Source organism: Photobacterium makurazakiensis (genome assembly GCF_050336715.1).
Lineage (GTDB): Bacteria > Pseudomonadota > Gammaproteobacteria > Enterobacterales > Vibrionaceae > Photobacterium > Photobacterium makurazakiensis.
This window is the reverse complement of the sequence record NZ_JAKJSJ010000040.1, coordinates 1-57,671: the sequence shown is the minus strand read 5'-3', so window position 1 is coordinate 57,671 and position 57,671 is coordinate 1. Positions and strand designations below refer to the sequence as shown.

Below are 57,671 nucleotides of genomic sequence, written 5' to 3'. Positions count from 1 at the left end.
CACTCCACATCCTTGTTTAATCCGTTCTTATCTTTATACGATGAGACGGTATCCATTACTTTGCCTTGAAAACCATAAATAGTTTGCGTACCGCCAAAGCTAACGAGTTCCACTGTTCGACTTTGACCAGGCTCAAAACGTGTAGCTGTCCCTGCTGCAATATTGAGTCTGTACCCCAACGTGCTTTCTCTATCAAAACTCAGGGCATCATTCGCTTCGAAAAAGTGATAATGAGAGCCAACCTGAATCGGCCTATCACCGAGATTTGCGACTTTGATTGTAACTATTGGCAAACCGACATTGAGTTCAATGTCGCCCTGAGCAGATTGTAATTCACCAGGTATTATTGGCGTTGTTTGTTTTTTTTCCTGTGTCATAACCCTATCCTTAAAATGACTTAAACAATGGGGTCATGAACAGTTACTAGCTTCGTACCGTCTGGAAACGTCGCTTCAACTTGTACATCATGGATCATCGAGGGTATCCCCTCCATAACATCATCAACGCCAAGAATTGTACGGCCAAAATCCATTAACTCAGCGACAGTCTTTCCTTCTCGTGCCCCTTCTAAAATGGCAGCACTAATTAAAGCGACAGACTCTGGATAATTAAGTTTTAATCCCTTTTCTTTTCGCCTTTCAGCCAATAACGCTGCGGTAAATAGCAGTAATTTGTCCTTTTCTCTTGGTGTTAATTCCATTTATTTAACGCTCCTAACCGCTTTATGCCTGTGTGGCTATTTATCTATACCTGTGTGGCTCTGTGTCGGTGCATATATGCACTATGTCGCCCAAATTCTTGGCGCATTTGGAGAGTGACCAAACCAATGCATTCTTACCTCTTGCCATACTTGCGAGAAAAGCGCCATCATTGGCTCGCTGTGATGACCCAAAGCCCGAATAACCAATACTCGGTGTTTCTCGCTTAATGAAGTGATTTCAGTGACACCAACCACTCCATCACTCCCTTTTAGGTATGTATTATTCTTATTTAGCAACTCTTGTACCAAGTTGCATAAATCATCGGTTGAACCCGTTACAATCATGGTCCCTGTCATTGGGTAGTCTCGTAATCCGGCGCTTTTTTGGTGCAAATCCCCACCTTGAACATTCAATTGTTCCGCTAAAATCAGCTCATTACCCACTTTCAAGCGAGTACAACCGACAACACTCCCCATAGTGAAGCCCTCTTTTAGTGCAGGCCGCCCAAAACAGTGCAACTCCCAACCTATAAATCGCCCCCCTTCCTCGACGTTTATTTCAGTATCCATACGTACATTGGCGTTTGGGAAATATATATTTTCTTGCGGTAGCCACTCTAAAAGTCCATTTTCTTTTACCGTCAACAGCTGCTTTTGATGTGCGTAAATCGCATCGGAACGGTAAAATTTTGTTGCGCCTGGTGTGGTCACCAAAGCATGAGCCTGAGCCTGTACTTCGGTGCTGATTAACAGCTTATCGCCTCCAACAACACCACCAGGAGGATGAAGTAGGTATACATGACAAATTCCAGCTTCTGGGTACAACGGCCGCTGTACCGCTAAGGGGCCATGCTGTTTGCGATGCTTTAAAATTGTCTTGCTATTAAGGCTGTTGGTGGAGGCGGCGAAGCCTAACTCAAGCTTCGCGCGCCACCCTGCTTGCTCATTTAATACAGCAGCTGTTGGCTTAGATCTCACCGATGCAATATCAAACTCTGAAAGAGAAGAACATGGGCGTTCGGCGACAGGGGCAGCATCATGACTCATACCGTGAGGTACTCCTTTACTAACTGGTCTGAAAGATTTTCCATTTCACCGTTGGCGACGACTCTACCTCTATCCATCAGGCAGAAGTTATCACCAACCTTTCTAGCAAAAGGCAATTTCTGTTCCACAAGTAACACAGTTAGACCAAGCTCTTGATTGAGCTTACAAATAATATCTCCAATCTCTTGTACAATATTCGGTTGAATACCCTCTGTCGGCTCATCGAGGATCAATAAGCTTGGGTCAATCACCAGTGCCCGCCCGATTGCCAACTGCTGCTGCTGACCACCAGACAAGTCCCCACCACGACGGTGTCGCATCTCTTTTAGCACAGGGAAAAGATCGTAAATATGTTCAGGGATTTTTCGATCGCCTCTTGGGCGAATGGGTAAACCAATTTGCAGGTTTTCTTCTACGGTGAGCAAAGGAAAAATTTGACGCCCCTGCGGTACATAACCAATCCCCTGCCTTGGTCGGCTCTCAGCTGAACGCGTTGCGATGTTTTCGCCACGAACGAGTATTTCACCTTCCTTTATCGTTTGAAGCCCCATAATGCACTGAAGCAATGTTGTTTTACCGACCCCATTTCGCCCCATTAATACTGTGCACTTTCCTTTCGGTATCGTTAAATCGAGATCCCACAGAGTGTGGCTTTGTCCATAAAATTGATTAAGTCCTTTGATTGCCAGCATGATCACTCTCCGAGATAAACTTCTTTAACTTTTGGGTTGGATTGGATATCAGCCATGTTACCTTCGGCGAGGACATGCCCTTGATGGAGTACCGTCACTGTAGAAGCAATGGAGCGAACGAAATCCATATCATGTTCAACGACCACGACTGAATGCTCACCAGTCAATGAATTCAACAGCTCTGCCGTGCGATCCATTTCTTGATGCGTCATGCCTGCAACTGGCTCATCAACCAACAGAAGCTTTGGCTTTTGCATCAGTAGCATTCCAATTTCCAGCCATTGTTTCTGACCATGAGATAAATTTCCGGCGAGTAACTGCGCATGATCTTGTAAGCCAATGAGTGACATCACACGGTTAATTTCATCGCGTTGCTCACTATTTAATTGCGCTCTAAATACTCCCCAGACGCTACGCACCCCCACCATTGACAGTTCTAAGTTGTGCCAAACAGATAGACATTCAAAAACCGTCGGTTTCTGGAATTTACGGCCAATACCTGTATTGGCAATTTCAGCCTCATCCATTTTTAACAGATTAATTTTCGAGCCTAACCACACTTGGCCTGTATCTGGCCGAGTTTTTCCGGTGATAATATCCATCATGGTTGTTTTACCTGCGCCGTTAGGGCCGATAATGCACCGCAGCTCGCCTTCTTTGATATACAAGTTCAGGTCATTAATTGCCTTAAAACCATCAAATGACTTATTAACCCCTTCTAAATACAACAACACGTTGTGTCGGGTATCTATTAATGGGTTTGCTTGTGGCTTTAAAAATTCAAACACCTCATCGCGTTTAACAAATTGAGACACTGAATGGCGCAGTGAATTTGGAAACAATGAACTTGTAGTTGCTACTTGAGGCTTATCCGCATTCTTTGCGGGTGACAACGTCGTGTTTAACGAATTCATGCTGCCACCTCCTTCTGTGGTTGGGGTTGTGGTTGGGGTTTCGTTTTCTTAGCCGTCAATTTTTCAACTAAGCCAATGACACCTTTGGGTAAGAAAATCGTTGCGAGAACAAACAGACTACCCAGCACGAACAACCACACTTCTGGAAACTCAATGGTGAACCAACTCTTTGCGTAGTTGATGAGCAACGCCCCAACCACGGCACCAAAGAGTGTTGCTCGCCCACCCAGTGCGACCCACACAACAATTTCAATTGAGTTTAGAGGCGCAAATTCTCCCGGATTGATGATGCCAACCTGCGGGACATAGAGCGCTCCCGCAATACCGGCAATCACAGCAGAAAGAACAAAGATCCAAAGCTTGAATTTATCGACGTTATAACCAATAAACCTCACTCGAGATTCTGCATCGCGCGTGGCAATGGCAACCTTACCCAAGCGGCTGGCAATCACTGCGCGACAAGTCAGATAGCAGAGACTCAATGCCAATACGGTTGCGACAAATAACCCAATTCGGGTTGATTGTGCTTGAAGGCTAAAACCGAGAATTTCTTTGAAATCGGTTAATCCGTTATTACCACCAAAGCCCATTTCATTGCGAAAAAAAGCCAGCATCAAAGCAAAGGTCAGTGCTTGGGTCATAATTGATAAATACACACCTGATACTCGGGAGCGAAATGCTAAGTAGCCAAAGCCCCACGCCAAAATACCCGGCACTAATACCACCATCAAACAGGCAAACCAGAACATATCAAAGCCTTGCCAAAACCAAGGGAGCTCAGTCCAATTCAGGAACACCATAAAATCAGGCAAAATGGGATCGCCATATACACCACGATCCCCCACTTGACGCATTAGATACATCCCCATTGCGTAGCCACCGAGAGCAAAAAATGCGCCATGACCAAGACTTAATATGCCGAGATATCCCCAAACGAGATCCACAGCCATCGCTAATAAAGCGTATGTCAGGTATTTGCCAAGCAACGAGATAGTGTAAGTTTCAACATGCAAGAAATGACCTTGCGGCACGAGTAGGTTTAGTGCAGGAATAACTAACCCTGCCATCAGCAGTAATATCAACAGCAGTTGACCACCACGATCATCTTTTAAAATTGAGCGAAACATTAATTAGCCCTCCACTGCACGACCGCGCTGTGGAAATAATCCACGAGGGCGCTTTTGAATAAACAGAATAATGAAAACAAGAACAAGTATTTTTGCTAATACAGCTCCTGCCCAAGGTTCTAATATTTTATTAAACATTCCGAGAGTAAGCCCCGCGACAAGCGTGCCCCATAAATTACCTACACCACCAAATACCACGACCATAAATGAATCGATGATATAGCTCTGTCCCATATTCGGGCCCACATTCGTTAGCTGGGATAACGCCACACCTGCCACGCCTGCAACACCTGAACCTAAACCAAACGTCATAGCGTCAACCCATTCGGAGCGTACACCCATCGCCTTAGCCATCGAGCGATTTTGCGACACAGCACGGACTTGCAAGCCTAGCGGCGTTTTCTTCAATACCAATACTAAAGCTGTGAAGACCATTAAACAGAAAATAACGATATAGAGGCGGTTATAAGTCAGCGATAACATTGGATTAATTTCAAGCATCCCTGTCATCCAATCTGGTGTAATTACTGAGCGGTTTAGAGGAGAAAAAATACTGCGTACTGCTTGCTGCAAAATCAGGCTAATACCAAACGTAGCCAATAACGTTTCTAGTGGGCGCCCATATAGAAAGCGGATCACTCCCCGTTCAATAGCAATACCGACTAAACCTGAAACAATAAAGGCTGCTGGAATGGACACCGCGAGTGATAAACCGATGTGATTGGGCATTAACTGCTGTATTACATAAGTGGTATAAGCGCCAAGCATAATTAGCTCGCCGTGCGCCATATTGATAACCCCCATTACCCCGAATGTAATGGCAAGGCCAATACCAGCAAGCACCAGTACAGAACCTAAGCTCAAACCAAAAAACAGCGTTTCAGCAACATCATAAACCCGTTGGCTCTGCTGATAACTGACAATCGCTTGTTCTAACTGTTTGACAAAGACTGGATCGGGCGCGGCTTTCGCCTGTTCGACATCAAGTGCCGAATTAATGGCTCTAAATACCGTCGGCTCTAAAGAGTCAGATAATATTTCTATTGCTTGAGAGCGCAATTCACCATTATTAGACTTCAGCTGATCCATCGCTAAAATAAGCGCAAGATATTCTTTTACTTGCGACGATACTTCAACTGGGTACGCCGCTTTAACAAGACTAATTACAGCCGAACTACTATTACCTAGTAAACTCTTTGCCGCAGCTAATCGCTGTATTTCTGATTCAGAGCCTAGATGAATTTTGGCAATCCCTAATCGAATTACTGAGCGAAGGCGATTATTCAACCCTACTTTTCTGAAGTCTCGCTTATTCTCCACCTCTACTTGAGTCGTATCAAATAATCGAATCGCAAGCTGGCCTTGCTCTAAGCTATCAATGAAATAGATTTGATTATTCTTGCGATGGTAATAAACTTCGCCAGCTAATAAGCCTGTGAATAGTTGTTCACTCTGAGCAGGCTGAGTTTTAATYACCCACTCAATAGCTTGTTGTTTCTTCACAAAATTTCTTTGTGATAACTGTTTTTCTACTCCCTGAAAATCATTAACCGTAGCGTTTGTAACGAAGGGGAAAAACCCAACTAAACAGAGCGCGACCATAAATAGTCGACTTAACGCTCTACGAAACGTTGATATCTCCCCAATAAGGCTGCACCAATTTTTAATTATCATCATTTGTCTTCCATGAAAAACACAAATACTCGGCACTTATCTTTGATAAGCGCCGACGTTAATTAGAATTAACTTAATTATTTTTATTTAGAGCCAGTGCATTTACCTGTAACGACATTAAAGCTGCCGCACTCTAATGGCTTCAGCCAGCTAGCGTAAAGATCTTTTGAGCCAGGAAGGTAGCTCGACCATGCATCACCCGCGACGACGCCCGTTGTTTCCCACACCACATCAAACTGGCCGTCGTCTTGAATTTCACCCAGTAATACTGGTTTAGTGATATGGTGGTTTGGCATCATAGTGGCGTAACCACCAGTCAAGTTAGGAACGGTGATGCCAATAATCGCCTGTTGCACTGCATCGGAATCGGCGGTTCCCGCTTTCTCAACAGCCTGTGCCCACATATTGAAGCCAATGTAGCTTGCTTCCATTGGGTCATTGGTTACACGGCTGTCATCCTTGATAAATGCTTGCCATTTTTCGACAAAATCGAGATTTTCATCGGTATCAACGCTCATGAAGTAGTTCCACGCAGCTAGGTGTCCAACCAACGACGATGTATCCATCCCTGAGAGTTCTTCCTCACCGACAGAGAATGCCACAACGGGAATGTCTTCTGCCGACACACCTTGTGAAGCTAATTCTTTATAGAACGGTACGTTTGCATCACCATTAATGGTTGAGACAACAGCGGTTTTCTTGCCTTCAGCACCAAACTTTTTAATATCAGAAACAATAGACTGCCAATCGGAATGGCCAAATGGTGTGTAGTTGATCATGATGTCACTTTTAGCAACACCTTTTGACTCTAGGTAGGCTTCAAGAATCTTGTTCGTTGTACGAGGGTAAACATAGTCTGTACCTGCCAGTACCCAACGTTCAACCTCTAGCTCATCCATCAAGTAATCAACCGCAGGAATAGCCTGCTGGTTTGGCGCTGCACCTGTGTAGAACACATTTTTTGAGGATTCTTCACCTTCATATTGAACGGGGTAGAACAACAAACCATTAAGCTCTTCAAATACAGGTAACATCGATTTACGCGATACTGATGTCCAACCACCAAAGACCACATCGACCTTCTCTTTTTCGATTAACTCACGCGCTTTTTCAGCAAATAAAGGCCAATTTGAGGCAGGGTCAACAACAACAGCTTCAAGTTTCTTTCCTAGCAGGCCACCTTTGGCATTTTGGTCTTCAACTAGCATCAATATAGTGTCTTTCAATGTCGTTTCACTGATGGCCATCGTGCCAGACAATGAATGAAGAACCCCTACCTTGATGGTTTCCTCAGCTGCTATAGCCTGAAAGGATAAAATTAATGATGCCGCTGCACCAACGACTGCACTTTGTAACGCCTTGTTAGACATACCAATATACTCCTTTAGAATAATTATTCTTGATAGAGCAAACATCAGGCCAGTTTTACAAACCTGATACAAAATTCATTTAAACCATTATATTTCAGCACGTTAAACAAAGTATAAGTCCGTGTAAATATCAGAAAACCAAAAATGTATGCTGTATTATCGTGCATACATCTTCAATGGTGCACCAAATCCAAACGCGAGTGCACTGTTTTAATACGGGCCTATTTTTTATTGCACTACAATTTCTCATTCCTCTCGTTTCATCGTTATAAATGCATTTCAAATTAATAAGCATCGGCTATATTTACAATGGCTTAGATGCTTATGTTGAATGAAAATTGCGCAACAAATAATCATCCGATGTTGAGTGATGAACTAAACCGTTTTTTTTTAGTCAGAATGTCCATACTCTCTTTTTGACTGTTTTGTATCTAAAGGAAATATCATGTTGACGTCGACTTTCCAGCAACTTCAAACTTACCTGAATAGTCAGGTTATTGGTCAGCCTGCGCTTGTAAAACAGTTAATGATAGCCCTACTTGCTGATGGGCATATTCTGGTTGAAGGGCCACCAGGATTAGCGAAAACGCGCGCCGTCAAAGTGCTTTCAGACTGTATTGAGGGAAGCTTTCACCGTATTCAATTTACCCCAGACCTTCTGCCAGCCGATTTAACAGGCACCGATATTTTCCGTCCTGAAACGGGAGAATTCTCATTTCAACCAGGGCCTATTTTCAACGCCCTTATTCTGGCGGATGAGATCAACCGCGCACCGGCAAAAGTTCAAGCGGCGATGCTAGAAGCAATGGCTGAAAAACAAGTCACCGCAGGTCGAAAAACCTATACGCTGCCCGATCTGTTTTTAGTTATGGCGACGCAAAACCCAATTGAACAAGAAGGTACCTACCCACTGCCAGAAGCACAGCTCGACCGTTTTTTATTACAGCTGAATGTCGAGTATCCTAATGCCGAAAGTGAGCTTGAAATATTACGCTTAAACCGCGGAGAAGCTCTGGGCCTTGAAAAACCACAAGCGGTTCAAATATCGCAGCAAGACATATTTTCGGCTCGTAGAGAAACTCTTAACATTCATATGGCAGAAGATGTTGAGCAATATATTATTCGACTTACGATGGCGACCAGAGAGCCGACTCGTTACAGCGACGAATTGGCAAACTGGCTACAAATGGGTGTAAGTCCTCGCGCAACCTTAGCACTTGACCGTTGTGCTCGTGCACATGCATGGCTTGATGGCCGAGACTATGTGATCCCCGAAGATATTCAGCAAATGGCTTACCCTGTACTTCGTCACCGCCTGTTATTGAGCTACGAAGCACAAGCTGAAGGTATTTCAGCTGACGCCATTATAGAAAAATTGATCGCTCAGGTGGCCTGCGCATGAGTGAAACAACGATAACGCCAGCCTTACCTGTACACAGTAATGGCGTTAATGTTTGTCTGGCTGAATTACTTCAATATAAAAACCAATCTGTGCGTTGGCTTCCACCAGCGCAGAGTGTTTGGTCGCAACTTAATGGTCAGCACCAAAGCCGTCGAAAAGGCCGAGGAATGAATTTCTCAGAAGTACGGCCCTATCAAATTGGGGACGATATCCGTGCTATTGACTGGCGTGTAACAGCTCGGACAGGTAAAACACATACCAAGCTCTTTGATGAAGAGCGTGAACAACCCGTGATGTTACTCGCCGATATCAGTGCCAGCATGAACTTCGGCTCTCAGCTTTTACTCAAATCAGTTCAAACCGCTCACTTCACCAGCCTACTCAGTTGGCTTGCTGTCAGTGAGAAAGACCGCGTGGGAGCTATAGTTTATAACGGCCACAAATTAGTTGAGTGTAAACCTACCGCACGCCAGCAAGGTCCATTAACGGTCATTAACGCCCTTATTGAAGCGCACCAACCAACCGATAATACCCAAACGATGCCTTTTTCTACAGCATTAAAGCACCTACACCACCTTTGTCCTAAAGGCAGTGAAATCGTCATTATCAGTGATTTTTACCAGCTTCAAGAAACAGATAAAAGGCGTTTGAACCAATTACGCCAGCATAACAGAATCCAGTTTGTCCAAGTTTCAGATCCTCTAGAGCAGGGACAAACCCAGTTTAATGGCACTGAATTTGTGTCTGACAGCTCTCACTCTGCGTGGCTCGATTTTTCAGCAAAAAAAACACGCCAAGGGCTAAGTGAACACTATCAAGCACATCAGCAATTTATTCAAAACATCTGTAAAAGCCTTGCAATACCATTGCATCAACTTTCAGCGGCAATGCCACTAATGACTCAACTCGGGCAGACAACCAAAGCAACACAAGGGGGACTTCGTGGTTAACGAACAATCAACAGCAATTCTTCCCTTGGCTGAACTGCATTTACCTGAAGCACCTAACCTGTGGCCTCTTGCATGGGGCTGGTGGGTTATCATTTTAATTTTCTTAGTGGTAATGGCTTATTCGATATATAAGGTGATGATGGTAAGAAAACAAAATCAAGCCCGAAAAGAGGCGTTGGTTTTGCTTAAATCACTGCGCTCAATCGACAGGTTTAACGATATTAATTTATTACTCCGTCAAGTCGCGATTTCTTACTATCCACGACATGATGTCGCAGGCTTAACCGGCTCTCAATGGTTAGGGTTTCTTGATAGTCGGCTACCCGAATCTAAACGTGGCTTTGTGATGTTATCTCAACAATGGCAGCAGGGCTTATTCTCAAGCCATGCTTTGACTGAGAGCGATTTTGATGCTTGTTATAAACAAGCCGTTTTGTGGGTAAAAAAAGCCAACTTCAGTCAAGGAGCCAGCAATGTTTGAGTTTCTCTGGCTTTGGGCAATATTCTTGCTGCCACTACCTTGGTTTATTTATCGTTTCAGTAAGCCAGCGATCCAACCCTCAGCGATTCGATTACCAAAACTACCCGATGGTTTAGGTCAAAAGCAACAAAAAAGCCGCTGGTTAATGGGTTTGTTAATCACGGCATGGATAAGCCTTATTGTCGCCCTAACCCGCCCTGTTTGGTATGGCGATCCTATAGAAATTATGCCAGACCATCGTGACATGCTGCTCGCGGTTGATTTATCAGGCTCGATGTCAATTGAAGACATGGTTATGAGTAATGGCGATAGCATTGATAGGCTAAGTGCCGTAAAGCAAGTTTTGAACGACTTCATTGGTAGCCGCAAAGGCGACCGCCTTGGTTTAGTTCTGTTTGCTAATCATGCCTATTTACAAACACCACTGACCTTCGACCGTAACACGGTTCAGCAACAACTTGACCGGACAGTTTTAGGGCTCATTGGACAAAGTACGGCGATTGGTGAAGGGCTAGGAATTGCAACGAAAACCTTTATCAATAGTGAAGCCCCTCAACGAGTTATTATTTTACTCAGTGACGGTGCAAATACTGCAGGTGTTATCGACCCCATTGAAGCCGCAGAACTAGCAGCACGTAGCGACGTAACCATTTATACCGTCGGCGTTGGTGCTGAAGAGATGGAACAGCGTACTTTTTTCTCTACGAGAACCGTTAACCCTTCTCATGATCTTGATGAGAATATGCTAACTCGCATTGCTGAAATGACTGGTGGGCAATATTTCCGAGCACGTAACCCTCAAGAACTTAATAATATTTACCAGCTAATCGATCAAATGGAACCTATTAATACAGCACAACAAACTTGGCGGCCACAACAAGAACTGTTTCGCTTTCCGCTCGCCTTCACCATCCTACTGTCTATGATCATTATGGTGCTAAGGAAGCGATATGGCTGATTTTACATTTTTATACCCTGAATGGTTTTGGGGACTATTACCATTAGTGATATTGCTACCATGGCTCGCTCGTTCAAAATCGAAGCAAGGCTTAATTGCCCCACACCTTGCAAAGCAACTCGGTTTAACTGAAAACAAACAGGTGAATAAAACGCCTTGGCTTGCGGCTTTTTGGGTGATCGCTGTGGTTTCGATGGCAGGACCAAGCTGGCAAAAAAACACGTTGCCAGCCTACAGCTTATCGGGAGCCCGAGTGCTTGTTATGGATATGTCTCGGTCGATGTATGCAACAGACATATCGCCGAACCGACTCACTCAAGCACGCTTCAAAGCGCTTGATATGCTACCTGGCTGGAAGGAAGGTAGTACAGGCTTGGTTACTTATGCCGCTGACGGTTATACCGTTAGCCCGCTGACCCAAGATAGCCATACTCTGGCAAATTTGATCCCACATTTGTCTCCTGAAATATTACCCATTCAAGGCAGTAACGCTGCTGCTGGCATTCTTGAAGCCATTAGCTTATTAAAGCAAGCTGGCCATCAGCAAGGTGATATTATCTTAGTGACCGACGGGTTAAGCGAGAACGAATCCTCTGAAGCCTTAGCACTGCTTTCTGGGAATAAATACCGACTCTCTATTTTAGCGATGGGAACCACACAGGGAGCCCCAGTAAAGTTACCCGATGGCCGATTATTGAGTAATGATGCAGGCCAAACAGTCATTGCAAAAGTAGATATCGACACCTTGCTTCCACTTACCCAGCAAACTGGGGGGTTATTACTGCTTTCCAAGCCAACGAATGATGATGTCGACCGCCTAATAGCCGCAACGGCAAAACCCCAAGAAGCACCAGATGAAAGTAAGCATAAAGAATTAGAAGAACGACTAAATAATGGTTTCTGGCTACTGTTACCACTTACTGTTCTGTCATTATTTGGCTTTCGCCGAGGAGTAGTATTAGCACTGCTTATCACTGTGGTGCCTATTGACTCAGCGTACGCCGCATCATGGAAAGAGCCCTTTAAAAATGATGATGTCGTTGGTTTTGAATTATTTGAACAGGGCAAGTTTGCCGAGGCGGCAAAACACTTTAATTCACCGGCTTGGAAAGGTGCGGCTGAATATAACGCTGGGGATTTTGAGTCAAGCATTGAAACATTAAGCCCATTAAACGATGAGCGCTCTCGCTATAATCTTGCTAATGCCTATGCGCAAAATCAGCAGTTTGATCAAGCCAGCGAAATATACCAGGAGTTAATTGAGAAGAACCCAAACAATGAAGATGCTAAACGTAATCTGGCGTTAGTGAAGCAACTGCAAAAGCAACAAGAACAACAAAAGCAGTCACAACAAGGTAACGAACAGCAAAATCAATCACAAGACCAAGCGCAAGATCAGCAACAAGCCAGCGACTCTTCGCAGCCTGGTCAAGATCAACAGGCGAATAATCCACAAAAGCAAGAATCTCAATCAGATGAACCTTCTCAACAGGCGACGAATAATCAAGAAGGCTCCGAACAATCTGATGACGCTTCTCAACAAGGTGAAAACCAACAGTCGACCGAGCAACAAAACCAAAGTCAGGGGCAGTCAAGTGACAGCGCCCAACAGGATGCTGCTAACGAAGAGCAAACTGATGAGCAAGGAGGCGCTCAAAGTAAGCCACAAACTGACGATGATTCACAGCCTTCACAAGCTGGTGCAACCTCTGATGATAGCGCCAAAGATGAAAGCGCAGGCTCAGCATCACTGAGTGACGATGAACTCAATGGTGAGGAAGAACCCAATACGCAAGCAATACAAGCTGAGGGGGATGCAAGTGGTGAAGCGACGAGTAACGGTATATCAGCCAGTGACCCGATCCTGAAAAAACTTGAGCAGATCCCCGATGACACCGCCGCATTAATCCGCGCTCAAATGATTTTGCAGGCAAGACAAAGAGAAGCTTCTGAAGCAACGGAAAACTCATGGTAATAGCAATGATAAAAGCATTAATTAATCAACGTCGTCCATTAAGACACCAAAAAGTTAACACTTTACTTAGCTATTTTATGTTTCTACTTTTTTTCGTATTCACATCAAGTAGCCATGCAGCCCAAGCTGTTGCAACAGTATCGAAAAATGTCGTGGGTGTGAATGAAGTATTCCAGCTAAAAGTTTCTGTTGATGACAATGTTAACACCAGCTCATTAGACCTGACGGTGCTAGATGAAAACTTCAACTACGGCACCCCATCAGTGAGTAGCGGCACAAGTTACAATAATGGCGTTGTTAGCCGTAATACTGAATGGACTGTCGCGCTAGCCGCTAAAGAAATTGGCGAGTGGACAATTCCAAGCTTCCGCATCGGTGCTAGCCAAACCGACCCCATTGCAATTACATCGCTTAAATCAGCCAGTAACAATACGGACAACGATACAAGCAAACCAGACATTCATATTGACTACAATATCGATAAAGACAGCTTATACATTGGTGAGAGTATTCGCTATACCGTACGTATTCGTATTGGAGAGCAACTAAGCCAGCCTTCCCTTATCGCCCCTTCGGGTGAAGGACTTGATGTCAGGCAAGATGGCGATGACCACCAAGCTGAAACTATTCTAAATGGTAAACGCTATATCATTATCACTCGTGATTACCAAATAACGGCAAAGAAACCTGGCGACATTTTACTACGGGGCGCAGAGTTCAAAGGAAGTGTTATTAAGGGGAGCCGAGGCTTTGGCTCAACATTAAGGGTACCGGTTGACCTGCAAATTCAAGACGTTACCATCGAAGTCAAAGACAAACCAGAGGACTACAAAGGGCTATGGTTGCCAACTGAAGATCTTGTATTGGAACAACATTGGCAGCCAGAAACAAATGAAATAAAGGTAGGTGAACCTATCAGTCGTACCATTATGTTAAGAATAAAGAATGCAGAACAAAGTACGCTGCCTAACCTTACGCTTAATTACCCAAGCAACGTTCGTGTTTATGACGAAAAACCAATTTATGGCAGTGATGCTGGTTATACAACAATGACAATTAAGCAAGTCATTATTGCTCGCACCGAAGGTAATATTACATTACCACCATTGACCATTAACTGGTGGAACACCTCAACGAGTAAGCAGGAACGCAGCCATATTGATGGCCTTGAATTAACCGTGTTACCCGGCGATGTAGCAAGCACATCATTACCGGTACAGCCATCGCCAGAAATCACTCCTGTTACGCAAGAATCGACCAAACAACCTCTAATAACAGAGGAAAAATATAATTGGTGGCCTTGGTTAAGCCTTGTCCTGTTTGCTTTTTGGCTTGCGACTATTAAATTATGGTTAAACGAGCGTAAAAAACAGCCTAAGTCAGCAGGTGTGGAAGCACAACGTCGTTCGAAAGCGTTAACCCCGATCGAAGGGATGCTTCAAGCTGCTAAATCAAATCAACCCATTCAACTTCAGGCTTATTTTGAACAATGGCGTGGTATGAACCCGGATCATCCATCCACTAAGCCTCTCAAAGCCAGCATAGACGGTTACATGCAACAACGGTATGCCAAGAGTAATGAAGGAGCTGGTTCGACAGAGGCGCTAATAGAGCAGCTAGACGCATTAGAAAAACACAATAATACGCATAATAATGCGCAATCTGGTGCGCTTGCTCCAATTATTCCTAACACTTAATACTGCATCCCCCATTCCCATTCATTTAACAAAAAGCCCATGACAACATGGGCTTTTAACATTTCGCTACCGTTAGTTCCTTTTCGTCTCCCTAATTTCACACCGCTCAAGCCTAAGTAAGCAATGGTTTAGAAAACCTCTTAAAAAGGTTGTTAAACCAGCGTGACAGGAAAGTTTCTAAAATCAAAGGTAGATAAATATGGTAAATTCTGTTAAAAACCATCCCCGAAGTGAAATTAAATGCTTCAATATATAAATATAAATTATTCATATTCAGGATGTAACATGAATCAAACACAACCTTTCTTAGCCCGAATTGCAAACGGAAGCCTCGTTATACAGATACTTATTGGTATCGTTGCAGGTATCCTTATTGCCACCATGTCACCGGATAGTGCTATCAAAGTGGGTTTTCTTGGCGACTTATTTGTTAGTGCCTTAAAAGCCGTTGCACCAATACTGGTATTTATCCTTGTTGCTTCTTCTATTGCAAATCAGAAGAAAGGTGCACATACCAATATGAAACCTATTATCGTACTGTATCTTTTCGGTACGTTAATGGCTGCCCTTACTGCGGTAACGATGAGTTTCCTTTTCCCAACCACTTTGACTCTAGTTGCTAGTGCTGCAAGTGCTACCCCACCGGAAGGCATTGCTGAAGTTCTTAACACTCTGCTATTCAAGATCGTTGATAACCCAGTTAACGCATTGATGACAGGTAACTTCATTGGTATTTTGGCATGGGCTATTGCACTTGGCTTTGCTCTTCACCAAGCGACTGACGCCACTAAGCAAGTCTTCCATGATGTGTCTAACGGCATCACCATGATTGTTCGCTTTGTCATTCGTCTTGCGCCTATTGGTATCTTCGGCCTTGTGGCAAATACCTTTGCAGAAACTGGCTTTGATGCACTATTCAGCTACGGTCGTCTACTAGCTGTACTGCTTGGTTCTATGGTGATCATTGCACTTGTTGTTAACCCAATCATTGTATTTGTGAAAACGCGAGAAAACCCATACCCGCTTGTACTACGTTGTATTCGCGAAAGTGGTATCACGGCTTTCTTTACCCGTAGTTCTGCGGCAAATATCCCTGTTAACATGCAGCTATGTAAAGATCTCGACCTTCACGAAGACACTTACTCTGTGTCTATCCCGCTGGGTGCAACTATCAATATGGCAGGTGCTGCCATTACGATTACAGTACTAACACTTGCTGCTGTTCATACCATGGGTGTTGAAGTGGATATCGCAACAGCAGTGCTACTGAGTGTTGTCGCTGCAGTATCTGCGTGTGGTGCGTCGGGTGTTGCTGGTGGTTCATTACTTCTTATTCCACTGGCTTGTAGCCTGTTTGGTATTCCAAACGAGATCGCAATGCAGGTTGTTGCTGTTGGTTTCATTATCGGTGTTATTCAAGATTCAGCAGAAACAGCGTTGAACAGCTCAACAGACGTAATCTTCACTGCTGCTGCATGTAAAGCGGCTGAAGCCAAGCTTGAAGCGCAAACCAAAACAGCCTAGTCACTGTTTTAGTAATATCAAAAAAACCAGCCTCTAAGGCTGGTTTTTTTTCGATAGCATAAATTAAACCTTCAGCATTCGCCGTCGCTACTTCGTCATTTCAAAGCCTGGTACGAAGACTTCTACTCGACGGTTTTTAGCGCGCCCTTGTTCTGTATCATTAGGGGCAATTGGCTCAAGCTCACCCTTACCTTGAGCAACAATACGTGATGAATCAATACCAAAGTGGCTGCCAACATAACCTGCAACAACCGCGGCACGTTCTTCAGATAATGTTTGGTTATATTCTTCACTACCACGAGCATCGGTATGGCCGACAACATAAAGCTGTGTCTCAGGGTAATCGACGAGCTGTTGAGCAACCGGCTGTAACAAGTCAATATCAGCTTGCGTAAGTGCATCGCTATCAAATGCAAATGGCAGAACTGCGCTAACTGCGGCAACTTCCACTACTTCAGGCACTGGCTCTGGCAGTTGTTCTGGCTCTGGCTCGATGATAGCGACTGGCGCAGGTGCTCCCCAATGGTAAACCAAACTTAAGCCATAGAAATGAATGTCACTCTCACCCGGTTTATTCGTACCGGTATCACCGACTTGGTTGTAATATTGGTATTCTAAACGGGTCGATAAATTATCACTGAAATAGTATTCCGCACCAACACCAGCGGTTGCAGATACACCACTTTCATCTTGGCCATTTACCCCGTTGTCGGCATCAAATATGAAACCACCCGCTTTTGCAAACAGGTCAAATGAATTAGACACTTCGTAGGTAAACTTACCGACAAAATCGAGGCCTTGCACCTCAAAGCCATCGTTCAAATAATCAGCTTGACCTAAATAGGTATAACCACCTTCTAAGCCAAACCAAGAATTCACATTGTATCCAATAAAGACACCGCCGCCCCAATCGTCTTTATCGAGGTCTTGCCCTTTTAAGGCACCGTCAACACTATCAAAACTTGTTCCACCAACACGTGCCCCCACATACCATGGGTTTTCTGTTGCAGCCTGAACCGTTCCAGAAATTAAAATAGCCAGCGGAAGCAATTTAAATGCGTTTTTCATAACTTACTGTCCCTATTTATTATATATATCCAATTTACTTAGATATGCCACTACATAAATAGGTGTAGAACAATTACGTTTTTTATCCAAATATTTAGAACAGAAATAGCTGATATACTCTAGCTTGATCAAAGAATACGCCTGAAACTATTAAAAGGCGTTATATATTAATGAACATGTTAATAAATAACGCCTGTTATATCGAAGCTGTACAACTTATTGCTCAGCCATTGCCTCAGCAGTAGCATCTTCAACCGCCAAAAATAGATAGTTAATCTCACCATTTGGGGATGTCATCGGGTTTAACGTGACATTCTGATACATGAAAGGAGCTTGCTGAGTGATCGGTCGGACATTACGGCATTTAAACAAATACGGTCGCTGCCGCCAGATCAAAAAACTGCGGCAACCAAGATTAAACACCGGTTTAGATTTGGCGATAAACCATGCTTGTGGGATCTCAGGAAACAATTCAAATATATTTTTCCCAATCGCGTCATGAGATTGTTTACCACTGTGGTGTGTCATAAAGCCATTCCACACATGAACATTAAAATCGCGGTCAAGTACAATCAAACCAACGTCGACATGCTGTACCATATCAACCATCCAGTGAAACTGTTCAAATTCTGCAGGTAATGAAAGCATCTCTTAATCACCATCCATTAAATAAGCCAACTTGTTATCAAGTAATGGCAACGACTCATCAACAAACATCAATAGCAAATCACACTTAATATTTGTTCCTTCGATGCCATAGCTCACTTCAAATGTCATAGTACGGCGCCAGTTTCCTGCTGTTTTTTCAATCATACTATCAATAGGTGTGTGTTGACCAAGGACTACAGGGTGACTTTGAAAGAACTTAACTTCAGCTTGCTGACCCAGCCCTTGCAAGAATGAGCCGACCAAAATATTACTCACATCCATCAACAGTTCTAACTCAGAGTCACTACCCATAATATCGGAATAGTCCATTAAGCGGACGAGGTCTGAAACACTGGTATCACTAAGTAAGACTAATGCTTCACCCGCAATGCCCTCACCACTAAACCCCTGACATACCCCCGACATCGTGCTGCTACTTGCCAAGTGGCGCATTGTCATATGCAGCTCACTTACTTCAAATACATTCACGTTCGGCAATGGAAGATTGACGAACACATCAAAATGACGAGCGAGTGAATTGGCAGCTCGGCCAATCGCAACGTTAGCAACCTCTAAGTAAACATCGCGGCGTCTCAGTGCTGGCGTTGATACACGTTGAATGACGTCATCAAAGCTTCGGGGTTCTTGCGCAATAAGCGGCTGTAATATTGCCTTTAGTTGCGCTTTATCTATTGGTTTTTTTAAAAACTCGATTGCCCCAAGAGCTTTAACCCGTGTTTGAGCTTGGGGCTGAATATCACCAGAAACCACAATCACTTTCGTGTCATTAAGATGTTTACCCGACAACTGCATTGCTTCTAATGTCTGGTAGCCATCCATTACAGGCATGGTTAAATCTAAAAACATTAAGTCGAATTTTCGGCTATTGAGCGCTTCTATCGCTTCTTTCCCATTAACAGCAAACGTTACATCAGCTTTGATGCTCGACGGTAGTGCCCTTGCCATTTGCTTTCTTGCTAACGCGGAGTCATCACAGATCAGAATTGACGTCGACATTTTTCCCTCAATGAAGCAATAAATATATGCACGTTTACGTTACACCGTGCTTTAACTGCATGATAACAGCAGAATGATGCACGGTCTGCATAGAACACAATAAACCTAAGCTTAATAAGGATTACTGAATATTGAGTAACAGCTTTTTTAAGCGAAATGATGTTTTAAATGCGACTAATGAACAGTAGAATGCACCGTATTATTAGATATTGTTTTAAAGCGGCTCGTAACACTTATGAATGCTCTTGGCTCACAACAAAATAGCCACAAATCTACTCCCACCGTCGGTATCATTGGTGGTGGTATTGCTGGTTCAACCATTGCCCTTCGCTTGGCGGAGTTAGGTATTCAAGTTGACATTTTTGAGGAAGGCGTGAGCTTGGTCAACGGTCCTCCAATCTGCCACCTACACGCTGGTGGTAATTTATACCGTGAAATATCAGACGAGCACTGCATTACGCTATTAAAGCAATCAATCGATACGCTCCGTGTTTTTCCTCACACTGCGAATATACGCCCTACCGTAATTGCAATTCCCTTACATGACAAAGGGGAACCAGAGGCTATTTTACCTCGCTTACACCAGCTATGTAATGTATATCAGCACCTTGTAGAAGAAGATAATGAAAATGAAGTGCTAGGAAAGCCTGAGCACTACTTTAAACTTTATAGCCGTGAAGCGTTAACCTCATTAGCAGCACAAGAAAACCCGAATACACCAACATGCCTTGATGATTGGATGATCCCAGTTGCGAAGAATATCAACTTGGATAAATTCAAATTCCCCTTAGTATTGGTGCAAGAATACGGGCTTAGTGTCTTTCGGCTAGCGGCTACCGCCAGTTTAGCTCTGGAACAGTTACCTAACTGTAATGTGAAGACCAACAGTAAAGTCGTCAATGTTTCCCAATCTAGCGAAGAACATTGGGACATTGAATACCAAACTTTTGACGCACAAACTGGCAATCACGTGGTACATCAACGCCGTGTCGACTATTTGATCAATGCTTGTGGCTTTCAAACAGGCACAATCGACAACATGGCCAAGCTAAGACGTAAACGCCTCGTTGAATTTAAAGCGGCTTACGTTACACACTGGCCAGAGTGTAATGGTATTTGGCCGGAAGTTATTTTTCATGGTGAACGTGGTACACCTGATGGTATGGCACAATTAACCCCCTACGCTGATGGTTATTTCCAACTACATGGCATGACTGAAGACATTACCCTGTTTAAACAGGGCCTAGTCACTAGCACAAACACTAACTCACAGCCCGAGCTTGAACAGCGCTTCATTAAGAAAATCAAACAAGGCTGGAACGCTGAATTGATATCACTTCGATCTCAACGTGCAATTAACCATATGTCTCGATTTGTACCATCCTATAAAACGGCCACAGTTGGTGGAAAGCCATTATTTGGTGCACAACAGATCCCTGGAGATGATCCAACCCTCCGTGCCGCTGATGTTTCCTTTGACGGTAAACACTACGCCAGAACCGAAATCGTTAAGGCCTCTTCTGCTCTCTCTGCAGCTAATAGCATTCTTGATGAACTTGTAAGCAGCGGTTTGGTTGACAAATCACTAAGCCAAAATTTAATGAGTAATACTTTCAAAGTGACAACGTCACTGAACCAGAGCACTGTTGAAAAGAAAGCAATTGAATTAGCCAACGAAAGGCACTATCCAGAAGCCTTAGCGAAGGTTGTTGCTTACCCGCTTAGCTAATTTGGCTACGAATAAAATACGGCAAGCCAGATAGTTTCGCTGTCTGGCTTTGTCCAAGAGACTCGATGCCGTTGATGTGCCGGAATATTAATGTGATCGCCGGCCTGCATCACAACTTCACGCATCCCCTCTTCAAACAATATCTTAGCCTGCCCTTGTAACACCATTACCCATTCGCTTTCTTCTTGGTCATACCATTCAGCCGCTGGCGTTGTATGCCCTTTAGATACAATCTTCTCTATACGAACATTCTCTGTAGAGACAATATCTTCAAAGATTTCTTCGGGTAATTGGCTAGGTATATTGGAAAAAATATTATTCATAGTATCAACATGCATATATCGAGGAATGACGTTTAGTTTACAGACATTATTTATGAAGATCGGAAATTTTGGCATTTATGAGACTTTTCCGACACTATTTTGGGCATTATACAATTATGCTAAAGGTAGTTATTAAGCAAAAGGAGGACGTTATGAAATACAAACATATCCTTGTCGCATTAGAACTATCTGAAGAGAGCAACGTACTTATTGATAGAGCAGTTTTTCTTGCAAAGCTACTCAATGCAGACCTATCTTTTATCCACATCGACGGAACACACGGGGAGATTTATCCAGAACTGGTCGACATAAAAGCCGACGCCAACAATCGGCCGTTAAACGAACGTTCAATGACACAATTGAACGGCTTCTTGGAACAATCAGATTATCCAGTTAAACACTTCTTAGTGGGAACTGGCGATTTAAGCGACAAACTTAGTGATACCATCCCAGAGTACGGCGTTGAGCTATTAATCTGTGGGCACCACCATGATTTTTGGAGCAAAATCATTTCATACTCCAAACATCTGATTCATAAATCTACGGTAGATATTCTTGTTGTGCCAATTCAGTCAAAATAGTAACCCAAATAAAGCCCATGACTTTAACAAAAATATGCTTTCGTCATGGGCTTTCAAAACCCTACGCTGATCAGTTTTAGACGCTCATTTATCGTAAATACAGGTTTATCGAATCAAGAACCGCAATCCATTTACATCGATATGTAAGAAAATATGTATTACACCCTCTGTAGCAATACACCCCACAAATATCCATCTATTTTATTATTTTTCAATACGATAAACGATTAACCACACAAAAAAAGCGGCTAACTGGTCACAGCTCTCGCTTCGCTAAGAAACAAAATATTACAACTAACCCACCACTTTAGTTGTACCCACAACAAAATTATGGAGAATACAGTTTTGTTGTGCACGCAACATAGTTGGGATATCAACGAAACATCAGTAAAATGCAGTTATAGATAATAAATGGTTGAATATAATGACGACAAAAGCTCGATACCCACAGCTATCAATAAGCAAAAATCTCGAAGACTCCCCCTTCTTTATGATGGGAGTTGTACATAGATACTTTAGAAACCAAGCTCAAAAAGAACTATCTGCTAAGTACGATATTACAACAGAAATGCAAAAGGCATTAGAAGTTGTTAATAGCTTTGRACTTATTAGCCAACAAAAACTTGCAGATGCACTTATGAATGAAAGAAGTGCAACAAAACGCCTAGTCGATAATCTTATTAAAAGAGATTTACTCATCGCGGTTAAAGATGAAAATAACCAAAAACATAAATTACTGAAACTTAGCGATTTAGGGGCAGAAGTGAGAGCTTCAGGAAATAAAATAATGAAACAGCTTGAAAGCGACTGGTTAGAAAAGTTAAGTGAAACTGAAATTGAAGATCTAAATAAAACTTTGCGTAAACTTACTATGAACTTTTAATACTTTGTCTCTATAGAGCAACATAGGTGAATGAGTTATTTTTATTCACCTATTAATAAACACACAAATACATATAAAAGACGCATCTAAACGCAATCACATAAAACATAAGTCTATTATGACGTCATAAATATAATAACCATTAAATTTTTTAATTATCTATTTCTACAAATATTTTTTATCGAGGACGAAATGAAGAAGTATCTTTCGCTAGCTATCTTATGCTCTAGCGTATCAGTTAATGCTTTTGAAATTAATGACCATATAAGAGTATTAGGGCTCGTTGGCGCGTATCAGACTAATGGCGGCCCTCTTGCTGAAGGCTCTAAAGATGGAAACCCTATTGAAGCAAAGGTAAGACTCAATGGCTTAGCCAATTATGAAATTACCGATGGTTGGTATCTTTTTGGTCGAATGGAATATGACCTGAACTTCCTTAACCTAAAAGAAGGCACCGAAATAAAAAATGGGAAGATAAGAAAGCGCTATGAATATATCGGAATTGAGCATGCTGAACTAGGTAATCTGTGGTTTGGTAAAGACTGGGGAGCGACTTATGCTCACATGCCTATCTTAAAAATGAAGTATTTAGGATTCCAAGATGTACTTGCAGGCCAAGCTACATGGCGAAACAGCGATACGCTACTTTATAAAAACCAATTTGGTAAGTGGGGCTTTGTTGCCTCAACCCAACTTTCTGATTCAACACGTGATTTTGACTATAAAGATGATGCCTTTACCACTGACGGTAACGCTTTCACGATTACATATGGTACCTCACCATTTTTTGGTGAAGGCTTTGGCATAGGTTACTCATATCATGATGCTGGGTTATATGGGCCAAATGGAGATCTATATAAAGATAAAGGCGATGCAACACATAATATTGGCGCTAATTATCGCTACGGGTCTTGGTATATTGGTGCAACTATCGCTAAGTCTGATCTCAATGATAATGGAAAAAGTGCAGACCTTAACAAATACACGTGGGATGTTGCTGCAGAATACACATTCAATGACAGTTTAAAATTCATTGTTCACCACGCTCAAATATATGGTAACTGGGGGAGCGAAAACGAACGTTTTGTCGGCTATGGCGTTCATTATAATGCATTAACCCTTTCACCAGACTTAACATTATTTATTGAAGGCCGCCTTTCGGATGGTGGTGATAGCAATACAATTGAAGACACGCATGTCTTTGGTATTGAATATTCATTCTAAAATAAAAAAAGGACTTATATAATGCTACCGTTACAATTAAAACCAATCTTTAAAGTATCTGAAAACAATCACTTTGAGCTTATTTTTCGTTTAATGGTTGGTTTTATTATGCTCTACCATGGGTACCATAAAGTTATCAACCCTATGGGGTTAGTACCATTTTTGGAAATGAAAGAAATCCCATTCCCTGTACTCAGTGCTTACCTTGCAGCATATACAGAATTTTTCGGCGGATTAGCCTTGATGCTTGGTTTAGTCACACGATTAGCTGCACTTGGTTTAGCATCTTGCATGATAATTGCCATTATCACCATGGGAGGATTTAGTGCTGGGCTGAATTCAATGAATGGCGGTCTTGAATATCAATGGACCTTATTATCCATTTTTACTTTCTTCGTTTTCGCGGGCTCGGGTAAAACTTCTATCGATAACCTAATCTGGCAAAAAATCTCATAAAATCCCGCTAACTTAAAGCCCAGCACCACTGGTGATGGGCTTACTACGATTAAAAATCACTTCAGCGTTAAATACTAGCCCCGCCTTAACGGCCTAATGACACGTTTCGGGGTAAATACTATTGCAACCTCTACCTTAGTCGTCACTCTAAACAGGAGGCTTAACGTTAGGTGATGGCTATATCAACGACTACAATTCGGACAGTTGATCAGAGAACCAAATTTTACGCTGGAAGCGAGGATTCTTCGATGACATGTCAATTTTGTAAGGGTTAGTCTCTTCAGAGCGCTGTGGTATCTTCAAGATCTTGCACAGCTCTTGAGCCAAAAACTTCTCAATTTTCAGTACAACCATTTTCTTGCGTAAACGACCTTGCTCATCACGGTTCAGGATGGTTGGCATTGTGTTCAGTGTCAGAATCTCACCCAGTGCAGGGTTAGACATACGCTCGCGACCTTCAGTACTTGCGTAGAAATGTGAGACAGTGAATACCATGCGCTCGGGTTTTAACTGCTGAAGGAACTGACAAGATTTCACAACTGTTGAGCCGGTTCGAACCATATCGTCAAACAGAACGATACTCGGGTTGTTTAGGCCCTCGAATGTGTCTTCACTTTCTTCGTGAAGAGTGATTTCGACCTTACGTTCGGCAGTACGTTCTTTGTCTAACATAATGAACTTAGCCTTGGGTAAACCAAGCGTGTTGTACATCTCTTTTACGAAGTCGCGAGCACCTTTGTCTGGCGCACAAAGAACGAGACCTTCACCTTCTGGCCCGTAACTCAATATATTTGAACTCAGCAAGTAGTGAGCGTAAATCTTGTAAGGAATGAGGTTGAAGAAACGGCCTCCGAACACTTCGCTAAACATCTTCTGTACGGAAACAGAATGGTTATGCACCGTCACTACATCATCAACCCCAGCAAGCTTCAGCATCTGAGCATAGAGTTTAGAAGTAAAAGGTTGGCCATCAAACTTCTTAATGTCGGCTGTATCTCGCTCAGCGTGGGTATCCCCCAAATCTGCACGAGGACCACGATCTTGAGCTGAGAAAAATAAATCTGGCTCAACCAATACCACCCGGCTAGCACCGTTTTCTTTGGCCGCTCGCGCTATGATGAAGTTGTGCATGGCCAATTCCTGGCGGCTTGTAATCAGATTACCGGTGCTTACAATGACAACAATCTTTCCTTCTAAACTATTACCGATATTCTCCATGTCATTTTCATCTGAGATAAAGCGTGGGCAAAACTCAGTATTCATGAAGTGTTTCATGCTGATTACATCGGAGATATCTTCCTCCTGGCCCATTGCATATGCGACATCGATCGCGAAAGGGTTGTCGGAAGAATTACTGACAATCACTACATCGTCTGATTGTGCATTCTGGATGCTCATGGCATTCCTTATCAATAAGAAAGAGAGTTTGTTGCGTGTATTCTATTACAGAATGAACAAAACGGCAGAGAAAAACTCCAGTTTGTTCGAATGACTTTAAGACTGACGGCTAGCGCATTTAATTCCCTAACCTAAGGAGGCGTTACAGGCAAAAATTTGTCCTGTTGACTGTTTAGCTCTAGTGACATTTCACGCTAACCGAATTAACTACAATGAAATTAAATACCAAACGACATAAATACCAAACGACTTCAAACTCATTTTTGGACATTTCCTTGTTAAGGCTTTTGCACTAACTTCTCTCCTACCTATGAGAAAATGTATCTTGAAATCTGTTAACTGCCTTTTCGATTAGTTGAGTGATAGGGAAGTAGGGAATTGCAGTACTAGAAGTCAAACATTCTCATCAGCCACTTTCCTGATGGGAAGGTGATGAATGCAAAAATACGTTAATCGTTTTTTTACTACCCAAAGCAAGCCAATTCCTTTAGGGAATATCACTTTTTAGTTTTAATCACTTAACGGAATATCACTTTTTGTATATCTTGAAATCCAGATAACAAAAAGGTGAACTATGACACAGAAATCATTAGTGCCGATGATGGTGGCACTCATACTCCTTAGCCCGATGGCTATTGATATTTACCTCCCTGCTATGCCGATGATGGCTGAATCGTTTGGGGTTTCTTTAGTTAATGTTCAAGACACTATCTCTTGGTTTATATTTAGTCTTGGTTTTGGGCAGTTAATTGCTGGGCCGATGGCTGATAAGTATGGTCGCAGACCTGTAGCCATTACAGGTATTACGCTTTACTTCTTAAGTTCAGTAATGGCATATCTGTCTTATTCTTTTGACATGCTACTTGTTGCTCGTTTACTCCAAGGTTTCGGTGCATGTGCGACGACTGTTATTGCATTTTGTGCAGCAAGAGATTGTTTCGCTGAGCGAAGCGGTAGAGTCATTAGTTACTTGAACGGTACGATTAGTTTCATTCCGGCCCTTGCACCGATACTAGGTGGTTGGATCACAGCTAACTATGGTTGGGAACACAACTTCAGTTTCATGGCCGTATTCTCTTTGGTTGTGGGTATTCTAGTCATTAACTTATTCCCTGAAACACTCCCTGAAGGTACGAAGAGCAACAAAGTAAGTTATTGGCCAATTGCAACCAACGGTACATTCTTATTCCATGCATTGATGTGTTTGTTAGCGATGGCTGTACTGCTGACCTTCGTTTCGATTGCACCAGGATGGCTAATGGTTGAGGTCGGTCTTGATATCAACAGCTTCACAATGTGGTTTGGTGCTAACGCCGTTATCAACATTATCAGCTGTATGTTTGCGCCAAGGTTCATGGATGCATACGGCCAAAGGAAAACATTAGTAACGGGTCTTGCAGTGATTATCGCTGCCGGGATCTTGATGAAGTCACTTGGCCACAACGGTCAGGCATGGGGTTTCATGCTGCCAATGTTCTTGGCAACTGTAGGTGTAGCATTCCTACTTGGTTCAGCTGCCGGTAAAGCTCTTTCACCATTTGGTCATTGTGCTGGTACAGCAGCAGCTTTGTTTGGTCTGTTCCAAATGAGCGGTTCAAGTGTCTTGATTAGCATTACGCAAAAGATCGGCTTGGATTCTCCAGACCTGATGACATTGCAAATGTTCCTGTTAATCCCATTGCTCTTGGTTATGTTGGTAAGGAAATCAAATGAGAAACCTGCTAGGGCATGCGATTAACAAGCTGATAGAGTTGGGCCATATTTCTAGGGATAAGGATATTAGAGCGCACTATATTAGGTGTACGCTATTAGGGAAAGAATCCGTTATTATCTACGAACCAGCAGGGTTCAATGAAATATTGGTATCCGTTTGGTGGGATTACAATCCCACTGAGCATTACAAGCTTGATCAAACGGTGAGTCATAAACCACAAACCAGAAGAATCAAGTACAAACGCTTTGTTAGCGCAGTCGTTGGAGGTTGGATCGAAAGAGACATGGGCTTCTATTTGCAAGGTAGGAATAAAAATTCGCTTACCACGAGATATATGACCATAAAAGCAAGACTGGAGCTAAGGAACGCACCAATCTGTGAGCCGAATGGTTTTGAATTAGAGGGCGATTTCTTATTTTAAATAGATGGCAAGGTGGTATATACCGCCTTGCTTATTTATTTTTACCCGAGGTGCCCTATCCCCCAAGAACAACCACATAAACTACTTAGTCACGCCTTAACGGCCTAATGACACTTTCTAAGCCTTCAATTTTAAACTCTAAAGCCAACGCCATTAGCGTGCCAAGCTCGCCTTCAGGGAAGCCCTGCTTTCGAAACCACAGTAGATACTCTTCAGGCAAATCTATTAATACCCTACCACTGTATTTGCCAAACGGCATTTTCATATTCGCCAATTTAACAACATGCTCTTGATTAAACATCGACTGCTCTTTTTCCTATCGATTACGCACCCACTGACCACTGTTGACTCAGTAATGTTTGCTCATCACAGGTTAGTGATGCTTCAAACACAGCGTCAGTCGGTACTTTACCTACACCAGCAGGCGTACCAGTCATAATAATATCGCCATCTTCGAGTGCCATAAAGCTTAATACTTCACTTAGAATTACCTCTGGTGAATAAATCATCAATGATGTACCACCTTGCTGCACGCACTCATTATTGATTGATAAGCATAAACCAAGCTCACCCTGTTCCGGTAACGGTACAAAATCGGTAAACAATGCCGAGCCATTAAACGCTTTACTGCGCTCCCACGGTAATGATTTGGCTTTCAGCTTACTTTGTACATCTCGCTTGGTTAAGTCTAATCCTACCGCTACCGCAGTGAATTTTCCGCCTTGATATAGGTACGAAAGCTCCGCTTCATAATGCAGTGCATCTTCATTATGAGTTGCTAACAGTTGGTCTGAAATGGCTGAGTTTGGCTTTAAAAAAAGTACCATTTCTTCCGGTATTTCATTGCCTAGTTCATGAATATGCGCAACATAGTTACGTCCGACACAAACAATTTTATTAGGCGTGATTTCTGCAGAACCAAAACGTATACTTTTCATTTTCATCCTTGAAGGTTTAATAACAACTTAAAATTAATAACCAAACTATCACTGATCAAAAAAGTCGGCAACGGCCGACTTTATTCATAACCTTGATAAGGTTTACTCTTCAGCGACAAATATTAGATTCGCAGAAACTGGCACGCTAAGTAAAATGCTGTTGAGCTTTGCAATGTCTTTCAGCTTTTCAATACCAACATCTAAGCCAAACGCCGCCGATTTAATTTCAACAGGCTGTAATGTTGTCACTTGCAAACCACCATTTTCAAGCCCTGTAACCTGCACTTTCGTCGCAAGCTTTTGGGTTTCACCATGTAAATCCAGCTCAAACTCTACATCCGTTGTCATGGTTTTACCTGGCATCATGTTCTTCAACGCTTCAGAGTCAACACTTGCACTAAGCATTGTTAGAGGGTTCTTTTCTGTATCAAAGAGCTCTTTCTTCATACGTTCATCGCGTATTTGAATATTGGTATCAACACTGGTTAGGTCAATCGAAAGTTTTACATCTCCCTCATCAGTAATGGCTCCAGCAACGTTTCGAAATTTATGCTGCTCGAGAACTGAATCATTCTTTACCGATGAGAAACCCACTGTTGAGTTTGGCCCATCTAAGCTCCAGTTTGCCAATGCTGATGATGTGCCTAAAATAGACACCGTAACACCCAAAAACATTGCTACCTGCTTAACCACCATTCTGCCTCCTAGTACTTTATTATTGGTATGACTATAAAAATATAGGCCAGTTATCAATAATTTGTCGTAAATATTGGAGGCACAAACGTGAAGTTACTTTATGGGGGGAAAGGAAACTCGTTCGCCTTCCGCAGTTAAGATAGCAATGTCGATTGGTTTTCCTTGTTCATCTAAGCGAATTTCACCGATGGCGCTTTGATTGATTAAACGGTGATTACCTTGAATATCTGGATCGCGCTTATAGATTTTGAGGCGTTTACGCTTAGTCAACCAGTTCAACGGTGAACGAGGGCTATAAAGCATCCGATCCATAAAATCACACACTCTGAGTAATGCGTTAGGGAATTCGTTCTTAATACCACTTGACGTAATTTGATAAATATTCGGGCTACTTTTACTAAATCGAAGCTTGATGTCATAAGCGAAAGAGTAATGAACATCCCCCGAAAGAATCACAAAGTTAGTCGGTGTTTTAGAGTGGGTAAAAATACTCAACAACGTATTGGCAGAGCCCGGATGTGCCATCCAGTTTTCCGCATCAATTAATAGTGGTTGCCCTATCCATGTCATGCCTCGTTGCAGCATCTCGATAAACTTAACACCAAACATCGGGGCGGGTGACACAATAATCACAGCAGGCTCATTCAGTAATGACAGCTGAAGTTCCGTCAGTGCTTCCCAATCCATCAAGCCAGAAGGTTTATTCATTTTCGATTCTGAACGCCAACGACGTGTTCGAGTATCAAGCACTAGAATTTTAGGGCTTGTTTCAATGGTATAATGCCATTGTTCAAATCGATATAACTCACTGATCAAGCCATCTTGATTCTGGCTACTCGACTCAGTGAAAACCTGCTTTACGCGTTCAACAAAGCATTGTTCAAAATGTTCAGGGGCATTGCCCCAGCCTTGGAACAACCAATAACCAATCAAAGCGTTACCAATAATACGGTTTGAGAAATCATGCCCGTAGGCAGCTTGCTCCCAGCCTTTGGTTAGGTTCCAATCATCTGTTACATCATGGTCATCAAAAATCATGTAAGTCGGTAAATGTGCAAGCAGGCGGCGTACTTTCGGCAATCCTTCCACAAACTCGTCAATGTGCTCTTTTTCATCAAGCCATAATTGCTGCCACTGTGGCTCTAGCGTTTTATTAGCATGAGTAAACTGGTTTTCCCTTAGCCTGTTGCTATTAACATGCGCCCAAAGCTCTGGTGACCACACCAGTAAATACATCGCAATAAATTCAGCTATCGAGATAAGATGATTACCGGACTCTCTTGAGCTAAATACCGGTACACGACGGCGTAACCAGCCTTCGATACGAGGAAAACGGTCTATTACCCCTTCACCACCATCAAGGTAATGCGGCAATATTTTATCGCGGTGGTAATAGCAATGTTGATTCTGATATAACGCCGACGCAGAGCTTATCGGTGCATCAGTAAAAGACTCATCATACAAGCCAAGTAAATCGATAACTTGATGAATCGCATCGAGCATTGGACCCGCGACATGATCGGCATAAATTTGATCACCACTCATCATTAATAAAGATGGGCGCTCCGACAGAGGAAGGTTCGCAACTTTATCATCAGCGGCAACAAGGCTGTCTTTACTCGGATAATGTGGGTTACGGCAAGACCCATGCATAACGTAATCAGCGTGAGTATTAATAACAAACTGGGGACGAGTTTCTTGTTCATATAAAAGCTCAGGCACAAGTTTGGATAACAAGCCTTCGCCCGTTAGTATATCGTATTCTAGTGGCTCATTAACCGGAAATTCGCCTTTAAACGTAACTTGGTATACCCAAGCTTGTTCACCGAGCTGGATGTGTTCACCATCACTTAAGTCGGCCTGATAAAAGGCGTCGTGCTCTTCTCCACGATACAGTTCAAATGTGCCTACCAACGGTGCTGACAGCGCCAGCCATAAGGTTAATTCTGTTTTGGTACATTTACGTAGAATTGGCCCAGCAAGCACAAGTGGCAATGATGAATGAGGCGATTTTTGAGTGTGGTTAATAACGGACTCAGCAGACATACTTGGTTCGATCCCCCTACAGGCAATATAATGTGACACTATCAATAAATCTTTGTTTTTTCTATCAGAATAATGTCACCTTTTTGTCAGCACCACTAAAGCATGTTACTCAGCTCGTCATAAAACCAATCCATGACTTTCCCGCACCCTTTGTCACGTCGTTTTACAGCCCCAATTTCGACCCACAAAGGCTCAGGAATATCGTCAGTAGAAAGTTCAACTAACTCACTGGCGTACCATTCTTCTTTCGCTACATGCTCTGGCACTAACGCCCAGCCAATGCCCCTTACCACCATGGCCGTTATCAGGTAATAGCTGTCAATATGCCAATAGTTTGAAGAAATGGGTGTGGCTTGGGTATGCTCCATTCTGCCGCGAATGACGAGCTGTCGATAACAATTAAGATCGCTGATTGTAGGGGTCTTTTGAGCCGCTAAGGGATGCTTACGTGCAACAATGAGTGAGTGTTGGAAATGGCCTACAGACATAAATTCCAATGAATCTGGAATTTGCTTCACATTGAAGAGAATACCAATATCAGCTTGCTTAGTTGCAACCCACGTGGCGATATCGTCTTGAGAACCATTCAACACCGTCAATTTAAGTGTTGGAAAAACGTCTGCCGCTCGACCAAACAATGCTTCGAAGGCACTTATCGGTAGTGCCTCCTCCATCGCTACCGTTATAGAAACCTCTTCCCCTGTTGAAACTGTCATTGCTCGTGAATTTAACCGCTGGCACTGGGCGAGCACGGCTTGGGCTTCTATATACATATCTTCGCCTTCTGGCGTTAATACTGGCAACCTTGCACTTCGATCAAACAGTTCGAAACCAAGGTCTAGCTCAAGGTTACTAATTGCAGTACTAACCCTAGACTGTGCCTTTCCTAGTTTTCTTGCTGCGCCAGAAAAAGAGCCCTGCTGTACCGCAGTTACAAATGCATCTAACTGGTCAATAGTCCAATTCATTAAGCATGCCTTATTTGTTTTTTTATATGCAATGCATCATACCATCCGAAAATCGGATAGATAGTAACTTCAATCAATCTGTAAAACATCGATAATGCACCACAGAATCACATACGCCAGAGAAAATCATGCAAGAAACCATTCACACTCCTATTAATAACGACAGTATAAGTAAGACTTTCTGGCGTTATGCTATTCCATCGGTTGCAGCCATGCTGGTAAATGGCCTATACCAAGTTATTGATGGTATTTTTGTTGGTCATTACATTGGCTTCGAAGGACTAGCTGGCATTAATTTAGCATGGCCTGTTATTGGAATAATTGCTGGCTTAGGCTTATTGGTCGGCATGGGGTCTGGTAGCCTGATCTCCATTTTCAAAGGCGAAGGCAACGAAACAAAAGCACAGCAGGCACTTTCAACAGCACTGATCTTAATTGCCCTCGCAGGCTTACTCGTTATGGCCCTACTTACCATGATAGCGCCATCACTCCTGATCGCTCAGGGGGCAACAGGTGTGCCACTTGAAATGGGTAGCGCCTATATTGAAGTATTCACATGGGGTGCTGTCTTTACGATTGCGGCAGGTGCCCTGCCGATGCTTATTCGTAATGACGATAGCCCTAACTTTTCAACGGCCTTGATGGTTGTAGGCGCAATAATCAATATAGTTCTTGATTATATATTCATTGCACACCTTGATATGGGCCTAAGAGGCGCGGCAATTGCCACTATTATCGCCCAAATCAGCATTACTGTTGTGGCGGTTGGCTATTTTTTTACGGCACACTCAAAGTTAAGACTTAACTTGTCATCGCTGCGATTTAATCCTGGGATTGCAGCGAAATCCATTGGCTTAGGTACATCAAGCCTATTCATGTACGCTTATTTCAGCTTTATTGTCGCCATTCATAATAAATTATTTATGGATTACGGTAGCGCAGTACATGTAGGTGCTTTCGCGATTTTAGGTTACTTAATGACAATGTACTATTTGTTTGCCGAAGGTATTGCAAGTGGTATGCAGCCACCAGTGAGCTATTACTATGGTGCTGGTCAGGGTAAAAAGATTCGGGCAACACTGATACTCGCTATCAAAGTCGTTGTGCTATCTGGCATTGCATCACTGATTTTCCTAAATGTATTCCCGAATACATTGGTTAATTTATTCAGTAATGGCGATCCTGCCCTTGCAGCAGAAACAGTAAACGGACTTCGTCTACACTTGTTTGCAATGTTCCTCGATGGCTTTATTGTGCTGTCTTCAGTGTATTTTATGTCGGTCAATCAGGGTGGAAAAGCTTTAGCTATTTCAGTTGGCAATATGCTAATTCAACTGCCATTTTTGTATTTCTTACCGCAGATAATTGGCGTAAACGGCGTGTGGCTTTCAATGCCACTTTCAAATATTCTCCTTACGTTGATTGTGGCACCTATGGTTTGGAAAGATATTCAGAAGAAGCAAAACGATGATCTATACCTAAGGGCGGCAACAGCCTAATTGCCACCAGCCTGAGAATATTTTGATTAAAGTAACAAAATAAATACTTCAAGCTAGATGAAAGAGTCAAAAGGATCTGGCGATGTCAGATCCTTTCCTCTGTTGTAGCGTTATCAAACCTCTGTACATTCCTACTGATTCAATTCAAATTTACGCTAAATTTGTATCTGCCAGCCATTTGCACGACGGTCGTATGGAACTAATGCTTACCAGAAACCATTCTTTTCAGTTTTTAAATTTTCATTCTAGGCTGCTCTAAAATTTATTCGAGCTCGTTCAATTGCGAATAATGAGTGCTAATTTTGCTACTAACTTTGACTGCATCCGTACCTAAAGCGCGGTAGGTTTTGTTGACTAGATACGAGATTAAACTCATTGGCACAGCATAGCTGTCCAACGGGTTTTGGTTGCTCATGTGGCAAATAAGGTAGTAAGACACGCTTGGGATATACTTCTGTCCCGATTGGTCGGTGATAAGCAAGGTATCGTGCTCCGCAAGCTGCTCTAGGATTTCAGCGAAGTGGTTGACCCTCCGGCGAATGCCAATAACGATGACAAAATCTTTAGAAGTCACCGCTGCAATGTCTTCACCAATGGTTTGGCCAGGAAAAGGCAGCAGATCCACATTATTTCGACACTGCATCAACTGCTGTCGAAAATGCAGAGCTAGGGGATAACTATTTCGATAACCGATAATTTTGATGCGCTCAGATCTTGCAAGCTTCTCTATTACTTCGGTTAGATCCTTCTCGCCAAGTTGCGCCCAAAGCTGCTCCATTGAACGAAGCTCTTGCTGCAGCTCACTATCATCCATTGGCTCTGTGAGCACAGGCATGCCCTTATCTCGTTCATTTAACAGCTCACTTCTTAGTGATAAATGATTGTCATAGCCCAAGACCCGAATAAAACGGCTAACACTGGTTTTAGAAACGTCACACGCCTCAGCAATTTCATGAGTCGTTAACATCAATATCTTCTCTGGATTAAGCTGCAAGTAATCTGCCAAACGACGATTACTCTTAGTTAGCTCAGAGTAATGCTTTGTTATTCTCTCACTGAGAGGGTTACTTGTCGGACTCATGAAACGCTCCTATTCCCTGTAATATCAGCTATCGTACTGCAGATAGAAAGCTTTGCAACTCAGGTGTTTGAGGGTTAGCAAATACCTCTATACTGTCACCTGATTCCCACACCTTGCCTTCATTCATGAACACAACTTTATCGCCCACATCGCGAGCAAAATTCATCTCATGGGTAACAAGAACAAGCGTCATTCCCTCAGCCTTGAGTTGCTCTAACACCTTAAGAACCTCACCAACAAGCTCTGGGTCAAGCGCAGAGGTAATTTCATCACACAGTAGCACCTTGGGAGACATAGCCAAAGAACGCGCTATCGCAACACGTTGTTGTTGACCACCAGAAAGGTTCGCTGGGTAGGCATCAAATTTGTCGCCCAATCCCACCTTCTTAAGAAGCTCTTTGGCGATATCTTGGCATTCTTCAGCACTCTTTTTTAACACCAGTTTTGGTGCAAGCATAACATTCTCACCCACAGTTTTATGGGGGAATAAATTAAAGCTTTGGAACACCATTCCGACGCTACGACTAAGTAATCTAAGCTTGTAATCGTCGTCTTCGACCGACTGACTATCGACGATGATCACGCCTTCCTCATAAGTCTCAAGCCCATTCATGCAACGCAGCAAGGTACTTTTACCAGAACCACTGCGGCCGATAATGGAGATCACCTCACCCGCTTTGATCTTTAGGTCAACACCCTTTAAGACATGGTTATCGCCATAAAACTTATGGATTTTTTCTACACTAACGAGTGACATGGTTTTTACTCTCCAGGTATCGAGCCAATAAAGACAAAGGAAAACAAATAACGAAATAAAGCAGCGCCACGAAGGCAAAGACTTTAAACGGTTGGAAGGTTGCGTTGTTTAGCATGGTGCCGGCCTTGGTTAGTTCAACAAAACCTATAATTGACGCCAAAGCCGTACCCTTAACAATCTGGACAGAAAACCCAACTGTAGGGGCAATGGCCATACGCATAGCTTGAGGCGCGATGACATGTCGCATGCTTTGAAGGTAAGTAAGCCCTAATGTACGACATGCCTCCCACTGTCCCTTTGGCAGAGCTTCAATACATCCACGCCAGATATCATGGAAAAAGGCACTACTAAATAGCGTAAGAGACAGGATCGCTGCCGACCACGCACTCACCTCGACACCAACCAATGACAAACCAAAGAAGGTTAAGAACAGCTGCATCAATAAAGGCGTTCCTTGAAACACCTCTATATACACCTGAATAACTCGAGTAACAATAACGCTGCGAGTACTACGCAGAAACGTCAACATTGCCCCTAACAAACCACCACCAATAAACGCGATAATGGAGAGCAGCACCGTCCAGCGAGCGGCCATAAGTAAATTTCTTAAAATATCCCAATCGGAGAATTGCATCATATTCTTGGCGCTCCTATAACAATGGGTTCTTAAAAGTGACCTGTTTCACCATGAAAAACACCTGTCGCATTAACATGGATAACAGTAAATAGATAAGTGCAGTAATCAGGTATGCCTCAAAACTTAAAAAGCTTCTAGATTGCGCAAAGTTAGCAGCGAACGTAAGCTCTTCTACAGAGATCTGCGACACCACGGCAGAGCCAAGCATTACGATGATGCATTGACTCGTTATCGCCGGATACACCCTCTGGTATGCAGGAGGTAAAATGATGTGCATAAAAGTTTGGCGATTAGTTAAACCCAGCACTCTGCCAGCCTCCCACTGCCCTTTTGGTGCTGCCTCGATACCGGCACGGATTATCTCTGCACTGTAAGCCCCTAGGTTCACAACCATTGCGATAGAACCTGCTTGCCATGCAGTTAGCTTTATGCCGATTGCAGGTAAACCAAAGAAAATGAAAAACAGCTGTACAATGAAAGGCGTGTTACGGATCAGTTCTACATAACTAGCGCATAGCAACCGCAGCCAGCGTTGTTTATTGATACGTCCTGCTGCACAAACCGTTCCTAGCAACAATCCACCAAACGTAGAGATCACTGTAAGTTGAATTGTTGCCCAAGTGCCAGAAAGAAGCTGTAGAATATAGGGAGCAAGACCAAGTAAATCGAGGTGATAACTCATGAAGACTTCCTAATTAAGCGCCAAGAGAAGCAGGGAATGGTGCCTTCAGCCATTTTTGAGAAGTGCCTTCAAGCGCCCCCTCGTCTTTAGCTTTTAGGATCAAAGTATTGATTTCATTCAATAGCGCTGTGTCACCCTTCTTGATACCGATAAAACAAGGAGAGTCTTTCAGCATAAACTTAACTTGAGGCGCCTTGTTTGGGTTGCGGTTGGCGATTTCGGTAACCACAAGATTACCGGTAGCAATCAACCCAACCTGACCCGAAAGGTATGCTGATAATGTCGCGTTATTATCTTCATAGCGTTTCAATTTCGTGCTTTTTGGCGCTAACTTGCTTAATTCGATATCTTCAACTGAACCACGAGTCACGCCAACGGTCTTGCCTGCAAGTTCTTCAGGTGTAGACACCTTCTCTGCGTCACTACCAAACACCCCTAAAAAAAACGGCGCATAAGCATTAGTAAAATCAATCGCTCTCTCACGTTCTGCGTTTTTACCAAGGCTAGAGATAACCAGATCGACCTTGCGAGTTTGAAGGTAAGGGATGCGGTTAGCGCTTGTTACTGGCACCAGCTCTAACTTCACATTCATTTGCTTAGCAAGATACTCTGCCATATCGATGTCGTAGCCTTGAGGATTCAGATTAATATCAACAGAGCCGAAAGGAGGAAAGTCCTGTGGAACCGCTACTTTCAATACGCCACTCTCTTGAATGGATTCTAACTGGCTTGCGTTTGCAATCTGTGTAGTCAGCAACAGTGATGCTACCAATACGGATTTAATTACTGTCTTAAATACGTTCATGTGGAATTTCCCTATAAATGAAATTGAAACAATTGAAACAACTAAATCAATTACAGCAACGAACGTGCCAAAAACGACATCTAACAGTAAGTCGCTGTTATTTATAGATTTAAATTAAATTATGGTTATTAATGAAATCCACAATGAATAGAGTGAAGAGTTTTATTGGTGCAGAATGCTCGAAAAAGAAGCGATCACAACTGAGTTCAGGATAGTAATTAAGCATTTTTATCCAGGTCAATAAAGCTGAACCTTAAAGAGTGCAAAACGACACGCCGAACGCCCAAAGAGTTTGGCCGTTCGGCGTGCTATTTCGTGAAAGTTACGTCGTTATCTATAGTGTTCTGGGGTTCACCCGCTGTAATCACATATAGACTCTTATCGAATCTAGCGGACGTAAAGCAGCATTAATTACTCATATGCTTAAATTGCAGCTCTACCAAGCGTTGGTATAAGTCACAAGTTTTTAATAATGACTGATGATCACCGATATCCACCAAGCAGCCTTGATCCAATACTGCAATTTGATCGGCATGTTGGATAGTTGAAAGACGGTGAGCAATAATCAAAGTGGTTCTACCCCGCATCAACTCTTCCAAGGCTTGTTGAACATGATGTTCGCTTTCACTGTCTAATGCGCTGGTAGCCTCATCAAGTAACAATATTTTCGGGTCTTTTAAAATCGCTCTTGCGATAGCAATCCGCTGACGCTGACCACCAGAAAGTCTCACCCCTCGTTCCCCTAGGAAACTGTTATACCCTTCTGGCAGATTCATTATAAAATCATGGGCATGTGCCTTTTTAGCTGCCTCAATAACCTGTTCATCCGTTGCTTGTGGGTTACCATAGCGAATATTGTGGAAGACATCATGACTAAATAGCGCAGGTTGCTGTGGTACCAATGCCATTTGTTTACGTAGCTCATGCGGGTCAAACTGACGAATATCAACACCACCTAATGTGACCTTTCCTGCTTGAGGATCATAGAAGCGTTGTAATAATTCAAACAGCGTCGTTTTTCCTGCACCCGACGGGCCAACAAGCGCAAGTACTTTACCTTCTTCAGCCGTCAATATTAGGTGCTCTGCCGCAGCTTGATCGGGTCTTGAAGGGTAATGGAAAGTGACATTCTCAAATGCAACTTCAGAAGAATGCGTGTGAAGTGCAGTGAAACTTTGACTGGGCGCTACAATATGGCTTTCGACTTGAAGTATTTCTATCAATCTTTCTGTCGCACCTGCGGCTCGCTGCAATTCACCTAATACTTCTGAAATCGTCGCCAATGAGGACGCAACCATAATCGCATAGAAGACAAACGCACCTAAATCACCCGCTGACATAATACCGTTAATGACATCACTGCCGCCGACCCAAAGCATGCCAGCAATCGCGCTGAATACAATCACAATCACGCCAGATATCAATATGGCACGCTGCTTTACGCGTTGACGACCAATTTCGTATGCCTTTTCTACTTCATTTGAAAACGACTTTCTTTCTTGCGCTTCGTGACTGTAACTTTGAACAGTTTTGATATGCTCGATGGCTTCGCCCGCATAACTCCCAACATCGGCCATTGAGTCTTGGCTCTTGCGTGACAACGCTCTTACACGGCGCCCGTACACCAGTATTGGTACGAGGATGAATGGGACCGATGCTAAGACAATTAGTGTAAGTTTTATATTGGTCGCAAATAGCATGATGATTGCACCGACACACATTAATGCGCTACGCATCGCCATCGAAAATGAAGAACCGATGATGCTCTGCAGTAACGTCGTGTCAGTCGTAATGCGTGACATAATGTCACCACTACCATTCGTTTCAAAGTAGCTGGGGTGTAGCGTAATCACGTGGTTGAACACTGCGAGCCTTATATCAGCACTTACGCGTTCACCCACTGACGAGACTAAATAGAACCGAAAAAATGTTCCTATTGAAATGCACACCGTTACCGCAAGAATAAATTGAATCGCACTGCCGAGCTCTTGTATCGATTGTTGGGCGAACCCTTCGTCAATCAAAATACGAACGCCATGTCCTACAGATAACGTCAACGAAGCCGTAAATATTAGCGCGACAAGAGCAGCCAATACTTTCCCTTTGTAGGGACGAATAAACTTCACTAACTCAAATAAAATGGCTAAATTTTTGCCTTTTACATTTGGTTGAGSGCTTTTTATTGGCACTGCTTCGTTTGACGTGGATTGAGTTTGCATAGATACGCCTTTCTTTTGCCCGCAACTTAGAAATTAAAGCTGCAAAAACAGCTAGTGCGGTAAATTTATCGCGGYATTTCAACTTATCAAAGTGTCTGTTCTGCCGTCTACTCATCTTTTTATTATTTACAGGATTCAGCCGAACTAAAACTACAACTTGGACTCAATAATAAAAGTGCTGCAGCCAGCTAAGGGGGGCAGCAACTACCCCTGTATTCATATCATATGTATGCTAATCCTTCTCATAACCACTTGATATGATTAATCTACGCTGTAGACCGACTCGTCAAACCCTTCCGCAATAAAAGTAAAATTAGCTGGAATAACATCAGTTCTTAAATGTTTAATACTTTGGTATTCTTCTGAGAACCAAAATTCTTTAAGTTTTTCCATAGATTCAAATTTAAATAAGGTAAATTTCGCATTCTGATTCGGCCATGTTCCTTCTACGTGTTCTAAGTTTTGCTCGAGCGAACCAGCAATAAGTACTTCGGCTCCCGATTTTTCAATCAATGGGTGAACGGCTTCAAAGTAAGGCATCAATGAACCATGGTTGTCTTCAAAAATTGAACTACACACTAAGTACGCAGGTGTTGGGTTAGACATGTCTTTTTCCTTATGTATTGGCATTAACACTAGGATAAAAGTTGAAGTTAGGTTTAAGTCAACCTGAATTTATTATATGTTGAAAAGCGTTAATTCACGCTGTTCCATCCAGCTATCAATATAAAGCTAACAAACATTCAATCCCATATTGACTTAAAGTTAGGTTTAAGTTGTAAAGTGTCTCGACGAAATAGAAATGGGAGTCTTCATTTGAAAAAGCCACAATCTGTGCTGGGTAAAACCGGGATGTTATTTTTCCTCGTCATCATCAGTGCTTTTCCACCACTGACTATTGACCTGTATTTGCCTGCGTTGCCACAAATGGTTAACGTGTTCAACACCGATCAGGCAATGGTGAACTTAACGCTAAGCAGCTATTTCGTCACTTACGCAGTAGGTTTGCTATTTTGGGGGCCGTTAAGTGAAAAGTTTGGCCGTAAGCCAATATTGTTAGTTGGCCTTGGCGGCTACATGCTAGCCAGTATCTTTTGCGCATTGGCGGGCAATATCGAACATCTCATTGCCGCACGTGTACTCCAAGCGTTTGCTGGTAGTGCCGTCACGGTAGTTGCAACTGCGATTGTCAAAGATCTCTATGATGGCCGAGAACGTGAAAAAATCATGGCTACGATCATGTCATTGGTTATCATTGCCCCAATGGTAGCCCCTGTTCTAGGCGCATTTTTACTTCAAGTTGCGTCATGGAGAATGATGTTTGTAGCGCTGGCAATTTTTGGCGCCTTCGCCTCAGTATTGGCACTCTGCTATAAAGAAACGCTCGAAACAAAATACGATGGCTCAATACTGCGTTCTTGGGGAAGACTCGGAGTGGTATTAAAAAACCCAAAGTTTGTTGCCTTACTGACAATTTTTTCCATAACACCAATGGCGATGATGGCATTTCTAGCAGCAGGTTCGTATATCTATATCAACGGATTTGGGCTCACAGAACAGCAATTCAGCTACGCCTTCGCGTTTAATGCGCTATGCGCCTCATTTGGCCCAACGATTTATATGAGGCTATCTCGCTACATTCCAGTTCAAAAAATCATCACGCTTTGTTTCCTTTTCCTTGCTATAGCAGGCGTGCTAACTATCACGATTGGCAACATGTCACCTTTGATTTTTGCCTTTATTGCAGCACCCGCAACCTTAATGGTCATTACGATGCGAGTACCGGGTACCAACTTAATGCTCGACCAGCAAGACCAGGACACAGGTTCTGCTGTCGCATTAATCCAATTTTCTGCCATGATTTTTGGTTCGCTAGGGATGGTATTGGTGTCTATTCGCCCTGACTCTTTAATCGAGAATCTCGGTATCATTCAACTTATCGTGGGCATCACTGGCGGGAGTTTGTGGCTACTGGCTAGAAATCGCCCTTTCGTCACCGAAAAATTGATAAAAGAGTCGTAAAAGAAGCTTCAAAGCCTTGAGCAACATGAAACCGACACCTTGCGTGTCGGTTTTTTATATCCCAGTATCTATACATCTTTATATTTGTGCAGGATATTCTTTGGTATATGGCAGTAATCGTTAGGGTGTAAGGTGAGCCTATCTTGATGTTCAGCATCACTTTTTACATAGTTAGTTAACGGCAACACCTCAATTGCAATCTTGTCAGCATCATCTCGCGCTTGAAGGTAGCAAGTCACTAAAGCCAGATGCTTGGGGTTCTTGCTGTAAATACCCGTTCTATACTTTTCACCAACATCTTCCCCTTGCTTGTTAATACTATAAGGGTCAATGATTTCAAAGAAATAATCCATCAGCTGTTCAATAGAAACTACCGATGGATCAAACTGGGTGCAAACGCACTCGGCATAACCGTCATACTCTCCTAAAGTATTGTCAGTAGAACCGTTCGCGCGCCCAGCTTCTGTTGAGACAACACCAGGCAGCGTCTTCATAAATTCTTGAACACCCCACAGACATCCCCCCGCAAAGTACAACTCTTCCATCATTTCTATCCTTCAAACATTTTTTGTTGGCAGCTACATATAGTAAACAAACTATTAGGCAACCCACACTCGTTTAATTATGTCGCACATTGTTGAACAGAAACAACTAAGATCTTTCACTTAAATGCAGTCACCACATTTGTAAGCTTCTCTTTTATACCCTCACCATAGGGCGAGGGTTTAAGGGTTGCACAACGAAATTTGAAAGAAGAAACACATTCAGGTGACTGTTTATAATAAAAACTATGCTTGAACCTTAAAAGTAGATTCGAAAACCAGCTCTTGCTTCCAGCTCAATATCGAGTTCATCCAAGTAGATGGCTGGGGTTAAATCAACATAAAAGCCCATTGGTTTAACGCGGAACTCTGCACCAATACCCGGCGTTACCGCGACATAGTGTTTATTTCTATCCACATACTGACCACCAAGGAATAGGTATAAAGGTGTTCCTTGTACCGCATATGTTTTATTCACACCGATACCAAACTGATCATCAAGGCTTACATTGACTCTAAAGCCGTTATGTTTCATATCGACTCCCCAGAAAGGGTCACCAACAGACAAACCAATGCCGGTTTCCGCTTTGACAGCCATCGAAGCAAACATCCCAAAAGCCAACATCAGAGTAATTATCTTTTTCATTCTATTTCCACTGCAATACAAAGTCGAAATAGTAAAACGACTAAATATGTAAAATGTTAAAAAGTCAGAGATTTAACCGACATTTTACAGTGCAGGTTAGATTTTATACGCTGCTGGACAATGACTAACCAAATGCTAAATCAGCGAGGAAGCTTTACGATCATATTAATACTTTCATGAGATTCTCCCTTAGGGATATTAATAGCAACAGAGTACTTATCTTCACAGATATAGAGCCAGCACATTAAGCTATATTTGGACAAAAATAAGCTAGAGGTTTTCACTCTAGCCCTGATGATTTGGTAAAAACAGCAATCAGATTTATCGAGTGTGAAGTCCGCCATTCACATCAATTGATTCGCCGTTTACAAATGTGTTCTCTATACAAAACTTTATAGCAGAAGCAACATCATAAGCAGTTCCGTTTCGTTTTAATGGGTTATTTTCACGCCACTCTAAAACCTGCTGGTTGGAGCTCATTTTTTCATGAAATGGAGTCTCTATTATTCCAGGAGAGACTGAGTTCACTCTGATCTCGGGTGCAAGTTCTCTAGCCGCTCCTCTTGTGAAGGTATCTACCGCCCCCTTTGCGGCTGCATATAAAGTGGTTCCAGGGCCACCAAGTCTTGATGCTATCGAGGTTAAATTCACGATACTAGGAGCGTCTGATTTCTTTAATAGTGGAAGAGCTAGAGAGGTCACTTTAAATAGGCTAAACGTGTTCAAGTTAAAAATTGACTCCATTGTTTGCCAACTAAAGTTATCAATACTTTCCCTCGTCACCATTCCACCCGCATTATTGATCAACGCATCAAGTTTATCCGTCATACCAGCCACTTGTTCAAAGAGTTCAATACACCCTTCTTCCGTGCTCAAATTCGCCTTGATGAAGTTAACGCTCTTAGCTTGATAGTCTTGCAATAAAACCGATTGTAAAGTGAAAGCCTCATCAGAAGAATGGCAATAAGTAAGAATTAAATCATTGTTTTCAGCAAGTAGCTTCGCAGTCTCTGCACCAATTCCTGTGCTTGCACCTGTGATTAAATAAGTCGCCATAATTACCCTTCTTTTGAGTTTGCTTCGTTATAAGATTTGATAAACATCTGCGCGTTTTGTCTAATTTCTTCATCTGAAAGATCAGGAGAATACAACGAAGCTCCTAACCCAAAACCATCAATGCCAATATCTAGGTATGGCTTCATGCTGTTAACCTCAGGGTTAATGCCGCCGACAGCAAAACAGAGTGTCTCTTTAGGTAAAACAGACTTTAATGCTTTGACCCCATTGGTGCCGAGCACTGTGACAGGGAATAGCTTAATACCACTCGCTCCAGCCTCTAGCGCATTAAATGCCTCCGTTGGAGTAATCACTCCTGGATAGACCTGACAGCCCGCTTCGATACCCAGTTTAATTACGTCTTCGTTGTAGTTTGGTGTAACAATTAGCTTGGCTCCCGTAGCGATAACTTGTTTGGCAAGTTCGGGGGTTGTTACGGTTCCTGCTCCGACTAAATACTGGTTTCCAAACTCTTTAACCATCAGCTCAATGCTTTTCAACGCATCGGGTGAGTTTAATGGCACTTCAATGGCTTTAAAGCCACTATCAATAAGGATGTGACCTACACGAAGTGCGTCTTTAGGTTCTATGCCGCGTAAAATAGCAATAAGAGGAACATCTGTTTTAGGATTAAATTGCTGTGTCATTTCCAATTTCCTGTTTTATTAGTAGCATGCCATCAATAAAGCATTCATCGCCGTTAAAGAACTCACTCACTTTATGAGTGGTTTCACACGCAATTTGATAGCGGTTACATAGCTTTCCGTTTCCAACTAAGTAGGTCGATTCGCTAACAAGTTCTTTCAATTCACTTCCAATCAGAATTCCAGACAGAAAGTCATCCACTTCCGTCTCTTCTATTTGGGTAAATATTTTTCCGGTTCTTGCTTTAAATATTTGGCTCGTCGCCCCACCATTTTGTCCAGACAACACGCCTTTAACGAATGCAGTATGTGATTGTTTTTGCTCTGGAAGATCTCGACCTATAATGGTGTGCTCTCTGATCACCGAGAATAGTTCTCCCGTCATGAAGGAATCGAACAGCACAAGTTCATCATTTTGAACGATAACGTGTTTGCTATGTGTACCAGGTAAAACAGCAGTAAAGGAGTCACTGTTTAGCTTATTAATAAGACCAAAGACTTGAACCTCCTCACCTCGCATTACATCAAATTCGCCATTACCGGTCTTATGGCTAATACCAGGAACGATATAAGCCATGGCTCCCCAAGGCAGAGTAAACCTGTGTGTTTTATCAGCCAATTTGCTTACGCTCGTTGGGGTACTGACATAAGGAACGTTTACCCACCCATTAGCGCTGCCTACCATTCCCGCCATATAAATAGGCAGCTCTTGGTAATCTGAAATCCAAGCTTTCAACTCTTGCTCAAGCACACTTGCAAATTCATTGTCGGTGACTTGTTTCAATCCCATTGGTAATTCAATGTGCGCATGGACTTTATTTTCATGATTAATTGCAAACGCTCGAAAGTTAGTCGTGCCCCAATCTACAATAAGAAACTCAATATCTTTTTTTGATAACATATTGTTAGAACTCACTAATCAATTAATTTTGTATTGCTTAATAATGTCCATATCGACATCCACACCGATACCCGGTTTCGTTGGAATGGTGACTTTTCCATCTTCGTAATGAATGCCATCACAAATGAGATCTTTTCTAAACGGATGAGATGACTGATCAAACTCAAGCATGGGCTCAGTCGGGTTCAGAGATAATGGATTACACGGAATAGACGCGATAAATTGTAGTGACGCAGCAATACCGATACCCGAACCCCATACATGAGGGATCAGTGTTGTATGACTAGCTTGCGCCATTGCGGCGATTTTTTTACATTCGGTAAAACCACCGCTTGAACATAAATCAGGCTGGATGATGTCTAGCGAACGCTTTTCAAACCATGGGCGATAGCCCATCTTGCCAAACACTTGTTCGCCTGCCGCAATAGCCGTTGGTGAGTTTGATTTTATTTCGCTGTAACCGTCGATATCTTCAGGAGCAAGTAGTTCTTCAAGGAAGTGTAAATTGTACTTTTCAGTTTCATTAATAAGCTTACGCGCCTGAGCTACGTTATAAGCACCATTGGCATCAGCCATGATTTTTATGTCATCACCTACTGTTTCACGCACAGCTTTAATCAGCTTGATATCTTCTTCGATCCCAAAGCCGATTTTTAATTTAAAGGCTCTGAATCCATTCTTAATATGTTGCTTTGCTTCTTCTTTTGAATCTTGAGGATAGTTACCATCAGCGACACGGTAGAATCCCGTTGCGTAAGGGGTAACTTCACTTCTAAAGGCACCGCCTAGTAATTTATGAATCGGCTTGTTAAGGGCCTTACCGATAATATCCCAGAGCGCAATATCGACACCGCTCACAGCATTGATCGTTGCGCCACTTTGTCCAAATGGTCGACAAAGGTTATACATTTCTTCCCATAAGCATTCGACATCAAAAGGGTCGCGCCCTATTAACAAAGGCTTATAACTATGTTCAATAATTGAAGCGGCGATCATTGGGCTTTGAAGCCCATGACAAAGCGATTCACCAAAACCAATCACACCTTCGTCAGTAACAATTTCAACAATAACCGCGCTTCGATTTTTAGCCCATCCTTGAGAAAAATAAAATGGATTGTCTAGCGGTACTGAAATTGCGTGTGGAATTACGTCTATAATTTTCATTAATTTCTCTCAAAGCCATGTGTATTTACATTGTTATTCTGCTTCTTCAACATTCTGTTTTTGATTATTGGGAATAGCAGTGAAATGATAATAAGAGTGAAGAAAGCCCAACAAATTCCGGTAGATAAGAATGTTGAGTAGTCGCCTCGAGACATCAGCAGCGCTCGTCTGAAGTTACTTTCGGCCATTGGGCCTAATATCAAACCTAAAATGAGAGGAGAAGCGGATATATCGAGTTTTTGGAAAAAGTACCCTACTACACCGAAAAACAGCATCACAGCAACATCAAACATATTGTTGTTTAAGGCATAACTACCCACAAAACACAGTAGCATTATGGTTGGTACTAACACCGGTTTAGGGACAGACAGAACCTTTGTGAAAATTCGAACTGAGCTCAAACCTAGAATTAGCATGAACACGTTAGCGATCAATAAACCAATAAAAATGGCGTAGACCGTTGATGCATCGTTTTGGAATAGTAACGGGCCAGGCTGAATACCTTGAACAGTTAAAGAACCAATCATAATTGCCGCGACAGCATCCCCGGGTACCCCGAGACATAGCATCGGGATTAACGCCCCCCCAGTTACGCCATTGTTTGCCGCTTCCGGAGCAGAGACCCCTTCTGGTGATCCTTTACCAAACTCTTCAGGCTTTTTAGAAATACTCTTCGCTTGTCCATAGGCAATGAATGAAGCAATGTCAGCACCAACACCAGGAATGGTTCCGATAAACGCACCCAAGCTACCAAATGGAACACCATTTTTAAAAATGACTTTCCAATCTGAACCTTTTGGGATGACACGTTTAATTTTTCCTGTGGCTTTACTTTTAACACCAATTTGCTCAACGCCAATAAATGCCTGAGACATAGCAAATAGGCCAATCATGACTGGTATGAAATTGATGCCGGAATACAAGTTAATATTGTCAAAAGTAAAACGCATACTACCCGTGATATCATCCAGCCCGATCGTGGCGATGAACATACCAATGAAACCACTGATCAAACCCAAGAATATGGATTTACCTGATATTGATGAAATAATGCACAAGCCAAATACAGCCAGCATAAAAAACTCTGGAGCGCTGAACTTAAGAGCAAAGTCAGCTAATACTGGTGCGATCAAAATTAGGAAAATACAGCTAATTAACCCACCAATGAATGAGCTGATCGTTGAGATCCCCAGCGCTCGACCAGCCTCGCCCCGTGACGCCATTTTATAGCCGTCAAGAGCGGTCGCCGCAGATGCTGGTGTTCCTGGGGTATTCAGCAGTATTGCCGATAATGAACCACCATAAACCGCACCAACATACACACCAATCAACAAAAGAATACTTGGAACGGCATCCATCCCAAACGTTAACGGCAGTACAAGTGCAACACCCATCGTGGTTGTTAATCCCGGTAGGCAACCAATACACATGCCACCTGCAACGCCTACTAGAAGATATAAAATGACGTTTGGCTGTAATACCAAGTCTAATGCTTCAATTAACACGTTATATATTCCTTAAAACAAGATTCCAAACCGGAATGGGACATTGAGTGCATAGTTAAATACGCCGTACACCATGCCAACGATGGCGATTGAAAATAACATTCGTTTAATTACTGGAATATCACTAAACCAAGTAAACAGTCCAAATATTAATGCTAACGATGTCACTACAAAACCAATCGTATTCATAAGAATCAAATAACCAACGAGAATTCCCATTGTTATATAAACTCTTATATTATCGCGATTAAGAAGCTCTAATGGTTCGCTATCTGTTTTTCTAAACGTTTTAATAAATAAAATACAACCTGATATCAATATGGCACAAGAGATAATCATGGGCCATACTGCTGGGCCAGGAACACCTCTACGAGAATTTGGCAATTCGTTCGATAGATATAAAGCCATAAGAGAGAAAAAAATAAAAATTACAGCTGAAATTAAATGAGCTTTACGCATAATTATCGCCCCTACATTTGTGAAGCTTATTCGTTAAAGAATAAGCTTCACAGGTATTGCTTAGTTAAGCTCTAGTTTAGTAATGAGTTCTTTGAAGAAAATATCTTCACGCTCTAATTTTTTCGCAAACTCATCTGATTTAATGATTTCAATATCATTGTTTGTGTTTGCCATAAATGTTTTAAATGTGTCAGTTTCAACGGCTTCTAAAATTGCATCAGTCAAGAAATCAACCGTTGATTGTGGTGTACCTTTAGGAACCATGAAACCACGCCACGTGCCAATCTCTACGTCGTAGCCCAGTTCTTGTGCAGTAGGAACGTTAGGCGCATCTTTTAAACGGTTAGGCGCTAAAACAGCTAGTGAACGCAACGCTCCCGCTTCGACTTGAGATGCTACTTCTGCATAGGAAACTGAAACCGCGTCTAAGTGTTTACCAAGTAAAGCTGTGATTGCCGCAGAGGAGCCTTTATAAGGGACGTGTGTAAATTGTGTATCGGCTTTTACCTCTAAGCCCGCGCCAGCAAGATGCCAAATACTACCTGCACCAGAGTTACCAAACAGTAGATTGTTGTCTTTAGAGGCTTTAATAAGGTCTTCTAGCGTTTCATACGGCGAATCAGCAGGTACCGTGATTGCTGCGTAGCCAGAGTTTACAATCGCAAGCGGCGTTAGCTTTGCGTAGTCAAGGTTCGATCCGTAACCTTGGTGCGGAAGCATCACAAGCTCAGGCGCAACCATACCGATCGTTCGGCCATCAGGTTTACTATTTTGAGCATAAGACATACCAATAGCACCCGCTCCACCTGTACGGTTTTCTGCCGCGATGCCTTCTGGAAACTTATCTTTAAGTGCTTCTACCAGTGCACGACTTACACTATCTGAACCACCACCCGCAGAGTACGGAACAATGACTTTTACTGGTGCATCAGGGTAAGTAGAAGTAGCGCCTACAGTCGTAGCAATCGATGCGCTCGCGATAACAGCAGACATCAATACATTTTTAAAAAGTTTATTCATTATCATAACCTTATTATGGTAGGGAGAAGCTTCTTTGGCTTCATGAGGTATTTATATTGAGGTGCTTAATTAGTTTATGACATTAAATATCATTAAAACTAATTAAACGGCCCATTATGTAATTAACACGGATAGTGTTAATTAATTCTTAATTTATTTGTTCTGAAATTCTTTCACTGTAACTTTGAATTATAGGGATAAGTTCATTCATTCTCTGTTCATCCATATAATCTTTAATACTCGTCACTGAGATAGCCGCTATAATATTACCTGTCTTATTTCTAATAGGTGCAGCAACACAACGAACAAAATCTTCATTGTCTTCTAAGTCAAAGCTATAACCACCACGGGAATAAGATTCCATTCGACTTATCATCTCTTCCGTTTTATTGGGTATCTGTTCTTTAATTAATCGATGGCATTCCGTTTTAGGCATATCTATCATTAATGATTTACCAATTCCCGTTACTGCAATTGGAAGTCGGTCTCCAACTTTAGAGCGTAACTGAATGGTTCTATTTCCAGGAATCTTGTCTAGATAAAATATCTGGTCTTCATCTTTTATGCCTAAATGAACCGTATCATTCGTTAGGTTTTTTAATTCTTCTAGAAACGGTCTTGCTATATGTTTCAGAGGCATTGATTGTGTTGCAATGTTTCCTAAAGTGATGAGCTTCGTACCTAGAGTAAAACCTATACCTTTAACATCACGAATGAGATGTTGAGAGATCAGTGTTTGTAGCATTCTATGAACGGTAGTGGTCGGTATCTCCACTCTTTCAGAAATTGCTTTTAGATTTCGGTCCCCCATTGCAACCGCATCAATAATACTAATCGCTTTGACCACAGACTGATTCTGGCTCATCACTACTCTTCTAATCAAATTGTCAGTAAAGCTAATATAGTGTTTTACGAATGTTGTAATTGTGATCGCAATCTCGATTCCATTTGGTGAAATTAGATTTCCACATAGTGGAATTTTCAAACTAAATTAAATAGCATTACGAAAAATTGTGATCTGTTTAAGCCATGGCGGGGGAACGATCTACGTTGGTTATTGGGGTTAAAGAAGATAACTTTAGTTCTAACTTTAAAGGGGAAAGTTCATTAGTATCCAGTTCGGTACCGACTCGCTAACTCACTTTGGGGCAGAACTAAGCTAGAGGCTTTGCTTTAGTTCTGCTGAGCTGATTAGCTAAACGAGAGCTGCTTCTATCAACTCGTTACATCATACCCACTAGATAAGTACTGCCGTTTGAATTTCTTTTGATTTCATCGCATGCTGATACCCTATTTTTGTTATACGCATTGGCGTTACTGGCATGCCATAGAAATCTTTTTTCGCCCCCAGTACTTCTGCACCGATCTCTTTTACAATACTGACTGTTGTATCGCGAGCATCGATTAAAATTTCATCTTCTTCTACGAGCATGTTACCTAAAGAGTGATGAGCAAGGGACTTACCAATTCCAAGCCCTCGAAATCGATTGTCTACAACAAAACGTCCCCAGTGCCATACCCCACTCTCCTCCCAACACGCGACGGCCCCTAAAACATACTCGCCTGAACGTGCAATCCACCACTTTTGAGGAATATCAGCTGAAAGTGGCACTAAATGCTGTGGAATACTTTGCTCACCGGAGAATGTATCACTTAGCAGAGCGTCGATTTCAGCACTGTATATAGGCGTTAACTCTTCAATTTGAACTCGTGCTTTGTTATTGGTCGCATTTTTACGGAAGGCACTCAGCCTAAGCGTTCTTAAACCATGAATGACATCTTGTATTTCTTCTGAATCAAGTAAACCTAGCATTTGAGACACTTCAGCATTGGCTGCATTGTCGGCTTCTTTTAGCCTATCTAAACCCTCAGATCTTAACGCTAAGATCTTCTGTCGCTTATCACTTGGGCTTGGTAACACCTCCACATATTCTTTCTCTACCAGCGTATTCAATGTTCTGCTAAGCGACGCTTTTTCGATATTCAGCTGAAGACATAACTCTGAAAAGGGTGTTTGCCCATTTTTTCGTAGGTAGGTTAAAAGGTGCGATTGCGTAAGCGACATACCTGAATTTAAGCAATTCTTATCAAGCAAACCTAGCTCTCGGACTAAGTAACGTAACTCGCTCCTAATTTGTTTTACTGATGACATAAATCCAACTCAAACTTGTTGATAGTATCAACAAGTTTGCACGTAAAGATGAAAATATCAACTCCAATACACTATTAGTATGATTTTCAACCATAAAAAAAGGATCTGACAAAGTCAGATCCTTAGAGTGCTATCAATCTAGATTAGTGCAAACGCGTTAGTTAATTAAAAAATGCCTTTCTTTTTAATCTTTTGAACATGCGCTAGACGCTCATTTAAATCGATAACAGGTTCAGCCTCTTCTTGCTCTGAATTAGCTTTGGTACCAACCGTATTTTTCGATAAATTTCTTATCAACGCCTGTTGAGATGCCAACATTGTTTTTAATTCTGCCAGCTCTTTCGCCTGAGAATCAATCATATTGATTAACTGGCTATTTTGTTCTGCCGTCGTCGACATCGCATCAGAAACTGCGCCAATAACATTTTCAGTTTCAATCAATAATGATGAAACAGGCGTTGAGCCAAGCTGCTCACGCGTTAAGGCTGACTCGTCTTTAACTTGCTGACAAATAGAATTTTTAAGCATCTCAAACAACTCAGCTTGATCGGCATTGCCTGCTGCTGAATCGCTGCTTGCACTGTTATACCCCAAACCTTTAAGTGTGTTACCTAAGGTAAATTCGGTTACTTGTGCTTCTGTTAGCTGCACACTCAGTTGCTGTGAGAGTTCAGGATTCAGCAAATGTAAAAACAACCCACTTAAGTACACTTGCTTATGTACATGTGTCGCATTGTGTAAAGCTACGCTGTTTTCATTACCTGTTGCTGTGTTTAGCCTCGTTAATTCTTCAGCCCACTGATGTAGCACTTTACTGGCGTAAAGATCTGCAGGGTTATTCAGTGGGTCTAGAAAAATCGAATAGCTGATACGCTTTAGACGATTAGACATTCACCGCCTCTTGTTCTGGCATGTTTACCGCTTCACCATCTGCATGATACAGACAAAGCTCACGAGCCAACGCTTCTTGTGGAGTGTCGACTAGCACAACGCGATCACCTAGGGTTTCATAGGCTTTTTTCACCGCTGGATAAATTAAGCTTGCGCCACCACCAACGAGGTATACTCGGTTCGGGTTTTTCGCAAATTTCTTCGCTTCATACGCAACCTGCTTGCCAAGTTCATCGATTTTAGTTTCAATCTTTTCAAGAATAAGCGGTATCTGGCTTTCATCATTTACAACGTCTCGTACAAAGTCGAGATTTCCACGTTGTTTTATTAATTCGTTCGCCACTAGGTAACTTGAATCACTGTCTGCTACAGCAAGTGATTTGCGAGCCACATCGGTCACCATAGAAACGCCAATTTCATTATTACCGTATATAGCGGATACATCATCGAATTCACCGACAATCACCCCCATATCGAGTGTAGTACCGCCGATGTCGACGACTAACGAACGGTTAAACTGACTAACAGCCTGCATGGTAAGCGTTGAAAGGACAGCTGGTAGGCTTTCTGGCATTACTTCAACATCAATAATGTCGAACAGGTCGCCTTTATTTAATTCGATTTGGCGCATAAGATTATCACGCTTACGAGCAATTTTATCTTCGTTTTTCTGGCAGTCTTCAGCGTTGTAATACTCAGTAATTGGTAGTGTAACCACCAGCTTGACCGGTCCAGGTACAACCCCTGTTTGTAGCAAGGCATGATGCACAGATAGTAGATTCAAATCATCATACTGGTAATCAACGTGTGTCGTTTCCAATGCCTTGTCGGATGTCATGTCGTAGGTATATTTGGTCGAGCCAATCGTGTAGTTAAAGATCTTTTTATCTTTTCTTAACGCAGCACTCTTCCAGTTCTTACGAAACGAGTTCGGGGAAATAACGGTATGTAGTTCACCATTTTCAATCCAACTCACTTTAACGTTGGTTGAGCCGTCATCAACTGCAAATTTACGTGGCGTCATCGTGATCCTGCTTCTATTCTCAATGCGATAAATACTTGTCTGCGCGGAAGTTAATAAAAACCTAGCCATGATGGCAAACCCAGTACTTGTGAATTGAAGCGATACAACAAAAAGAAAATATTCTGAATTTTTATTTAAGTCTGAGTTAATTTGGTCGATCTGGTTTAATTAATAGCAATTAAATGTCGCCAAATACGTTTATATTTAGCCGAGACAGTAGAGTGAAGGCGCAGCTTCCTTGCAGCTTTTTTATTTCCCTTTCTACACGTCATGTAGTCGGTGTTAAATTACTTAGCATTAATAATGCATCTTAATCAATTGCTGTATTAGTATCTTCCTGCTTTAAATCTTGCCATTACAGTCATAACTTTATATACATAGATTACTATTTAGTCAGTCGCGAAAATGAAATATCACTGAAATTAAACCTTAATGGATTCACCTTATTTTGTGAGTCAGATAATTATGAGGTGTGTATGTTCATTAATAACATTAAAATGCGTAAAACTGCTTTATGTATAATGTCGGTTTTACTTGCAGGTTGTAATTCTAGTTCCAACTCAACTGATGACAAAGTTACGCCTACTGGGCGCTGGATGTCTGGGGATTTACACGTTCACAGTACCGTTTCGTCAGATGCTCGAGATACAATGGTTGATATTCTTTATCACGCCTTTGATGAATTCAACCTTGATTATGTTTTCTTCTCTAACCACATGCGTGATAGCAGCCAAGATCATCAAGATAATGATGTTGGTAAACAACTCTATTATGAGGCAATGCGTAAGTACGAATTGCCTGAAATTAAGTATCTAAAAAACAGGCTCTACGCAGATAAAATAATAAATACCACGTTCGAGTGGGATATGCCGGGGCACGAGCACTACAATATCGGTATTATTGGTTCACCAGAACAACAAGAAACAATCCTAGAAGCCGTTAAACTGTTTGAATACAAGTTTAGCTATCAAAACAGCGTTGACCTTTTTGACTCTGCAGATATTGCAAGGTGGGATGAGTTAGGTATTAAACGTTATAACGGTGAAGATAAAGATCAAGCAGGTAAACATCAAGACGCGATTAAAGCACTCGCATGGCTACAAGAGAACTATTCAGGTTCTAGCTATGGATTGCTAAACCACCCTCTTCGTTATGAAAATAGTTACACCATTGCGGATATTCGCGATCTAAACAATGCTGCACCTGATGTTTTCTTCCTTATTGAAGGTATGGTTGGTGGGCAGTTTGGTAATGGCCGTGGCGATTATTCCCTTTCAGGTGGAAGCGCTGGTGTATTTGGTGGCGTAGACCCAGTAGTCGCTAAAGTAGGTGGTTGGTGGGATGATCTGCTAAGTGAGGGGCGTAAGATCTGGAATGTCGCCAATTCCGATCATCACTTCAAAATTCGCGAACCCTATACTAGTAGCTACTATCCAGGAGAATACGCGAAGAACTACACTTTCGTTAAGGGTGAAGATGAGCAAGCAATCCTAGAAGGTCTTCGTTCAGGACAAAGCTTTGCTGCCTATGGTGATTTAATTAATGCCTTAGATTTTACGATTAGCACTAATGGTGAACAAGCATCAATGGGAGACGAGGTTCACGCTTCTTCTGGCGATAAAGTAACGATCACTGTTCGTTTCAAGAGCCCAGAAAGTAATAACCTAGAAATCTCAGCCGGTGATGGTTACTTTGGCATTGGTGATAACCCAGGCGTACACCATGTCGATCTGATTGCAGGTGCAGTGACTGGTATGATTGATGCCGACTCGCCTAAATACGACAGTGCCAATAACTCAGATGCTAAAGTGGTTAAAAGCTTCACAAAGAGTGACTGGAAAGTTGATAACAACGGTTTCTTCACAATGTCATACACATTTGAAGCTGCTCGTAATGAATATTACCGACTACGAGGCACTTCATTAGATTATAACGTTGACGGACTAACTATTGATGGTGAGCCCCAAAGATGGCTTGGCCTAGAGAAAGACACTGATGAGAGCGATCTCGCATTTCGTAATCGTGTAAATAAACGCACTTATCAAGATGTCTGGTTCTATAGTAATCCTGTGTATTTATCATTGATGTAGTCCACTGCAACAATAAATTATGCGATCTTGATTCTTCTCGAACAAGATCGCTTGTTTCGCATTCATCCCCACTCAAAATAAGCTGTAATACATGAAAAATTTAATTATCTTTTTCTTCTTCGTTGCTTCATTTCAAGCCTATGCTTGCCTTGATGAGCGATTTCACGGTGACTTCCTTTCCCCACAAGGAATGCCGCATAATACATCACTTCATGTGCCAACCTTGGTTGAAGGCGAGAACGGCAACGTTGAATTTGATATTCAAATTGAAACGCATCGTGAAATCGATTCACTGGCCATCAAGCTAGTACCAAACCCTAGAGTTAAGATTGCAGGTGACGATGCGTTGTTAATCATTGACCAGTTATCACATACCGTAAAAGCAACCGTGAATGAAGGGCAACGAGGTGCAATTCGTTTGTTAGTTACTGGAAGTATTGATGGAACAGAGTTTCTTGAAAACCGCTTTATCATGGTTATGTAACGTATAAACACCTATATACGAGCCTCTAACCCATGTTAGGGCTTACACTGTATACGATTAAGCGTCTACAACTATAACTTCACCAGTAATAAACCCATCAACCGAACGCTCAAATGCTTTACCAACTAACGTACTAGGTACAGGCTCAAATCCAGGCATCATGTCGCCGTAAACATCCCACGCTTCTGCTAGAACCGTTGGGTTTACCACATTGATTCGAGTGTTTCTTGGCATTTCATAAGCAACACATTTAACGAAGGTATCAATCGCACCGCTTGTTGTTGCATCTGCAATAGCGTACGGAATTGGCTTAATGTTCAAAATGCCACTGATTAACGTAAATGAACCACCATCGGCAATGTACTGCTGACCAATCCGAACGAGGTTAATTTGCCCCATCATTTTGCTCATGACTGTTGTCATCCATTGCGCTTCTGTCATCTCGGTAAAATCAGCGTATTCACAAACGCCAACGGTATTAACAACAGCATCAAAATGCCCTACTTTTTCGTACAGCGCCTCAATGGATTTTTCGTCGGTAATATCAACAATGTGGTCTACATCGCCAGAACGACCAGCGGTGATAACCTTATGATTACTAAGACCTGTAAGCGCTGCTTGACCCATTTTACCTAGAGCACCAATTAAAATTACTGTTTTCATTTTTATCTCCAACCGCTGAATTAACTTGATGGAATAAGCTTAAGCATTTGGTCTAACAAATAGAAACAATCGTTATTTGTTAGTGATACAAGTTTTTATTGTTATAT

General features: G+C 42.3%; 57 protein-coding genes (1 of these 57 running past the window's edge). 18 read left to right on the top strand and 39 right to left on the bottom strand.

Going from position 1 to position 57,671, the window contains the following annotated elements:
• The 8 genes from L4D09_RS18065 to urtA all read right to left on the bottom strand — a co-directional run.
• Positions 1 to 377, bottom strand: the 5' portion of a protein-coding gene (locus L4D09_RS18065; protein WP_428458910.1) for an urease subunit beta. The gene continues 4 nt to the left of window position 1, outside the view; the window shows 377 of its 381 coding nt (coding positions 1–377); it begins with the start codon at positions 375 to 377; its stop codon lies beyond the left edge, outside the window.
• Positions 378 to 397: 20 nt separating this feature from the next.
• On the bottom strand, positions 398 to 700 hold the full coding sequence (gene ureA, locus L4D09_RS18060; RefSeq protein WP_428458909.1) for an urease subunit gamma: 303 nt from the start codon (positions 698 to 700) through the stop codon (positions 398 to 400).
• Positions 701 to 781: 81 nt separating this feature from the next.
• On the bottom strand, positions 782 to 1,747 hold the full coding sequence (locus tag L4D09_RS18055) for an urease accessory protein UreD (protein WP_428458908.1): 966 nt from the start codon (positions 1,745 to 1,747) through the stop codon (positions 782 to 784).
• Positions 1,744 to 2,439 (bottom strand): urea ABC transporter ATP-binding subunit UrtE, encoded by a 696-nt coding sequence (gene urtE, locus L4D09_RS18050; RefSeq protein WP_428458907.1) that lies wholly within the window; start codon positions 2,437 to 2,439, stop codon positions 1,744 to 1,746. The genes L4D09_RS18055 and urtE overlap by 4 nt, the downstream gene beginning before the upstream one ends.
• A gap of 2 nt (positions 2,440 to 2,441) precedes the next feature.
• Positions 2,442 to 3,353 (bottom strand): urea ABC transporter ATP-binding protein UrtD, encoded by a 912-nt coding sequence (urtD, locus tag L4D09_RS18045; RefSeq protein WP_428458906.1) that lies wholly within the window; start codon positions 3,351 to 3,353, stop codon positions 2,442 to 2,444.
• Entirely contained in the window at positions 3,350 to 4,480 is a 1,131-nt protein-coding gene (gene urtC / locus L4D09_RS18040; RefSeq protein WP_428458905.1) for an urea ABC transporter permease subunit UrtC, read from the bottom strand. Before urtC ends, urtD begins: the two co-directional genes overlap by 4 nt.
• A 3-nt stretch (positions 4,481 to 4,483) precedes the next feature.
• Positions 4,484 to 6,154 (bottom strand): urea ABC transporter permease subunit UrtB, encoded by a 1,671-nt coding sequence (gene urtB / locus L4D09_RS18035; RefSeq protein WP_428458920.1) that lies wholly within the window; start codon positions 6,152 to 6,154, stop codon positions 4,484 to 4,486.
• 83 nt (positions 6,155 to 6,237) lie between these two features.
• Positions 6,238 to 7,524: an urea ABC transporter substrate-binding protein gene (gene urtA, locus L4D09_RS18030; RefSeq protein WP_428458904.1), complete on the bottom strand. Its 1,287-nt coding sequence runs from the start codon at positions 7,522 to 7,524 to the stop codon at positions 6,238 to 6,240.
• Positions 7,525 to 7,969: 445 nt separating this feature from the next.
• Between urtA and L4D09_RS18025 the strand changes: the two genes are divergently transcribed.
• The 7 genes from L4D09_RS18025 to sstT all read left to right on the top strand — a co-directional run bounded on the left by L4D09_RS18025 (position 7,970) and on the right by sstT (position 16,511).
• The gene (locus L4D09_RS18025; protein ID WP_428458903.1) at positions 7,970 to 8,926 is read left to right on the top strand and encodes an AAA family ATPase; all 957 of its coding nucleotides are present in this window, start codon (positions 7,970 to 7,972) and stop codon (positions 8,924 to 8,926) included.
• Positions 8,923 to 9,876, top strand: a complete 954-nt coding sequence (locus tag L4D09_RS18020) for a DUF58 domain-containing protein (protein ID WP_428458902.1) — start codon at positions 8,923 to 8,925, stop codon at positions 9,874 to 9,876. The genes L4D09_RS18025 and L4D09_RS18020 overlap by 4 nt, the downstream gene beginning before the upstream one ends.
• On the top strand, positions 9,869 to 10,357 hold the full coding sequence (locus L4D09_RS18015; RefSeq protein ID WP_428458901.1) for a DUF4381 domain-containing protein: 489 nt from the start codon (positions 9,869 to 9,871) through the stop codon (positions 10,355 to 10,357). The genes L4D09_RS18020 and L4D09_RS18015 overlap by 8 nt, the downstream gene beginning before the upstream one ends.
• Entirely contained in the window at positions 10,350 to 11,315 is a 966-nt protein-coding gene (locus tag L4D09_RS18010) for a vWA domain-containing protein (protein WP_428458900.1), read from the top strand. Before L4D09_RS18015 ends, L4D09_RS18010 begins: the two co-directional genes overlap by 8 nt.
• Positions 11,308 to 13,290, top strand: coding sequence for a vWA domain-containing protein (locus L4D09_RS18005; RefSeq protein ID WP_428458899.1), 1,983 nt, complete (start codon positions 11,308 to 11,310; stop codon positions 13,288 to 13,290). Before L4D09_RS18010 ends, L4D09_RS18005 begins: the two co-directional genes overlap by 8 nt.
• 5 nt (positions 13,291 to 13,295) lie before the next feature.
• Positions 13,296 to 14,987, top strand: coding sequence for a BatD family protein (locus L4D09_RS18000; protein ID WP_428458898.1), 1,692 nt, complete (start codon positions 13,296 to 13,298; stop codon positions 14,985 to 14,987).
• A 285-nt stretch (positions 14,988 to 15,272) separates the two neighbouring features.
• The gene (gene sstT / locus L4D09_RS17995; protein WP_428458897.1) at positions 15,273 to 16,511 is read left to right on the top strand and encodes a serine/threonine transporter SstT; all 1,239 of its coding nucleotides are present in this window, start codon (positions 15,273 to 15,275) and stop codon (positions 16,509 to 16,511) included.
• An 87-nt stretch (positions 16,512 to 16,598) separates the two neighbouring features.
• Here sstT and L4D09_RS17990 read toward each other — a convergent pair whose 3' ends face one another.
• The 3 genes from L4D09_RS17990 to L4D09_RS17980 all read right to left on the bottom strand — a co-directional run bounded on the left by L4D09_RS17990 (position 16,599) and on the right by L4D09_RS17980 (position 19,244).
• Positions 16,599 to 17,579: an OmpA family protein gene (locus tag L4D09_RS17990; protein ID WP_428458896.1), complete on the bottom strand. Its 981-nt coding sequence runs from the start codon at positions 17,577 to 17,579 to the stop codon at positions 16,599 to 16,601.
• Between the two features lie 216 nt (positions 17,580 to 17,795).
• A complete protein-coding gene (locus L4D09_RS17985; protein WP_428458895.1) occupies positions 17,796 to 18,227 on the bottom strand; it encodes a PAS domain-containing protein in 432 nt (143 codons plus the stop codon).
• A gap of 3 nt (positions 18,228 to 18,230) precedes the next feature.
• The gene (locus L4D09_RS17980) at positions 18,231 to 19,244 is read right to left on the bottom strand and encodes a response regulator (RefSeq protein WP_428458894.1); all 1,014 of its coding nucleotides are present in this window, start codon (positions 19,242 to 19,244) and stop codon (positions 18,231 to 18,233) included.
• Between the two features lie 235 nt (positions 19,245 to 19,479).
• Here L4D09_RS17980 and L4D09_RS17975 point away from each other — a divergent pair, with 235 nt between their 5' ends.
• Positions 19,480 to 20,973 carry an NAD(P)-binding protein gene (locus tag L4D09_RS17975; protein WP_428458893.1) on the top strand — a complete coding sequence of 498 codons (1,494 nt, stop codon included), beginning with the start codon at positions 19,480 to 19,482 and terminating at the stop codon, positions 20,971 to 20,973.
• A 5-nt stretch (positions 20,974 to 20,978) separates the two neighbouring features.
• Here the strand turns inward: L4D09_RS17975 and L4D09_RS17970 are convergent, their stop codons facing one another.
• Positions 20,979 to 21,296, bottom strand: coding sequence for a cupin domain-containing protein (locus L4D09_RS17970; protein WP_428458919.1), 318 nt, complete (start codon positions 21,294 to 21,296; stop codon positions 20,979 to 20,981).
• A gap of 152 nt (positions 21,297 to 21,448) precedes the next feature.
• Between L4D09_RS17970 and L4D09_RS17965 the strand changes: the two genes are divergently transcribed.
• From L4D09_RS17965 to L4D09_RS17950, 4 genes are all read left to right on the top strand, one after another.
• Complete coding sequence (locus tag L4D09_RS17965) at positions 21,449 to 21,877, top strand: universal stress protein (RefSeq protein WP_428458892.1); 429 nt, start codon at positions 21,449 to 21,451, stop codon at positions 21,875 to 21,877.
• Between the two features lie 424 nt (positions 21,878 to 22,301).
• Positions 22,302 to 22,760 carry a MarR family winged helix-turn-helix transcriptional regulator gene (locus L4D09_RS17960; RefSeq protein WP_428458891.1) on the top strand — a complete coding sequence of 153 codons (459 nt, stop codon included), beginning with the start codon at positions 22,302 to 22,304 and terminating at the stop codon, positions 22,758 to 22,760.
• Positions 22,761 to 22,952: 192 nt separating this feature from the next.
• On the top strand, positions 22,953 to 23,984 hold the full coding sequence (locus L4D09_RS17955; protein ID WP_428458890.1) for a porin: 1,032 nt from the start codon (positions 22,953 to 22,955) through the stop codon (positions 23,982 to 23,984).
• 21 nt (positions 23,985 to 24,005) lie between these two features.
• Positions 24,006 to 24,440, top strand: coding sequence for a DoxX family protein (locus tag L4D09_RS17950; protein WP_428458889.1), 435 nt, complete (start codon positions 24,006 to 24,008; stop codon positions 24,438 to 24,440).
• Positions 24,441 to 24,629: 189 nt separating this feature from the next.
• Here the strand turns inward: L4D09_RS17950 and L4D09_RS17945 are convergent, their stop codons facing one another.
• Positions 24,630 to 25,838 (bottom strand): phosphoribosyltransferase family protein, encoded by a 1,209-nt coding sequence (locus L4D09_RS17945; RefSeq protein ID WP_428458888.1) that lies wholly within the window; start codon positions 25,836 to 25,838, stop codon positions 24,630 to 24,632.
• A gap of 574 nt (positions 25,839 to 26,412) precedes the next feature.
• Here L4D09_RS17945 and L4D09_RS17940 point away from each other — a divergent pair.
• Positions 26,413 to 27,576 (top strand): multidrug effflux MFS transporter, encoded by a 1,164-nt coding sequence (locus tag L4D09_RS17940; protein WP_428458887.1) that lies wholly within the window; start codon positions 26,413 to 26,415, stop codon positions 27,574 to 27,576.
• On the top strand, positions 27,548 to 27,973 hold the full coding sequence (locus L4D09_RS17935; RefSeq protein ID WP_428458886.1) for a hypothetical protein: 426 nt from the start codon (positions 27,548 to 27,550) through the stop codon (positions 27,971 to 27,973). Before L4D09_RS17940 ends, L4D09_RS17935 begins: the two co-directional genes overlap by 29 nt.
• Positions 27,974 to 28,058: 85 nt before the next feature.
• Here the strand turns inward: L4D09_RS17935 and L4D09_RS17930 are convergent, their stop codons facing one another.
• From L4D09_RS17930 to L4D09_RS17910, 5 genes are all read right to left on the bottom strand, one after another.
• The gene (locus L4D09_RS17930; RefSeq protein WP_428458885.1) at positions 28,059 to 28,274 is read right to left on the bottom strand and encodes a DUF3820 family protein; all 216 of its coding nucleotides are present in this window, start codon (positions 28,272 to 28,274) and stop codon (positions 28,059 to 28,061) included.
• 22 nt (positions 28,275 to 28,296) lie between these two features.
• Positions 28,297 to 28,911 carry a fumarylacetoacetate hydrolase family protein gene (locus tag L4D09_RS17925; protein WP_428458884.1) on the bottom strand — a complete coding sequence of 205 codons (615 nt, stop codon included), beginning with the start codon at positions 28,909 to 28,911 and terminating at the stop codon, positions 28,297 to 28,299.
• Positions 28,912 to 29,013: 102 nt separating this feature from the next.
• Complete coding sequence (locus L4D09_RS17920; protein ID WP_428458883.1) at positions 29,014 to 29,607, bottom strand: YceI family protein; 594 nt, start codon at positions 29,605 to 29,607, stop codon at positions 29,014 to 29,016.
• A 93-nt stretch (positions 29,608 to 29,700) separates the two neighbouring features.
• Positions 29,701 to 31,653 (bottom strand): alkaline phosphatase D family protein, encoded by a 1,953-nt coding sequence (locus L4D09_RS17915; protein WP_428458882.1) that lies wholly within the window; start codon positions 31,651 to 31,653, stop codon positions 29,701 to 29,703.
• A gap of 95 nt (positions 31,654 to 31,748) precedes the next feature.
• Positions 31,749 to 32,621 carry a LysR family transcriptional regulator gene (locus tag L4D09_RS17910; RefSeq protein WP_428458881.1) on the bottom strand — a complete coding sequence of 291 codons (873 nt, stop codon included), beginning with the start codon at positions 32,619 to 32,621 and terminating at the stop codon, positions 31,749 to 31,751.
• A 128-nt stretch (positions 32,622 to 32,749) separates the two neighbouring features.
• Here L4D09_RS17910 and L4D09_RS17905 point away from each other — a divergent pair, with 128 nt between their 5' ends.
• Positions 32,750 to 34,120 carry an MATE family efflux transporter gene (locus tag L4D09_RS17905; protein ID WP_428458880.1) on the top strand — a complete coding sequence of 457 codons (1,371 nt, stop codon included), beginning with the start codon at positions 32,750 to 32,752 and terminating at the stop codon, positions 34,118 to 34,120.
• A gap of 262 nt (positions 34,121 to 34,382) precedes the next feature.
• On the opposite strand, the gene L4D09_RS17900 is transcribed toward L4D09_RS17905, so the two are convergent.
• The 7 genes from L4D09_RS17900 to L4D09_RS17870 all read right to left on the bottom strand — a co-directional run bounded on the left by L4D09_RS17900 (position 34,383) and on the right by L4D09_RS17870 (position 40,907).
• On the bottom strand, positions 34,383 to 35,201 hold the full coding sequence (locus L4D09_RS17900) for a MurR/RpiR family transcriptional regulator (RefSeq protein ID WP_428458879.1): 819 nt from the start codon (positions 35,199 to 35,201) through the stop codon (positions 34,383 to 34,385).
• A gap of 28 nt (positions 35,202 to 35,229) precedes the next feature.
• On the bottom strand, positions 35,230 to 35,958 hold the full coding sequence (locus tag L4D09_RS17895; RefSeq protein WP_428458878.1) for an amino acid ABC transporter ATP-binding protein: 729 nt from the start codon (positions 35,956 to 35,958) through the stop codon (positions 35,230 to 35,232).
• A complete protein-coding gene (locus L4D09_RS17890) occupies positions 35,945 to 36,595 on the bottom strand; it encodes an amino acid ABC transporter permease (protein ID WP_428458877.1) in 651 nt (216 codons plus the stop codon). The genes L4D09_RS17895 and L4D09_RS17890 overlap by 14 nt, the downstream gene beginning before the upstream one ends.
• 13 nt (positions 36,596 to 36,608) lie before the next feature.
• Entirely contained in the window at positions 36,609 to 37,277 is a 669-nt protein-coding gene (locus L4D09_RS17885; protein ID WP_428458876.1) for an amino acid ABC transporter permease, read from the bottom strand.
• Positions 37,278 to 37,290: 13 nt separating this feature from the next.
• Positions 37,291 to 38,082 (bottom strand): transporter substrate-binding domain-containing protein, encoded by a 792-nt coding sequence (locus tag L4D09_RS17880; protein ID WP_428458875.1) that lies wholly within the window; start codon positions 38,080 to 38,082, stop codon positions 37,291 to 37,293.
• A 407-nt stretch (positions 38,083 to 38,489) separates the two neighbouring features.
• The gene (locus L4D09_RS17875; protein ID WP_428458874.1) at positions 38,490 to 40,301 is read right to left on the bottom strand and encodes an ABC transporter ATP-binding protein/permease; all 1,812 of its coding nucleotides are present in this window, start codon (positions 40,299 to 40,301) and stop codon (positions 38,490 to 38,492) included.
• A 261-nt stretch (positions 40,302 to 40,562) separates the two neighbouring features.
• The gene (locus L4D09_RS17870; protein ID WP_428458873.1) at positions 40,563 to 40,907 is read right to left on the bottom strand and encodes a DUF1330 domain-containing protein; all 345 of its coding nucleotides are present in this window, start codon (positions 40,905 to 40,907) and stop codon (positions 40,563 to 40,565) included.
• 210 nt (positions 40,908 to 41,117) lie between these two features.
• Here L4D09_RS17870 and L4D09_RS17865 point away from each other — a divergent pair, with 210 nt between their 5' ends.
• Positions 41,118 to 42,323, top strand: coding sequence for a multidrug effflux MFS transporter (locus L4D09_RS17865; protein ID WP_489686001.1), 1,206 nt, complete (start codon positions 41,118 to 41,120; stop codon positions 42,321 to 42,323).
• A 68-nt stretch (positions 42,324 to 42,391) separates the two neighbouring features.
• On the opposite strand, the gene L4D09_RS17860 is transcribed toward L4D09_RS17865, so the two are convergent.
• The 13 genes from L4D09_RS17860 to parM all read right to left on the bottom strand — a co-directional run bounded on the left by L4D09_RS17860 (position 42,392) and on the right by parM (position 54,327).
• Positions 42,392 to 42,868 (bottom strand): peptide-methionine (S)-S-oxide reductase, encoded by a 477-nt coding sequence (locus tag L4D09_RS17860; protein ID WP_428458917.1) that lies wholly within the window; start codon positions 42,866 to 42,868, stop codon positions 42,392 to 42,394.
• Positions 42,869 to 43,124: 256 nt separating this feature from the next.
• The gene (locus L4D09_RS17855; protein WP_428458872.1) at positions 43,125 to 43,511 is read right to left on the bottom strand and encodes a hypothetical protein; all 387 of its coding nucleotides are present in this window, start codon (positions 43,509 to 43,511) and stop codon (positions 43,125 to 43,127) included.
• Between the two features lie 321 nt (positions 43,512 to 43,832).
• Positions 43,833 to 44,567 (bottom strand): SDR family NAD(P)-dependent oxidoreductase, encoded by a 735-nt coding sequence (locus L4D09_RS17850; RefSeq protein WP_428458871.1) that lies wholly within the window; start codon positions 44,565 to 44,567, stop codon positions 43,833 to 43,835.
• Positions 44,568 to 44,569: 2 nt separating this feature from the next.
• The gene (locus L4D09_RS17845) at positions 44,570 to 45,214 is read right to left on the bottom strand and encodes a 2-dehydro-3-deoxy-6-phosphogalactonate aldolase (RefSeq protein ID WP_428458870.1); all 645 of its coding nucleotides are present in this window, start codon (positions 45,212 to 45,214) and stop codon (positions 44,570 to 44,572) included.
• On the bottom strand, positions 45,198 to 46,112 hold the full coding sequence (locus tag L4D09_RS17840; protein ID WP_428458869.1) for a 2-dehydro-3-deoxygalactonokinase: 915 nt from the start codon (positions 46,110 to 46,112) through the stop codon (positions 45,198 to 45,200). Before L4D09_RS17840 ends, L4D09_RS17845 begins: the two co-directional genes overlap by 17 nt.
• A gap of 18 nt (positions 46,113 to 46,130) precedes the next feature.
• Entirely contained in the window at positions 46,131 to 47,276 is a 1,146-nt protein-coding gene (locus tag L4D09_RS17835; RefSeq protein WP_428458868.1) for a mandelate racemase/muconate lactonizing enzyme family protein, read from the bottom strand.
• Entirely contained in the window at positions 47,276 to 48,790 is a 1,515-nt protein-coding gene (locus tag L4D09_RS17830; RefSeq protein WP_428458916.1) for a tripartite tricarboxylate transporter permease, read from the bottom strand. The genes L4D09_RS17835 and L4D09_RS17830 overlap by 1 nt, the downstream gene beginning before the upstream one ends.
• 3 nt (positions 48,791 to 48,793) lie before the next feature.
• A complete protein-coding gene (locus L4D09_RS17825) occupies positions 48,794 to 49,240 on the bottom strand; it encodes a tripartite tricarboxylate transporter TctB family protein (protein ID WP_428458867.1) in 447 nt (148 codons plus the stop codon).
• Between the two features lie 60 nt (positions 49,241 to 49,300).
• Positions 49,301 to 50,260 carry a Bug family tripartite tricarboxylate transporter substrate binding protein gene (locus tag L4D09_RS17820; protein ID WP_428458866.1) on the bottom strand — a complete coding sequence of 320 codons (960 nt, stop codon included), beginning with the start codon at positions 50,258 to 50,260 and terminating at the stop codon, positions 49,301 to 49,303.
• A 148-nt stretch (positions 50,261 to 50,408) separates the two neighbouring features.
• Complete coding sequence (locus L4D09_RS17815) at positions 50,409 to 51,125, bottom strand: IclR family transcriptional regulator (RefSeq protein WP_428458865.1); 717 nt, start codon at positions 51,123 to 51,125, stop codon at positions 50,409 to 50,411.
• A 372-nt stretch (positions 51,126 to 51,497) separates the two neighbouring features.
• Positions 51,498 to 52,412 carry a GNAT family N-acetyltransferase gene (locus tag L4D09_RS17810; protein ID WP_428458864.1) on the bottom strand — a complete coding sequence of 305 codons (915 nt, stop codon included), beginning with the start codon at positions 52,410 to 52,412 and terminating at the stop codon, positions 51,498 to 51,500.
• Positions 52,413 to 52,577: 165 nt separating this feature from the next.
• On the bottom strand, positions 52,578 to 53,303 hold the full coding sequence (locus tag L4D09_RS17805) for a hypothetical protein (RefSeq protein ID WP_428458863.1): 726 nt from the start codon (positions 53,301 to 53,303) through the stop codon (positions 52,578 to 52,580).
• The gene (gene parM, locus L4D09_RS17800) at positions 53,296 to 54,327 is read right to left on the bottom strand and encodes a plasmid segregation protein ParM domain-containing protein (protein WP_428458862.1); all 1,032 of its coding nucleotides are present in this window, start codon (positions 54,325 to 54,327) and stop codon (positions 53,296 to 53,298) included. The genes L4D09_RS17805 and parM overlap by 8 nt, the downstream gene beginning before the upstream one ends.
• 476 nt (positions 54,328 to 54,803) lie before the next feature.
• Here parM and L4D09_RS17795 point away from each other — a divergent pair, with 476 nt between their 5' ends.
• Entirely contained in the window at positions 54,804 to 56,417 is a 1,614-nt protein-coding gene (locus L4D09_RS17795; RefSeq protein ID WP_428458861.1) for a hypothetical protein, read from the top strand.
• Positions 56,418 to 56,508: 91 nt separating this feature from the next.
• Entirely contained in the window at positions 56,509 to 56,901 is a 393-nt protein-coding gene (locus L4D09_RS17790) for a hypothetical protein (protein WP_428458860.1), read from the top strand.
• Between the two features lie 57 nt (positions 56,902 to 56,958).
• On the opposite strand, the gene L4D09_RS17785 is transcribed toward L4D09_RS17790, so the two are convergent.
• Complete coding sequence (locus L4D09_RS17785; RefSeq protein ID WP_428458859.1) at positions 56,959 to 57,564, bottom strand: short chain dehydrogenase; 606 nt, start codon at positions 57,562 to 57,564, stop codon at positions 56,959 to 56,961.
• Between the last annotated feature and the right edge of the window lie 107 nt (positions 57,565 to 57,671).

Bases quoted from the DNA above. Each gene is read 5' to 3' on its own strand.
- L4D09_RS17920 (WP_428458883.1), bottom strand. From the start codon at position 29,607: ATGGTGGTTAAGCAGGTAGCAATGTTTTTGGGTGTTACGGTGTCTATT.
- L4D09_RS17885 (WP_428458876.1), bottom strand. From the start codon at position 37,277: ATGAGTTATCACCTCGATTTACTTGGTCTTGCTCCCTATATTCTACAG.
- urtD (WP_428458906.1), bottom strand. From the start codon at position 3,353: ATGAATTCGTTAAACACGACGTTGTCACCCGCAAAGAATGCGGATAAG.
- L4D09_RS17905 (WP_428458880.1), top strand. From the start codon at position 32,750: ATGCAAGAAACCATTCACACTCCTATTAATAACGACAGTATAAGTAAG.
- L4D09_RS17895 (WP_428458878.1), bottom strand. From the start codon at position 35,958: ATGTCACTCGTTAGTGTAGAAAAAATCCATAAGTTTTATGGCGATAAC.
- L4D09_RS17915 (WP_428458882.1), bottom strand. From the start codon at position 31,653: ATGTCTGCTGAGTCCGTTATTAACCACACTCAAAAATCGCCTCATTCA.
- L4D09_RS18020 (WP_428458902.1), top strand. From the start codon at position 8,923: ATGAGTGAAACAACGATAACGCCAGCCTTACCTGTACACAGTAATGGC.
- L4D09_RS17980 (WP_428458894.1), bottom strand. From the start codon at position 19,244: ATGTCGACGTCAATTCTGATCTGTGATGACTCCGCGTTAGCAAGAAAG.
- L4D09_RS17900 (WP_428458879.1), bottom strand. From the start codon at position 35,201: ATGAGTCCGACAAGTAACCCTCTCAGTGAGAGAATAACAAAGCATTAC.
- L4D09_RS18010 (WP_428458900.1), top strand. From the start codon at position 10,350: ATGTTTGAGTTTCTCTGGCTTTGGGCAATATTCTTGCTGCCACTACCT.
- L4D09_RS17820 (WP_428458866.1), bottom strand. From the start codon at position 50,260: ATGAATAAACTTTTTAAAAATGTATTGATGTCTGCTGTTATCGCGAGC.
- L4D09_RS18055 (WP_428458908.1), bottom strand. From the start codon at position 1,747: ATGAGTCATGATGCTGCCCCTGTCGCCGAACGCCCATGTTCTTCTCTT.
- sstT (WP_428458897.1), top strand. From the start codon at position 15,273: ATGAATCAAACACAACCTTTCTTAGCCCGAATTGCAAACGGAAGCCTC.
- L4D09_RS17860 (WP_428458917.1), bottom strand. From the start codon at position 42,868: ATGGAAGAGTTGTACTTTGCGGGGGGATGTCTGTGGGGTGTTCAAGAA.
- L4D09_RS17815 (WP_428458865.1), bottom strand. From the start codon at position 51,125: ATGAGCCAGAATCAGTCTGTGGTCAAAGCGATTAGTATTATTGATGCG.
- L4D09_RS17810 (WP_428458864.1), bottom strand. From the start codon at position 52,412: ATGTCATCAGTAAAACAAATTAGGAGCGAGTTACGTTACTTAGTCCGA.
- L4D09_RS17930 (WP_428458885.1), bottom strand. From the start codon at position 28,274: ATGTTTAATCAAGAGCATGTTGTTAAATTGGCGAATATGAAAATGCCG.
- parM (WP_428458862.1), bottom strand. From the start codon at position 54,327: ATGACGCCACGTAAATTTGCAGTTGATGACGGCTCAACCAACGTTAAA.
- L4D09_RS17880 (WP_428458875.1), bottom strand. From the start codon at position 38,082: ATGAACGTATTTAAGACAGTAATTAAATCCGTATTGGTAGCATCACTG.
- L4D09_RS17955 (WP_428458890.1), top strand. From the start codon at position 22,953: ATGAAGAAGTATCTTTCGCTAGCTATCTTATGCTCTAGCGTATCAGTT.
- L4D09_RS17855 (WP_428458872.1), bottom strand. From the start codon at position 43,511: ATGAAAAAGATAATTACTCTGATGTTGGCTTTTGGGATGTTTGCTTCG.
- L4D09_RS17835 (WP_428458868.1), bottom strand. From the start codon at position 47,276: ATGAAAATTATAGACGTAATTCCACACGCAATTTCAGTACCGCTAGAC.
- L4D09_RS17925 (WP_428458884.1), bottom strand. From the start codon at position 28,911: ATGAAAAGTATACGTTTTGGTTCTGCAGAAATCACGCCTAATAAAATT.
- L4D09_RS17890 (WP_428458877.1), bottom strand. From the start codon at position 36,595: ATGATGCAATTCTCCGATTGGGATATTTTAAGAAATTTACTTATGGCC.
- L4D09_RS17825 (WP_428458867.1), bottom strand. From the start codon at position 49,240: ATGCGTAAAGCTCATTTAATTTCAGCTGTAATTTTTATTTTTTTCTCT.
- ureA (WP_428458909.1), bottom strand. From the start codon at position 700: ATGGAATTAACACCAAGAGAAAAGGACAAATTACTGCTATTTACCGCA.
- L4D09_RS17840 (WP_428458869.1), bottom strand. From the start codon at position 46,112: ATGTTATCAAAAAAAGATATTGAGTTTCTTATTGTAGATTGGGGCACG.
- urtA (WP_428458904.1), bottom strand. From the start codon at position 7,524: ATGTCTAACAAGGCGTTACAAAGTGCAGTCGTTGGTGCAGCGGCATCA.
- L4D09_RS17845 (WP_428458870.1), bottom strand. From the start codon at position 45,214: ATGACACAGCAATTTAATCCTAAAACAGATGTTCCTCTTATTGCTATT.
- L4D09_RS17910 (WP_428458881.1), bottom strand. From the start codon at position 32,621: ATGAATTGGACTATTGACCAGTTAGATGCATTTGTAACTGCGGTACAG.
- L4D09_RS17975 (WP_428458893.1), top strand. From the start codon at position 19,480: ATGAATGCTCTTGGCTCACAACAAAATAGCCACAAATCTACTCCCACC.
- L4D09_RS17790 (WP_428458860.1), top strand. From the start codon at position 56,509: ATGAAAAATTTAATTATCTTTTTCTTCTTCGTTGCTTCATTTCAAGCC.
- L4D09_RS17985 (WP_428458895.1), bottom strand. From the start codon at position 18,227: ATGCTTTCATTACCTGCAGAATTTGAACAGTTTCACTGGATGGTTGAT.
- L4D09_RS17950 (WP_428458889.1), top strand. From the start codon at position 24,006: ATGCTACCGTTACAATTAAAACCAATCTTTAAAGTATCTGAAAACAAT.
- L4D09_RS18025 (WP_428458903.1), top strand. From the start codon at position 7,970: ATGTTGACGTCGACTTTCCAGCAACTTCAAACTTACCTGAATAGTCAG.
- L4D09_RS17945 (WP_428458888.1), bottom strand. From the start codon at position 25,838: ATGAGCATCCAGAATGCACAATCAGACGATGTAGTGATTGTCAGTAAT.
- L4D09_RS17795 (WP_428458861.1), top strand. From the start codon at position 54,804: ATGTTCATTAATAACATTAAAATGCGTAAAACTGCTTTATGTATAATG.
- urtE (WP_428458907.1), bottom strand. From the start codon at position 2,439: ATGCTGGCAATCAAAGGACTTAATCAATTTTATGGACAAAGCCACACT.
- L4D09_RS17990 (WP_428458896.1), bottom strand. From the start codon at position 17,579: ATGAAAAACGCATTTAAATTGCTTCCGCTGGCTATTTTAATTTCTGGA.
- L4D09_RS17850 (WP_428458871.1), bottom strand. From the start codon at position 44,567: ATGGCGACTTATTTAATCACAGGTGCAAGCACAGGAATTGGTGCAGAG.
- urtC (WP_428458905.1), bottom strand. From the start codon at position 4,480: ATGTTTCGCTCAATTTTAAAAGATGATCGTGGTGGTCAACTGCTGTTG.
- L4D09_RS17970 (WP_428458919.1), bottom strand. From the start codon at position 21,296: ATGAATAATATTTTTTCCAATATACCTAGCCAATTACCCGAAGAAATC.
- L4D09_RS17935 (WP_428458886.1), top strand. From the start codon at position 27,548: ATGAGAAACCTGCTAGGGCATGCGATTAACAAGCTGATAGAGTTGGGC.
- L4D09_RS17940 (WP_428458887.1), top strand. From the start codon at position 26,413: ATGACACAGAAATCATTAGTGCCGATGATGGTGGCACTCATACTCCTT.
- L4D09_RS18005 (WP_428458899.1), top strand. From the start codon at position 11,308: ATGGCTGATTTTACATTTTTATACCCTGAATGGTTTTGGGGACTATTA.
- L4D09_RS17965 (WP_428458892.1), top strand. From the start codon at position 21,449: ATGAAATACAAACATATCCTTGTCGCATTAGAACTATCTGAAGAGAGC.
- L4D09_RS17870 (WP_428458873.1), bottom strand. From the start codon at position 40,907: ATGTCTAACCCAACACCTGCGTACTTAGTGTGTAGTTCAATTTTTGAA.
- L4D09_RS18000 (WP_428458898.1), top strand. From the start codon at position 13,296: ATGATAAAAGCATTAATTAATCAACGTCGTCCATTAAGACACCAAAAA.
- L4D09_RS17805 (WP_428458863.1), bottom strand. From the start codon at position 53,303: ATGTCTAATCGTCTAAAGCGTATCAGCTATTCGATTTTTCTAGACCCA.
- L4D09_RS17785 (WP_428458859.1), bottom strand. From the start codon at position 57,564: ATGAAAACAGTAATTTTAATTGGTGCTCTAGGTAAAATGGGTCAAGCA.